The organism is Kribbella sp. CCNWLW201 (assembly GCF_037203805.1).
In the GTDB taxonomy this organism is placed as follows: domain Bacteria; phylum Actinomycetota; class Actinomycetes; order Propionibacteriales; family Kribbellaceae; genus Kribbella.
Genome location: NZ_JBBCBQ010000010.1, coordinates 342,488 through 395,995, shown reverse-complemented (window position 1 = coordinate 395,995; position 53,508 = coordinate 342,488). Strand labels below are relative to the sequence as shown.

The 53,508-nt window shown below is 68.7% G+C and carries 38 protein-coding genes, 1 tRNA gene and 1 other RNA gene (1 of these 40 running past the window's edge); 23 read left to right on the top strand and 17 right to left on the bottom strand.

Annotated elements, in window-relative coordinates; all coding sequences use genetic code 11:
• Positions 1 to 429 precede the first annotated feature (429 nt).
• Complete coding sequence (locus tag V9K99_RS34420) at positions 430 to 1,332, bottom strand: aldo/keto reductase (protein WP_337323628.1); 903 nt, start codon at positions 1,330 to 1,332, stop codon at positions 430 to 432.
• 95 nt (positions 1,333 to 1,427) lie between these two features.
• On the opposite strand from V9K99_RS34420, the gene V9K99_RS34415 reads away from it, so the two are divergent.
• The gene (locus V9K99_RS34415; protein ID WP_337323629.1) at positions 1,428 to 1,925 is read left to right on the top strand and encodes an NUDIX hydrolase; all 498 of its coding nucleotides are present in this window, start codon (positions 1,428 to 1,430) and stop codon (positions 1,923 to 1,925) included.
• 3 nt (positions 1,926 to 1,928) lie between these two features.
• Here the strand turns inward: V9K99_RS34415 and V9K99_RS34410 are convergent, their stop codons facing one another.
• Positions 1,929 to 2,105, bottom strand: a complete 177-nt coding sequence (locus tag V9K99_RS34410) for a hypothetical protein (protein WP_337323970.1) — start codon at positions 2,103 to 2,105, stop codon at positions 1,929 to 1,931.
• An 87-nt stretch (positions 2,106 to 2,192) separates the two neighbouring features.
• Positions 2,193 to 2,939 carry a helical backbone metal receptor gene (locus V9K99_RS34405; RefSeq protein ID WP_337323630.1) on the bottom strand — a complete coding sequence of 249 codons (747 nt, stop codon included), beginning with the start codon at positions 2,937 to 2,939 and terminating at the stop codon, positions 2,193 to 2,195.
• Positions 2,940 to 3,293: 354 nt separating this feature from the next.
• Between V9K99_RS34405 and V9K99_RS34400 the strand changes: the two genes are divergently transcribed.
• Entirely contained in the window at positions 3,294 to 3,842 is a 549-nt protein-coding gene (locus V9K99_RS34400; RefSeq protein ID WP_337323631.1) for a histone H1-like repetitive region-containing protein, read from the top strand.
• 93 nt (positions 3,843 to 3,935) lie between these two features.
• On the opposite strand, the gene V9K99_RS34395 is transcribed toward V9K99_RS34400, so the two are convergent.
• Positions 3,936 to 4,124, bottom strand: a complete 189-nt coding sequence (locus tag V9K99_RS34395) for a hypothetical protein (protein ID WP_337323632.1) — start codon at positions 4,122 to 4,124, stop codon at positions 3,936 to 3,938.
• A 52-nt stretch (positions 4,125 to 4,176) separates the two neighbouring features.
• Between V9K99_RS34395 and map the strand changes: the two genes are divergently transcribed.
• Positions 4,177 to 5,025, top strand: a complete 849-nt coding sequence (map, locus tag V9K99_RS34390; RefSeq protein ID WP_337323633.1) for a type I methionyl aminopeptidase — start codon at positions 4,177 to 4,179, stop codon at positions 5,023 to 5,025.
• 770 nt (positions 5,026 to 5,795) lie between these two features.
• On the opposite strand, the gene V9K99_RS34385 is transcribed toward map, so the two are convergent.
• Together V9K99_RS34385 and V9K99_RS34380 are read right to left on the bottom strand one after the other, a co-directional pair.
• Positions 5,796 to 7,295, bottom strand: a complete 1,500-nt coding sequence (locus V9K99_RS34385) for a S10 family peptidase (protein WP_337323634.1) — start codon at positions 7,293 to 7,295, stop codon at positions 5,796 to 5,798.
• A 78-nt stretch (positions 7,296 to 7,373) separates the two neighbouring features.
• Positions 7,374 to 8,960, bottom strand: a complete 1,587-nt coding sequence (locus tag V9K99_RS34380) for an alkaline phosphatase D family protein (protein WP_337323635.1) — start codon at positions 8,958 to 8,960, stop codon at positions 7,374 to 7,376.
• A 91-nt stretch (positions 8,961 to 9,051) separates the two neighbouring features.
• Here V9K99_RS34380 and V9K99_RS34375 point away from each other — a divergent pair, with 91 nt between their 5' ends.
• The 5 genes from V9K99_RS34375 to V9K99_RS34355 all read left to right on the top strand — a co-directional run bounded on the left by V9K99_RS34375 (position 9,052) and on the right by V9K99_RS34355 (position 12,916).
• On the top strand, positions 9,052 to 9,420 hold the full coding sequence (locus V9K99_RS34375; RefSeq protein ID WP_337323636.1) for a DUF952 domain-containing protein: 369 nt from the start codon (positions 9,052 to 9,054) through the stop codon (positions 9,418 to 9,420).
• An 8-nt stretch (positions 9,421 to 9,428) separates the two neighbouring features.
• Positions 9,429 to 9,829, top strand: an RNA gene (gene rnpB, locus V9K99_RS34370) — RNase P RNA component class A.
• A gap of 252 nt (positions 9,830 to 10,081) precedes the next feature.
• Complete coding sequence (locus V9K99_RS34365) at positions 10,082 to 11,101, top strand: TROVE domain-containing protein (RefSeq protein WP_337323637.1); 1,020 nt, start codon at positions 10,082 to 10,084, stop codon at positions 11,099 to 11,101.
• Positions 11,098 to 11,742, top strand: coding sequence for a hypothetical protein (locus V9K99_RS34360; RefSeq protein WP_337323638.1), 645 nt, complete (start codon positions 11,098 to 11,100; stop codon positions 11,740 to 11,742). The genes V9K99_RS34365 and V9K99_RS34360 overlap by 4 nt, the downstream gene beginning before the upstream one ends.
• 37 nt (positions 11,743 to 11,779) lie before the next feature.
• Positions 11,780 to 12,916: an alpha/beta hydrolase gene (locus V9K99_RS34355; RefSeq protein ID WP_337323639.1), complete on the top strand. Its 1,137-nt coding sequence runs from the start codon at positions 11,780 to 11,782 to the stop codon at positions 12,914 to 12,916.
• On the opposite strand, the gene V9K99_RS34350 is transcribed toward V9K99_RS34355, so the two are convergent.
• Positions 12,913 to 13,398, bottom strand: coding sequence for a GNAT family N-acetyltransferase (locus tag V9K99_RS34350; protein WP_337323640.1), 486 nt, complete (start codon positions 13,396 to 13,398; stop codon positions 12,913 to 12,915). The genes V9K99_RS34355 and V9K99_RS34350 overlap by 4 nt on opposite strands.
• A 52-nt stretch (positions 13,399 to 13,450) precedes the next feature.
• Here V9K99_RS34350 and V9K99_RS34345 point away from each other — a divergent pair, with 52 nt between their 5' ends.
• Positions 13,451 to 14,017, top strand: coding sequence for a TetR/AcrR family transcriptional regulator (locus tag V9K99_RS34345; protein WP_337323641.1), 567 nt, complete (start codon positions 13,451 to 13,453; stop codon positions 14,015 to 14,017).
• On the opposite strand, the gene V9K99_RS34340 is transcribed toward V9K99_RS34345, so the two are convergent.
• From V9K99_RS34340 to V9K99_RS34320, 5 genes are all read right to left on the bottom strand, one after another.
• Positions 14,006 to 15,442: an RNB domain-containing ribonuclease gene (locus V9K99_RS34340; RefSeq protein ID WP_337323642.1), complete on the bottom strand. Its 1,437-nt coding sequence runs from the start codon at positions 15,440 to 15,442 to the stop codon at positions 14,006 to 14,008. The two genes, V9K99_RS34345 and V9K99_RS34340, sit on opposite strands and share 12 nt — an antisense overlap.
• 66 nt (positions 15,443 to 15,508) lie before the next feature.
• Positions 15,509 to 16,630 (bottom strand): bifunctional RNase H/acid phosphatase, encoded by a 1,122-nt coding sequence (locus tag V9K99_RS34335; RefSeq protein WP_337323643.1) that lies wholly within the window; start codon positions 16,628 to 16,630, stop codon positions 15,509 to 15,511.
• The gene (locus tag V9K99_RS34330) at positions 16,627 to 17,331 is read right to left on the bottom strand and encodes a zinc ribbon domain-containing protein (RefSeq protein WP_443137124.1); all 705 of its coding nucleotides are present in this window, start codon (positions 17,329 to 17,331) and stop codon (positions 16,627 to 16,629) included. Before V9K99_RS34330 ends, V9K99_RS34335 begins: the two co-directional genes overlap by 4 nt.
• An 81-nt stretch (positions 17,332 to 17,412) precedes the next feature.
• Complete coding sequence (locus V9K99_RS34325) at positions 17,413 to 18,246, bottom strand: Nif3-like dinuclear metal center hexameric protein (protein WP_337336420.1); 834 nt, start codon at positions 18,244 to 18,246, stop codon at positions 17,413 to 17,415.
• Between the two features lie 230 nt (positions 18,247 to 18,476).
• Positions 18,477 to 20,108: a glycoside hydrolase family 13 protein gene (locus V9K99_RS34320; protein WP_337323646.1), complete on the bottom strand. Its 1,632-nt coding sequence runs from the start codon at positions 20,106 to 20,108 to the stop codon at positions 18,477 to 18,479.
• A 142-nt stretch (positions 20,109 to 20,250) separates the two neighbouring features.
• On the opposite strand from V9K99_RS34320, the gene V9K99_RS34315 reads away from it, so the two are divergent.
• Positions 20,251 to 21,462 (top strand): ROK family protein, encoded by a 1,212-nt coding sequence (locus tag V9K99_RS34315; protein ID WP_337323647.1) that lies wholly within the window; start codon positions 20,251 to 20,253, stop codon positions 21,460 to 21,462.
• Here V9K99_RS34315 and nagZ read toward each other — a convergent pair.
• On the bottom strand, positions 21,443 to 22,933 hold the full coding sequence (gene nagZ / locus V9K99_RS34310; RefSeq protein WP_337323648.1) for a beta-N-acetylhexosaminidase: 1,491 nt from the start codon (positions 22,931 to 22,933) through the stop codon (positions 21,443 to 21,445). The two genes, V9K99_RS34315 and nagZ, sit on opposite strands and share 20 nt — an antisense overlap.
• Before the next feature lie 259 nt (positions 22,934 to 23,192).
• Here nagZ and V9K99_RS34305 point away from each other — a divergent pair, with 259 nt between their 5' ends.
• Genes V9K99_RS34305 through V9K99_RS34295 form a run of 3 tightly spaced genes read left to right on the top strand, consistent with a single transcriptional unit; the run spans position 23,193 to position 29,048 of the window.
• The gene (locus V9K99_RS34305) at positions 23,193 to 27,488 is read left to right on the top strand and encodes an NEW3 domain-containing protein (RefSeq protein ID WP_337323649.1); all 4,296 of its coding nucleotides are present in this window, start codon (positions 23,193 to 23,195) and stop codon (positions 27,486 to 27,488) included.
• A complete protein-coding gene (locus V9K99_RS34300; RefSeq protein WP_337323650.1) occupies positions 27,485 to 28,108 on the top strand; it encodes a DUF7158 domain-containing protein in 624 nt (207 codons plus the stop codon). Before V9K99_RS34305 ends, V9K99_RS34300 begins: the two co-directional genes overlap by 4 nt.
• Positions 28,109 to 28,118: 10 nt before the next feature.
• Positions 28,119 to 29,048, top strand: coding sequence for an ROK family protein (locus V9K99_RS34295; RefSeq protein ID WP_337323651.1), 930 nt, complete (start codon positions 28,119 to 28,121; stop codon positions 29,046 to 29,048).
• A 746-nt stretch (positions 29,049 to 29,794) separates the two neighbouring features.
• On the opposite strand, the gene V9K99_RS34290 is transcribed toward V9K99_RS34295, so the two are convergent.
• On the bottom strand, positions 29,795 to 40,273 hold the full coding sequence (locus V9K99_RS34290; RefSeq protein WP_337323652.1) for a non-ribosomal peptide synthetase/type I polyketide synthase: 10,479 nt from the start codon (positions 40,271 to 40,273) through the stop codon (positions 29,795 to 29,797).
• A 467-nt stretch (positions 40,274 to 40,740) separates the two neighbouring features.
• Here V9K99_RS34290 and V9K99_RS34285 point away from each other — a divergent pair, with 467 nt between their 5' ends.
• The 5 genes from V9K99_RS34285 (at position 40,741) to V9K99_RS42810 (ending at position 46,120) form a co-directional block, all read left to right on the top strand.
• Positions 40,741 to 42,291 carry an ABC transporter substrate-binding protein gene (locus tag V9K99_RS34285; protein ID WP_337323653.1) on the top strand — a complete coding sequence of 517 codons (1,551 nt, stop codon included), beginning with the start codon at positions 40,741 to 40,743 and terminating at the stop codon, positions 42,289 to 42,291.
• Positions 42,288 to 43,226, top strand: coding sequence for an ABC transporter permease (locus V9K99_RS34280; RefSeq protein WP_337323654.1), 939 nt, complete (start codon positions 42,288 to 42,290; stop codon positions 43,224 to 43,226). Before V9K99_RS34285 ends, V9K99_RS34280 begins: the two co-directional genes overlap by 4 nt.
• Positions 43,227 to 43,432: 206 nt before the next feature.
• Positions 43,433 to 44,059, top strand: coding sequence for an ABC transporter permease (locus tag V9K99_RS34275; RefSeq protein WP_337323655.1), 627 nt, complete (start codon positions 43,433 to 43,435; stop codon positions 44,057 to 44,059).
• Positions 44,056 to 45,546: an ABC transporter ATP-binding protein gene (locus V9K99_RS34270; RefSeq protein WP_337323656.1), complete on the top strand. Its 1,491-nt coding sequence runs from the start codon at positions 44,056 to 44,058 to the stop codon at positions 45,544 to 45,546. Before V9K99_RS34275 ends, V9K99_RS34270 begins: the two co-directional genes overlap by 4 nt.
• Before the next feature lie 67 nt (positions 45,547 to 45,613).
• Positions 45,614 to 46,120, top strand: a complete 507-nt coding sequence (locus V9K99_RS42810; RefSeq protein ID WP_443137110.1) for a GNAT family N-acetyltransferase — start codon at positions 45,614 to 45,616, stop codon at positions 46,118 to 46,120.
• On the opposite strand, the gene V9K99_RS34265 is transcribed toward V9K99_RS42810, so the two are convergent.
• The 3 genes from V9K99_RS34265 to V9K99_RS34255 all read right to left on the bottom strand — a co-directional run bounded on the left by V9K99_RS34265 (position 46,080) and on the right by V9K99_RS34255 (position 47,095).
• Positions 46,080 to 46,151 (bottom strand) — tRNA-Val (locus V9K99_RS34265). The two genes, V9K99_RS42810 and V9K99_RS34265, sit on opposite strands and share 41 nt — an antisense overlap.
• Positions 46,152 to 46,173: 22 nt before the next feature.
• A complete protein-coding gene (locus V9K99_RS34260) occupies positions 46,174 to 46,641 on the bottom strand; it encodes a peroxiredoxin (RefSeq protein WP_337323657.1) in 468 nt (155 codons plus the stop codon).
• Between the two features lie 7 nt (positions 46,642 to 46,648).
• Positions 46,649 to 47,095 (bottom strand): DUF3052 domain-containing protein, encoded by a 447-nt coding sequence (locus V9K99_RS34255; protein WP_337323658.1) that lies wholly within the window; start codon positions 47,093 to 47,095, stop codon positions 46,649 to 46,651.
• 297 nt (positions 47,096 to 47,392) lie between these two features.
• Between V9K99_RS34255 and aceE the strand changes: the two genes are divergently transcribed.
• The 5 genes from aceE to V9K99_RS34230 form a co-directional block, all read left to right on the top strand.
• Positions 47,393 to 50,122, top strand: coding sequence for a pyruvate dehydrogenase (acetyl-transferring), homodimeric type (gene aceE, locus V9K99_RS34250; RefSeq protein WP_337323964.1), 2,730 nt, complete (start codon positions 47,393 to 47,395; stop codon positions 50,120 to 50,122).
• A gap of 161 nt (positions 50,123 to 50,283) precedes the next feature.
• The gene (locus V9K99_RS34245; protein ID WP_337323659.1) at positions 50,284 to 50,589 is read left to right on the top strand and encodes a hypothetical protein; all 306 of its coding nucleotides are present in this window, start codon (positions 50,284 to 50,286) and stop codon (positions 50,587 to 50,589) included.
• Complete coding sequence (locus tag V9K99_RS34240) at positions 50,586 to 51,686, top strand: flavin-containing monooxygenase (RefSeq protein WP_337323660.1); 1,101 nt, start codon at positions 50,586 to 50,588, stop codon at positions 51,684 to 51,686. The genes V9K99_RS34245 and V9K99_RS34240 overlap by 4 nt, the downstream gene beginning before the upstream one ends.
• 22 nt (positions 51,687 to 51,708) lie before the next feature.
• Positions 51,709 to 53,346 carry a LuxR C-terminal-related transcriptional regulator gene (locus tag V9K99_RS34235; protein ID WP_337323661.1) on the top strand — a complete coding sequence of 546 codons (1,638 nt, stop codon included), beginning with the start codon at positions 51,709 to 51,711 and terminating at the stop codon, positions 53,344 to 53,346.
• Between the two features lie 73 nt (positions 53,347 to 53,419).
• A protein-coding gene (locus V9K99_RS34230; RefSeq protein WP_337323662.1) for a hypothetical protein crosses the window boundary here: on the top strand, positions 53,420 to 53,508 show its beginning. 436 nt of this gene lie beyond the right edge of the window; only the first 89 of its 525 coding nucleotides appear in the window; the start codon lies at positions 53,420 to 53,422; its stop codon lies off the right edge, out of view.

The following is a 53,508-nucleotide window of genomic DNA, read 5'->3' as shown; positions in this document are numbered from 1 at the left end:
CTGCAATGGACCACACCCCACGGCTTCACCTTCCACGTCACCCCCACCGGCACCCACCGAGTACCGGCACCGGGCAGGCCACCCGACTGTCCGACCTAGCTCAAGCTCTCCGCCACCGGCGCGAGGGAGTGCTGCTCTCATCGGTCGGGACTGTGGTTGCTCGGCGGTGCGGTTCGAGCTCGTCGCGCAATGTGCCTGCCGCGGGGGCCGGGCGGGGTTGCTGGGCTCCGGCTATGGCGCATAACGCTGTGAGGCAGCGGTCGGCGGAAGGGCAGTTGCCTTGCGGAGGGGAGCCGGGTCGTCAATCGCGGGCGACGCAGGAACACGCAGAAGGCGGGCGATCGCCCGCTCGGGAACCCGAGCGGGTGGGAGCGGGCGTGTGGGCGTGACGTAGGAGCGGCTGCGTAGCACGCGTCGGTTGATAGGACGTTAGATCCAGGGTAGGGCTGAGCGTTCGGTCCAGTATTCGTCTGGTTGTTGGGCGAACTCGGTCAGGGGGCCGTCTGGGCGGTGGGCGAGGTTGCTTTCGAGTTGTTCGGTGGTGGTTGCGCCGCTGAGGACGACGTCGGCCCAGGGTTGGGCGGCTGCGGCGCCGATGGCGAGGGCGTCGGGGGTGATGCCGTGTTGACGGGCGAACTCGTTGAACGGGGTCTCGCCGGCCTTTGCGGTCAGTCGGCCGTTGGCGACGGCTTCCTTCACCACGACGAACCAGCCTGCGTCGTGTGCTTCGGCGAGTGCGGCGCCTGCTGAGGGCTCGAGAACGTTCCAGGTCGACTGGACGGCGGTGAACGGTCCGTTCAGTTCCAGTGCCTTGCGCAGGGTCTCAGCCTGGTGTGGTCCGCTTGTCGACAATCCGACGCGCACGCCGTCGGCCGCGAGTTGACCGAGTCGGTCCAGCAGTTTGGCGTCGCCTAGCGCCGGGCTGTCCGACGTGAGGCTGTGGACCAGGTAGAAGTCGGGTGCTCCACCAAGCGCTTGAAGGGTCTCGGGCCACTGCCGTTCGAAGGTCGCGAGCGAGTGGTCCTTCACCTCGTGCGTATCCGCGTCGTGCCGCCAGTCGGCGACGTACGTGTAGCCCCACTTCGAGCCGATGGTGAGCTGGTCGCGTCGCTCGGGTGTCAGCCACTCGCCGAGGAAGACTTCGGCAAGACCGTACGAACGCGCGGCGTCGAAGTAGCGAACACCGGCCTGCCACGCCTGCTCGAGGAGTTGATGTGTGCGCGCTCTCAGGTCCTCGATCGCGCGGCCCGGCGGCAGATCCTCGTCGTGTCCGAGGTTGATGTACCCGGGTCGCCCGAGCGCTGCCAGTCCGAGACCGATGGTTGCCGTCATACTTCGATCGTGCCACCTGATGTGTACGGCAACGAATGTGAGACGCGCCGCACGAGCCGACGCGGGATGCCCTTCCTCGTCTAGCGTTTTGTTGTGTGAGCGATCCTCGTCTGCCACCACCAGGCACCGTCGTCCGGCGTACGACGGCCCGCGTCCTGCCCGTCCGCCCGGACGGTCGGGTGCTGCTGCTGCACGGCTGGGATCCGCTGAAGCCACAGACGCCGTACTGGTTCACCATCGGCGGCGGCGTGGAAGCCGGTGAGACGGTCGCGGAGGCGGCGAGCCGGGAGCTGCGTGAAGAGGTCGGCATCCATCTGCCGATCGACGCACTCGGTACGCCGGTGGCGACGAACACGATCGAGTTCGAGTGGGGCGGGTGCCCGATCATCCAGCACCAGACGTTCTTCGCGGTCGCGGTGGACGGCGTCGACGTCACGTTCGCCAACCAGGAACAACTCGAGCTGGAGACGATCAGCGCCCACGGTTGGTGGTACGGCGACGATCTCGAGGCGACCGGTCAGGCAGCACACGTCACCATCCCCGGACTGCTCCGCCAGGCGGCCGACGCGATCACCTTGCGGCGCGCATCCTGAGCGTCAGCGGCTGCGGGCTTCCTTGAGGATCTTCTTCTTGATCTTCTTGTCCACCTCGTAGTGGATCCGATCGAGCCGCTCCGCGCAGCCGGCATCAGCCAGCCGCTTCAGGACGACCGGGCACTTCTTGCACCTCGGCTTGTCCTTGCAGCACTTCTTCTTCGCGGTCATCGACGGCACGCAGCGAGTGTAGGTGAGGCATACCTAACCGTCTAGCTGACAGCGCAGCCATCGTGGCGCACATCACTGCGCCCGTCCGCTGAGGGCTCAGGTGAGTTGTCTGGTCAGCAGCTCCCGCGCCTCCACCAGCGACGGTCCATACCAAGTCAGATGCCGCCCGGACACGCACTTCGCCGGCCGCGTGAATGCCTCCGGACCGTCCTCGGGTGAAAAGGCATAAGGCTCGTCCGGCAACACCACGATGTCGTACTCCGGCAACGCGTCCGGATCGAACCGTGGATAACGCTCGCCGGAATCCGCGAACACGTTGTCGACGCCGATCCGGGCCAGCAGATCTCCCGCGAACGTGTCGCGTCCCAATGCCATCCATGGTCTACGCCAGATCGGTACGACGGCCCGCCGGCGCTTTCCGTCGTACGACGTACTCCACTCGGCGCGTGCTTGTTCCAGCCACTCCGGAACTGCTCCGGTGATCGCGGACAGCAGCCGGTCGAGTGATTCGAGTGATTCGGCGACTGTGGTCGGCGAGGTGGTCCAGACCGCGATTCCGGCCGCGCGCAACGTCGCGAGATCGACGGCGCGATTCTCTTCGGCGTTCGCGATCACGACGTCCGGTGCGAGTGACTTGATGATGTCGAGATCGGGATTCTTGGTACCGCGAACACGTGTCACGTCGAGGTGTGCGGGATGTGTGCACCAGTCCGTCGCACCGACGATCAAGTGCTCGTGCGTTGCCGCGATCGACTCGGTCAACGACGGCACGATGCTGACCACACGACGCACTGTCGACGGCATCGCGACGACGTCGCCGAGGTCGTCCGTGAGCTCTCTCATCGTGCGTCTCCGAAGCCGTCTGCAACGTGCTCAGCGAGCACTCTCATCATGCTCTTCGACACCTCCCTCACCTCACTTCGCACAGGCCGTTGCCGAGGACAACACTCCCCGAAAGGGCGGTTCGACACGAACTTTGTGCGCGTGTCGCCAAGAAATTATCGGACCCTTCGGGCATCCTCTTAGCGCGACGGAATCCCTTCTGCACAAGGATTTTCGGCATTTGCGCGTCTGCTCGCCGTCAGGACGCCTTAACCTGAAGACGTTTCGGGTGCTTTACGTAGCCACCAAGTGTTGTCATCATCATGACGACGAGGAATCCACCGTGGTTTTCCTCAGCCGCACCAAGGAGGCAGAGTGCCAGCCAAGAAGGCAGCCGCAGGGAAGGCGACAGCCAAAAAGGCTTCTCCCGCCAAGAAGACTGTCGCGAAGAAGGCCAGCGCCGCGAAGACGACGTCCGCGCGCAAGGTCAGCGCAGCTAAGAAGACAGTGACGAAGAAGGTGAGTGCGGCAAAGAAGGCGCCGGCAAAGCGCAGCGCTGCCAAGGCGCCCGCCAAGAAGACCGCAGCCAAGAAGACCACCGCTGCGAAGAAGACCGCCGCCAAGAAGACGACGGCGAAGAAGACGGTCGCGAAGAAGGCCCCGGCCAAGAAGGTCACGGCCAAGAAGACCGTCGCGAAGAAGGCGCCGGCGAAGCGGACCACGGCCAAGAAGACCGTGGCCAAGAAGGCGCCCGCGAAGAAGACGGTCGCGAAGAAGGCGCCCGCCAAGAAGACCGCGGCGAAGAAGGCCCCGGCCAAGAAGACCGCCGCCAAGAAGACGACGGCGAAGCGGACCGCGGCGAAGAAGGCCCCGGCTCGCAAGGCCCCGGCCCGCAAGACCGCGGCCCGGCGGGTCACCCGCTGAACCGGACGTTCGCTCACCGGCGACGTCAGCTGACAAAGACCGAGGGGCACCACCATCAGCGGTGGTGCCCCTCGGTGCATCAGCTGTGACGGACTAGTCGTCGTTCCACTTGGGGTCGTTGTCCCAGGCCTCGTTGCGTTCCTGGACCTTGTCGAGCGCCCGCGCGGCTTCCTCCGGTGAGGAATACGGCCCGAGCCGGTCCGCTGCCTTGTCGCCTTCGTAGGGCTCGACCTTGTGGTGCTTCAGGCAGTAGTACCACTCGTTGCTGTGATCGTCGGCCATGAGAGTGACCACCTCCTGGAGTCTTGGCAAGGCTCTCTAGAATGATCTCACCATGTCGCCTCTCACACCTGGCATCATCTCGCCGCGCCGCGAAGTGCCCACGTCGATCCCCCGCCCCGAATACGTCGGGAAGCCGGGCCCCACGCCGTACGACGGTTCCTACGTCACCTCACCCGAACTGATCGAGAAGATGCGCGTCGCCGGGAAGCTGGCAGCACAGGCGTTGCAGGCGGTCGGTGACGCGGTGAAGCCTGGTGTCACCACCGACGAACTGGACCGGGTCGGCCACGAGTACCTGATCGAGCGCGGTGCGTACCCGTCGACCCTCGGCTACCGCGACTACCCGAAGTCGCTGTGCACGTCGGTCAACGAGGTGATCTGCCATGGCATCCCCGACGACCGTCCGCTCGAGGACGGCGACATCGTCAACGTCGACATCACCGCATTCCTGGACGGTGTGCACGGCGACAACAACGCCACCTTCCTGGTCGGCGACGTGGACGAGGAGATCCGGCTCCTGGTCGAGCGCACCCGCGAGGCGCTGAACCGTGGCATCAAGGCGGTGAAGCCGGGCCGCCGCGTCAGCATCATCGGCCGGGTGATCGAGTCCTACGCCAAGCGGTTCGGGTACGGCGTCGTCCGCGACTTCACCGGGCACGGGATCGCGACGTCGTTCCACTCCGGTCTGATCATCCCGCACTACGACGACGAGCGGTTCGACGACGTGATCGAGACCGGGATGACGTTCACCATCGAGCCGATGCTCACCCTCGGCACCCACGACTACGACCTGTGGGACGACGGCTGGACCGCCACCACCAAGGACAAGTCGATCACCGCCCAGTTCGAGCACACCCTGGTCGTCACCGAAACCGGCGCCGAGATCCTCACCCTCCCGTGAGACTCACGCAGTACAAGCACTACCACCTCCCAGGAGTGCTCACCCTCTGCACCGCCGAGACTTCTACGCCGCCCTCCCCAACCGGCTTCCGCCTCTACCGGTAGGCACGCCCTTTCCCGCACCGCAAGGGTTATGGGTTCTCCCCTCGGATAGGAGCAGAGAACCCACAACTCGAAGGGATATCCGCCTCTTCTGCCGTATGTGTGGGTGGATCGAGCGTGCCCGGGGTGACACGGCACGGTGACCTGAGACAGGAGACGGATGTCAACGGTGACCGGACAGGAAGTAGCAGGTCCCCGCCCATCAGTTCCTGCGCTATCCCCACTGCACCCTCAACGGACCCCTCGATGCCCAGCACCAGTCGCGCGTTCCGGTGCGTGTACCGACGAACGGGTAGTGCACTCCGCTACGACGTACGCGCGGGCACCATCCCCCGCTCAGCTGCACTACCCGGCACCTGACCACTACCCGTCGATCGGTACGCCGCCGCACCTGGGACCACCACGTCACCGGCCACCCCCATTGCCGACTCGCAGCCCCCGGGGACTGGCGTGCGGCGAGCGGAGCCTCATGTCAGGGGGTTGCCCACCGGGGTGGACAGATCACCCACACATCAAGCAGGAGAGCCGGATATCCCACTCGGATGCACGCAGGGTGAGCGGGCGACAGTCAGCCCCGGTTCCAGTGAACCGGCCGGTGGTGGTGGCCTGGAGCGGTCTGGGGGTGATGTTGCTGGCGGCAAGTAGCCCGCTTGAACTCGGCGAGGGTGGTTAGCGGTTCGAGGCTGTGTGGATGAAGGTGGCGAGGTCTTCGGACTGCTGGAGTCGGGACGGTTCGTGGAGGTACATCATGTGGCCGGCCGGGTAGTACTTCGTCTCGATGTTGGCGACGAGCTCGGCGGGGATCTGGAGACGCCCCAAGGTGTGCTCGGTGGCGAAGTACGGCGTTGCACCGTCGTAGTGACCGGAAGCAACGTGCACCTTGAGGTGCGGGTTGACGCGCATCGCGTCGGCGAGTTTGTCGGCGACCGTGATCTGCTGGCCCTCGAATTCCTTGAATGACCAGTTCTTGGCCGCGTCCATGTTGAGGATCTCGTACGGCAGATCGTTCTTGTACTCGAGCTCCACCCGCACGTAGTGGTTCAGCGCCGCGGTGTACGGCCCGATGATCGCGCTGAACGACGGGTCCTTGCCCGGCGTCTCACCCGCATAGTCCGCGTCCCACCCGGTGAAGCGGCCGTCCAGCCGGCCGACCACCTGGCGGCGTGACCGGAGCAGTTCGGCGAAGAATCGCATGTGCTCTATCCGCAGGTTCACCCGGTCGAGATAGTCCTCGGACAGTCCCGTCAAGGACGCCAGCCGGGTGACCACCTCGGCCCGGTAGTCGGCCGGGATCCGGTTGCCCTGGGCAAGCGCATTCGGGTAGCGGCCGGCCGCGAACCGCTCCGCATCCGCGAGCAGGTCCTCGAGCGACCGGTCCGGCACGAGACCGTGATAGTGCGCGATGGCGGCGTACGACGGCAGGAACAGGGTGTACGGCAGATCGTTGCCCGGGGTGAAGTCGAGGGTGCCGAACTCGAGCGCCGCGGAGATCAGCATCACCCCGTTCAGGTACATGCCGTACCGCTCCTGCAGATGCGAGGCCAGTCCGGCGGCGCGCGTCGTACCGTACGACTCGCCGGCCAGGAACTTCGGCGACATCCACCGCCCGTTGCGCGACGTCCACAACCGGATCACCTCGCCGACGGACTCCAGATCCCGGGTGAACCCGTGGTAGTCGCCCGGCTTCTCGCCCTCGACGGCGCGCGAGTACCCGGTCGACACCGGGTCGATGAAGACGATGTCGCTGTGCTGCAGCAGGGACTCGGTGTTGTCCACCAGCCCGTACGGCGGGGGCGCGAGCTGACCGGCGTCACCGGACACGACCCGGCGCGGACCCAGCAGACCGAGGTGCAGCCAGATACTCGACGAGCCCGGGCCACCATTGAACGCGAACGTCACCGGCCGGTCGGCGGCATCGGCGTCGTCCAGCGTGTACGCGGTCAGGAACACCTCCGCCTTCGGCTGGTGCCCGTCGAACTTCCCCTCGGTCAGCACCTCCTGCCGCAGTACGACCCGCCCGGTCGTCGCGGTGTACTTCAGCTTCTTCCGGCCGATCGACAGCACGTGCTGGGTCGACACCAGATCGTCGGTGGGCGTCTTGGCCGCGGCCGGCTTCTGCTCCTCGGCCGCCACCTCGGACGTGGACTCGGTGCTCTCATCCTTCGCCATGTCGAGCACCCTAATCGACGCGCCCAAGACGCTCCTTGGGTACGTCGGTTCGATGACACCTGTACGACGACCGAGCGATCAGAGCTTCACGGCACCGGGGCGGCCATCCTCCACGACGAACGACGCGTAGGTGTATTTCGGGGCGTCCGCGCGGCTGACCGTGGTGACCATCCGCAGGTCGGTGCGGAACTGCTCGCGGTCGATCGTGCAGCGGACGTACCCGCGCCGGTCGCCGTCGAAGAACTTGATGTGCGGGTTGTACTTGATCATCGGCCCGTAGTACGGCCCGTACACCTCGCCGTCGCCGTTGCTGGTCAGCGAGGTGCCGACGAACTCGGTCGCCACCACCGGCGTTCCCTCGCGGTCGAAGTCGGCATGGATGTCGTTCACGAAGGTCGAGTGCCAGTCACCGGTGACCACCACCGGGTTGCGCGTGTTCGCCTCGTTCCAGGCCTGAACCAGTCGTTGCCGCGCAGCCGGGAAGCCGTCCCACGCGTCGTGCCAGAGCAAGTTGCCCTCGGCACCGTCATGGTCGAGCCGGCTCAACATGACGTTGCTGGCCAGCACGTCCCACTGCGCGCGGGACCGCTTCAGCCCGTCGTACAACCATTGCTCCTGGGTCTTGCCGAGCATCGTGATCGCCGGGTCGTAACCACCCTCGCACGCGTCGGCCTCGCCCCACCCGCACGGCGGGACGCTGCGGTACTGCCGGCCGTCGATCACGTCGAACTGCGCGAGATCGCCCCATTGCAGCCGACGGTAGATCCGCGGGCCCGCACCGGCGGGACGCGCGGGCCGGCGTACCGGCTGGTGCTCGTACCACGCCTGGTACGCCGCCGCGCGCAGGACGGAGATGTCGCCCTCATACTGCGACTGGGTGTTGGCGTAGTCGTTCTGGACCTCGTGGTCGTCCCAGGTCACCATCCACGGGAATCGCGCGTGGGCCAACTGGAGATCCGGGTCGCTCTTGTACAGCGCGTACTGCATCCGCCAGCGCTCTACGTCGCGCGGGGCCGACCGCAACACCGCCGGCACCGGCGTCTTCCGGTAACCGCCGGTCGCCGGGATACCGCCCTCGTACACGTAGTCGCCCAGGTGCAGCACCAGGTCGAGGTCCTCGTCAGCGAGGTGCCGCAGGGCCGAGTAGTAGCCACTCGACCACTCCTGGCAGGAGGCGAACGCGAAGTTCACCGAGGCATTCCGGCCGGTGCGGACGGGCGCAGTACGAGTGCGTCCGACAGCGGACACATCAGTGCGGTACTTGAATCGGTAGAACCACTCACGGTCGGGGGCCAGACCTTCGACCTCGACGTGCACGGAATGCGCCAGTTCGGGCAACGCCCAAGTCCTGCCCTGCTGTACTACGCGGCGAAACGACGAGTCGAGCGCGATCTGCCACTCGACCGGCACCTTGCTGTCCGGCATGCCGCCACCGGGAACGAACGGGTCCGGCACCAGGCGGGTCCACAGCACCACGCCGGAGGGCGTCGGGTCACCACTGGCGACGCCGAGCGTGAAGGGGTAGTCGCCACCGGAAGGGCGCGGGGTCGCGTTCGCACGATCGACCGGGAGCTGCGCGAGCGCGGCAAGCCCGGCAACGCCTCCGACGGCACCGAGAAACCGGCGGCGATCAAGGCTGGCGAGTTCTGTGTCGGGCGGAGTCATGCGCGGCAGGCTAGCTGGGCCGGGTGACATCGGGACGACGTGCGAGTGTCGCAACGAAAACTCGCTCCCCTGCCCCCGATAGCCTCAGTGCATGGCGACGATTCTGCACCTCGCGTTTCCGGACCAGTGGGAAGCCGCCAAGGAGGCGGGCAGTTACCGGTGGTCGACGCGGGGCAAGAGCCTCGACGACGGGGCGACGTTCATCCACTGCTCCAGGCCGGAGCAGGTCGGCATGGTGGCGAACTTCGTGTACGACGACGTCGACGAGCCGCTGTGCCTGCTGGTGATCGACACCGAGCGCCTGGTCTCCGCGCTCTGCGACGAGGATCTGGACGCGATCGGCATCAGCTTCCCGCACATCTACGGCCCGCTGAACCTCGACGCGGTGGTCGACGTACGCCCGTACGAGCGGGCTGCCGACGGCCGTTGGCCAGAGGTGACCACCGAGGCCGTATCCTGAAGCTGGAACGGGTCGGTCGGGCGATCGCGTCGTCCACCACCGGTGGGCGCCGAGGAAAGTCCGGACTCCACAGGGCAGCGTGGTGGGTAACACCCACCCGGGGCAACCCGCGGGACAGTGCCACAGAAAGCAGACCGCCAGCGGCTTCGGTGAACCCCGTGGTTCATCGGAGTGCGGGTGAGGGTGAAAGGGTGGTGTAAGAGACCACCAGCTCCGCAGGTGACTGCGGAGGCTCGGTAAACCCCACGTGGAGCAAGGCCAAGAAGGGCGATGGGAAACCATCGTCCGCGCGAGCGTTCGAGGGCTGCCCGCCCGAGCTCGCGGGTAGGCCGCTGGAGGTGCCCGGCAACGGTCACCGTAGATGGATGATCGCCGACTACAGAATCCGGCTTACAGACCGACCCGTTCCGCACTCGTCCACAGCCGTTTGATTCGTTGGCGGCCGCCGACTGTAACGCGTTACAGTCAATGACAAGACAGGCCTGGGTGGGCCGGAGCCAATCGGTTACCACTTCTCATGGGCGGGTCGCGGGTTCGAATCCCGCCGCCGGGCGCAAGCCCGACGTAGCTCAGTTGGCTAGAGCAGCTAACCCCGGTCGGCACAACACGTCCGCCCAGGCCTGTCTTTCGCATGCCCGAGACCCGACAGGAGAGAAAGGAAATGTCCCACGACCCGCTGGCACTGATCAGCACCCGGCAGACGCCCCAGGACGAGCAGGCCGACCCACGGCAGCAGAAGAACCGCGCCGGCGGCTACACCTTCGTCCAGGACGACTTCGCCCGGCTGCACCGGTTCCTGACGCTCGGCACCACCGGAGGCACGTACTACGCCTCCGAGCGCGAGCTGACCCAGGAGAACGCCGGACTGGTCGTGGAACTCGCGACGAAGCGGGCTGCGGAGGTCGTGGCCGCCGTACTGGACATCTCCCTTCGTGGTCGTGCACCGAAGCAGAACCCGGCGCTGTTCGCGCTGGCCGCAGCTGCCAAGCTCGGCGACGACGACGGTCGTCGGGCCGCACTGGCCGCCGTGCCGCTGGTGGCTCGGACCGGGACGCATCTGTTCCTGTTCGCCGGCTACCTGCAGCAGTTCGGTGGCTGGGGCCGGGGTACGCGTCGGGCGATCGGCAACTGGTACGTCGGTCCGGACGTGGATTCCGTCGCCTACCAGCTGCTGAAGTACCGCCAGCGCGACGGCTGGTCGCATGCGGACCTGCTGCGGCTGTCGCACCCGAAGACGACAGAGCCGGTACGACGGGAGCTGTTCGACTGGGTTCACCGTCGCCCGGCCGACCTGTCCGGACTGCCTCTGCTCACCGCGTTCGAGCGGATTCAGGCAGCGACCGACGTGACCGAGGTGGTCGACGTCATCGCGCTCAACCGAGGCCTGTCGTGGGAGATGATCCCGGACCGGTTCCTGAACGAGCCGAAGGTCTGGGACGTCCTGCTCGCGAACGGTCTCCCACAGACCGCGCTCCTCCGGCAGCTCCCCCGCCTCACCCGGCTGGGCCTGCTCGAGCCGCTCGGTTCCTGGGCGCCGATCGTCGCGGACCAGCTGGCAGACGCTGCACGCCTCAAGAAGGCACGGGTGCACCCGGTCAACGTCCTCGTTGCCCAACGCACCTACGCCTCCGGCCGCGGTGCGGACGAGTGGACGCCGCCTTGTGCAGGAGTACGCCGATGATCCGGCGTGACGTTGAGCTCGCGTGGCTGGCCGGGCTGCTCGAAGGCGAGGGCTACTTCGGCATGATCAAGAGCCATGTGGGCGGGAAGGTGTACCGGTACCCCCGCGTCGGTGTGACGATGACCGATCGCGACGTCATCGAACGTGTCGCCGCAATGTTCGGCCAGAAGGTCACCACCGTCAGACCCGGATCTCAATCCAAACTCATCCAGTACCGGTTCACCATGACAGGTGTGCGTGCTGCCCAGCTCATGGTTGACCTGCGACCGATGCTTGGCGCCCGCCGACAGGCCAGGATCGACGAAGTGCTGTCGGAGTACAGCACGGTCGAAGACACCAACGTCCGTCGAACTCGATCGAACCGCAAGGCTGCCTTGCGGCGATACGGCCACGACCAGGCCACCGACCGTCTGATCGCCGACCTGTCGCCCGACACGATCGTGCAGCAAGCACAGGATCACCATCGCGCGCAGGAGGTTTCTGAGTCGACGGGTCGATTCCATCGCGATCAACGCAATCGGCTGGTCAAGCAGTTGCGGGCCGAGGATCCTGAACGGTGGACCTATCCCGCGTTGGCGGCGGCGATCGGCTGCTCTCCGGAGCTGATCGCCGCCATCGTCAAAGGGCGCACCCGCAACTGAGCATGCTCGTGACCGGGGCGAGTGGCAGGCTTGGGGTGTGGCACGCAGAGGGGTACGACGGGTTCGAACGGGGATCGTGATCCTCGTGCTGTTCGTGCTGCTCGCCGGGAGCGGGTACGTCGGCTGGATCGCGGTCCAGCGGTCGGAGCCGGTGGCCTTACCCGACCCGACCGGCAACTATCTGGTCGGCCGGCGGACGTTCGAGTGGACCGATACGGCCCGCCGGGATCCGTACGCCGAGGGGTCGCGAAAGCTGTCGGTGTGGCTCTGGCACCCGGTGGCCAAAGGCACGACCGGTCGCAAAGTGCAGTACGCACCCGGGCTGTGGAACGACCTGCGCCTGAAGGGCCCGGCCTCGGTGTTCCAGGGCCCATTCGATGGGCTGCAGGACCCGGCACTCGACCGGGTCGCCGTCGCACCCGGCCGATTCCCGGTCGTCGTACTGATGCCGGGCCTGGGGCTGTCGGCACCGATGTACGCCAGCCTCGCCGAGGATCTGGCGAGCCACGGCTATCTGGTCGCCGGCGTGACACCGACGTACAGCGCGGACCTCACCGTCCTCGACGGGCAGAAGGTCGAGAGCGTCGAGGCGGCCAAACCCGACGACCTCGAGAAGGAGGGCGATCGCCTCGTCGGCACGTGGGCGGCAGACGCCCGGTTCGCCGGCTCGATGGTGGCCAAGCAACTGCCGAACAGCGTCGAGTCCGGGATCGGTACGTCGTACCTCGGGCACTCGTTCGGTGGTGCGGCAGCGCTCGAGGCGTGCCGCACCGACACCCGGTGCGCGGCGGCGGTCGACCTGGACGGAAGCCCGTACGGCGACGCCGTGACGAAGGGCGTGCAGGCGCCGATCCTCCTGCTCGGCGCCGACGACACCTGCATCACCGGCGTCTGCGGACCAGACGCCCGCGGCGACGAGGACCGCGACCGCACCTTGTCGTTGCTCAAAGCAAGCACTGGTACGTCGTGGTGCGCCACGATCCCGGGGACGCGCCATTACAACTTCACCGACTACGGCGCGTACTACCTGGCTCTGCCACTCCGGAAGCTCCTCCCGCTCGGCAGCGCCGGACCACGCCACGCCCTCCGCGTCCAGAACGGCTACGTCAGCACGTTCCTGTCCCACGCCCTCTACCGCACACCGGCCCCAGGCGCCCCCGCCTGCAGCACTTAGAGGTCGAGCTCGTACGTCTGGCCGACGAGCTCTTGGCCCCAGTCGTCGTGCGGCTCGGAGCCGGTGAGGCGGAAACCGCGGGACAGGTAGATGTGCCGGGCGGCGACCAGCGGATCGTTGGTCCACAGCACCATCCGCTTGTAGCCGGCCGCCCGGGCGAAGGCCAGGCAGGTGTCGACCAGTTCGGCGCCGAGGCCGAGACCGCGCGCCTCCGGAGTCACCAGCAGCAGCCGAAGCTGGGCAGTGGCCTCATCCGGGCCCTGGACGCAGAAGATGCTGCCGGCCCGCGCGCCGTCCACCTCGGCGATCCAGGCGGCCTCGCGCTGGTCGTCGTGGTCGGTCGTGTACGCCGAGACGATCTGGGTGATCAAGGCCTCGTACCGCAGACCCCAGCCGTACTCCGCCGCGTAGATCTCGGCATGCGACTGCACCACCCAGCCGAGGTCGCCCGGCTCCCCCAGTTTCCTGATCACCTTGGTCATCAACCCTACCCAATCCACTGACACGACTGTTTCAGTAAGAGATACTAACCTCGTGCCGACCACGAAGCCAACCCCGTCCGCGCGTGAGCAGGAACTGCTCGAGCGCGCCTACGCGTACTCGCTCACCCACGGACTGGCCGACCTGTCGCTGCGCCCGCTCGCGACCGCGATCGGCTCCAGCCCACGGGTGCTGCTGTTCCTGTTCGGCAGCAAGGACGGCCTGATCCGCGCCCTCCTCGCCCGCGCCCGCGTCGACGAGCTCGAGCTGCTGCGTCGGATCGACGCCCAGTACGACGAACCGCCCGGACTGACCGTGGTCGCCGGGGAGCTGTGGACGTGGCTGGCCGCGCCCGAACGGCGGCCGTTGATGAAGTTCTGGGTCGAGGCGTACGGGCGCTCACTGGTCGCCCCGGACGGCCCGTGGGCGGACTACGGCCGCTCGACCGTGGAGGACTGGCTGGACCTGCTCAAGGCGAGTCAGCCCGATCCCGGCTCCGCCGAGGCGGAGGCACGTCGTACCGCCGTCCTGGCCATGCTCCGCGGCGCCCTGCTCGACCTGCTGGCGACCGGTGATCTGAAGCGCACGACCAAGGCGGTCGAGGACTACCTACGAGACTAGTTCGAAGTTGACCACGCGCTTGGCGATGTCGGCTTCGACGAGTTTGACCCGGACCAGCCGGCCCAGCGGCAGGGGCGTCGTACCGCTGATGCGGCCCTCGATCGCCAACGTGGACAGTACGACGATGCCGCGGGTGTTCTCGCGTTGGTCGACCTCGGTGATGACGCCGTCGAACTCGGACCCGACCTGGTCGGCCACCAGCCCGGCCTCGACCATGCTGACGATCGACCGTTCGTACGCGTGCGCCCGGCGATCCGCGTCGTCCATGATCTTGGGGATCTCGTCCATCGACTGACGAACCCACGCCGGCACCTCGGTGCCCGCCGACAGCGCCACGCAGATCTCCCCGGTCCACCGGTCGACCAGACGCCGCAGTGGAGCGGTCACGTGCGCGTACTCAGCCTTCATCGCCGCATGCGCCGGCTGCTCCGGCACTCCACCCGCGAACGCGCTGTACCCGGCGCCGCGGAACAGCACCGTGCACGCCGCCAGCATCGCCGCATGCGCCGGCACCTTCGGATCCAGCCCATGGATGAAGGCCGCGTACGACGTCCCGTCCGGCCACTCGATCCCGAGCGCCTTGGCGGTGTTGCCCAGCTTGCGCCGTAGATCGTCGTGCGACTCCGGCAGCGTTCGCAGGATGCCGATGCCGCCGTCCATCATCAGTTGCGCGGCGGCCATCCCGGTGAGCAGCGAGATCTGCGCGTTCCAGCCCTCGACCGGGAGCGGTGCGCGGAACTCCAGACCCCAGCCGTGGTTGGAGGTGACGACCTCCTGGTCCGGGATGGGCAGGTTGACGCCGCCGCGGGCGAGCTCGCGTTTCTCCCGGAGCTTGCCGACCTCACGCAGCAGTTGCAGCGACTCCGAGGCGATGCCCGCGTCGAGATCCTGCTGGACGCCGGCGTAGTTGAGCTTGGCGCGCGACTTCACCAGCGCGCGCTCGCAAACCACCTTGGTGCCTTCGCCGACCGCGTCGACCGAGATCGTCCACAGCAGGGCTGGACGGACCTCGTCGGGCAGCAGCGAGGCAGCTCCCTCGGAGAGCTCCGGTGGGTGCAGCGGGGTGCGCTTGTCCGGGGCGTAGAGCGTCTCGCCACGGCGACGAGCCTCGACGTCGATCGGGTCACCGGGCTGGACGAAGGCGGCGACGTCGGCGATCGCGTAGTGCACCGTGTACCCGTCGCCGTTGCGCTCGATGTGCAGCGCCTGGTCCAGGTCCATCGAGTCCGGTGGGTCGATGGTGACGAAGTCGAGGTCGGTCCGATCGAGCTCTGGCAGCCGTGGGTTCTTCGCCGCCTGCAGAGCCGCGGCGACCACTTCGGCCGGGAACTCCGACGGGACGTCCAGCTCCTGCCGGATCGCTTGCAGTGACGCCCGGAAGACTTCCGGTACGTCCTCGGCGAAATGAACCCTCTGCAAAGGCACGTGAGCTCTCCGTCCCGTCAGCGCACGTCGGTGTGCGTGAGGTCAGAGTAACGAAGAAGGAGCAGCTCAGAGCGAGGGCTGGACGTTGAACGATCGCAGTGAGGCCAGGCCGTCGGCGTACCAATGAATCTCGGTGAGTGTTGCCGGGCGCAACTCCATCCGGAACAGCGAAGCCATCGGGGCCTGCAGCACCGACCGGACCATCAGCTTGATCGGCGTGACATGGGTGACCACGACCACGGTCTTGCCCGGATACTTGGCCAGCACCTTGTCCCGCGCGGATCGGGCCCGCCGGGCGCACAGGTCGAAGGATTCACCGCCGGGTGGTGCGACGGCCGTGGACTCCATCCAGGCGTTCAGCGCGTCCGGCCACTTCTGCTGGATCTCGGCGAAGGTGTGCCCGTCCCAGTCACCGAATGCGACCTCGACCCAGCCCTCGTCGACGATCGGCTCGAGCCCGAGCGAAGCCCCGACCACCTCGGCCGTCTGCCGCGTCCGCAGCATCGGCGAGGTCAGGATCGCGTCCACTCCGCCGATCCGGGCCAGGTACTCCGCGGCCGCGTGAGCCTGCGCCCGACCGGTGTCGCTGAGCCCGGGGTTGTCACCACCGGAACCGGAGAACCGCTTCTCTGCCGTGTGCGGGGTCTCGCCGTGCCGCAGGAAGATCAGCTGAGTCGGCGGCCCGGCCTGCGGACCCCACCCCTGCAACGCCTTCTGCAGATCCGACGGCTCCTTGGCCACGGCCGCCGCGGCCCCAGCAACCGGGGGCTTCAGCGGGATCGGTACGCCGTCCAGCGCCATGTTCGCGAGCGCGTCCGCGGCTGCGTTCTGTGCGCGCGGCACCCAGGTCCATTCGGTCCCGAACGGCGCCAGCCCCTGCGCCTTGATCGCGAGCGGCTGCAGATCCGGGTGCTTGATCTTCCACCGGCCGGCCATCTGCTCGATGACCAGCTTGGAGTCCATCCGTACCTCGATCGAAGCGTTCGGCGCGTACTCGGCGGCCAACTCGAGCCCGGCGACCAGACCGGAGTACTCGGCGACGTTGTTGGTCGCGATGCCGAGCGTCTTCCCGCTCTGCGCGATCACCTCGCCGGTCGCCGGGTCGCGAACCAGAGCGCCGTACGCCGCCGGCCCAGGGTTCCCACGCGACCCGCCATCCGCTTCCACGATCACGTGGTTGTAGGTCATACCGCGCTCTCCGACGTCCGCACGAGGATCCGTCCGCACTCTTCACAGCGCAGTACGGCGTCCGGCGCGGAGGCCTTGAATCGAGTGAGATCGGACGGCGCCAGCTCCATCCGGCAACCCATGCAGCGCTTGCCGACCAGCGCCGCGGCACCGATCCCGCCGTTGTGCTCGCGGAGTCGCTGGTACAGCGTGATGAGGGCCTCCGGGAGCTCGGCAGCGATCGTGGACCGCTTGTCGCCGAGTTCCGCGCGCTGCTCGTCGAGCTCCTTGAGCGCGGCGTCGCGGGTGCTCTCCAGCTCGGCCTGCCGGCCGGCGAACGCCTCGGCGCGGGTCCGCAGGTCGGCCTGCACCGCCTCGGCCGCCTCCAGCTTCTCCATCACCTCGAGCTCGGCGTCCTCGAGGTCGGAGATCCGCCGGTCCAGCGAACCGACCTCGTGCTGCAGGTTCTCCAGGTCCTTCGGCGAGGTGACCTGTCCGGAGTCGAGCCGCTGCTGGTTGCGCGCCTTGCGCTGTCGCACCTGCTCGACGTCGCTGTCGGCCTTCTTCTGCTCCCGTTGCAGGTCGCTCACCTCGGTGTCGGCGGTGACGAGCTCGCGGTCGACCACCGACTTCTCCGCGGCCAGCTCGGCCAGCGTCTGGTGCTCGGGCAGCGATTTGCGTTTGTGGGCGACCTGATCCAGCTGCAGGTCGAGATCCTGCAGGTCCAGTAACCGGCGTTGGACAGCGGGCTCGGCGTTCAGAGTCGGCTCCTTTGATTCGTTCAGTTGTCAGCTGCCGCGGACTCAGAGCCGCAGGTTCCACGCGTCCGTACGGAGCGTCGAGATGTGAGTGTCCACGGTACTGCCTTGCTCTGCCAACCCTTCGAGCAGGAGCCGCTCGGCATCCAGCAGCCACGGCCACTCGCTGGCCCAGTGCGCGACGTCGATCAGCGCTGGCCCCTCGTCGTACGCCCGAGCCTCGGTCGCGGGGTGGTGCCGGAGGTCGGCGGTGACGTACGCGTCGACACCCGCTGCGCGGACCCGGTCGAACTCCGAGTCACCCGCTCCCCCGACCACGGCGACAGTCGAGATGGTCCGGTCAGGATCGCCCGACACGCGTACGCCGTGCTCCGTCGGCGGAAGGTTTCCGGCGACCAAACGGCCGAAGTCCGTCAGCGACATCGGTTCCTGGAGTACGCCGACCCGCCCGCCACCACGCGTGTCCATCGGGTCCGACGTCAGCGGCTTGAGCGGACGGGTGTCCTGTACTCCGAGAGTGGCGGCCAGGGCGTCGCTGACACCGGGGTTCGCGTTGTCCGCGTTGGTGTGGCACACGTGCAGAGCCGTGTTGCTCTTGATCAGGTCGTGTACGACGCGGCCCTTGGGCGTCGTCCGCGCGACGCTGTGGACCCCGCGCAGCAGGAGGGGATGGTGGGTGACGAGGAGGTCGAAGTCACCGGAGACGGCTTCGTCCACGACGGACCGCATCGGGTCGACCGCGAACAGAATCCGCCGTACCGGTTGCTCCGGATCCCCGGTGACCAGACCGACCGCGTCCCAGCTCTCCGCCCAGGCTGGGTCGTACAGCCGATCGAGTACCGCAACCACGTCACCAACCGTCGGATTCACAGCCCCCATCCTGCCGCACGGGGTGGCTAGAGGGCGTCTGGGAACTCTGCGCCGTCGCGAGCAGGTGCTCGGCGGAGTGCAGCGCAAGGCGGAGGGCGGGGCTCGGAGTGGGGTTCTCCGTGCCTCGTCCTCCAACGCGGCGATGCGCCCGCCGAGTGCCGCGCAGTAGGCGCAGGGTTCCCAGACGCCCTCTTACTCGGTCCGTGGATCCTGGGTAGGCAGGATCCACGGAGCGAGGATCAGATCAGCCAGGCGGTGGTGTCACCTGGCAGCTTGTCGCCCTCGAGCGGACCGCTGGACAGCACCACGGCGGCCTCGGGGAGCTCGACCGGGGCGGCGCCGAAGTTGGTGATGGACTGCCAGCCGCCGGGCCGGGTGAAGTGCAGGACCAAGTCGCCGCCGTCCACCCAGGTGAGCGAGTTGCCGGTCTGGAGACCCCGGCGGACGGCGAGCGCCCGGCGGTAGAGACTCAGCGTCGACTCCGGGTCGCCGTCCTGCGCCTCGACCGAGTAGCCGCCGAACCACTTCGGCTGGACGAGGTGCGAACCGCCCGTGCCGAAGCCGAACGACAGTCCGTCGACCTTCCACGGGATCGGCACCCGGCAGCCGTCACGGCCCTTCTCCGCGCCCTTCGACCGGAAGTACGCGGGGTCCTGCAGGTTCGCCGCCGGCAGCTCGCCGACCTCCTGCAGCCCCAGCTCCTCACCCTGGTACAGGTACGCCGATCCCGGCAGCGCCAACATCAGCAGCACCGCCGCACGGGCCCGCTGCAGGCCCAGCTCGACGTCGACCGTCGGCTCGGTGCCGTTGCTGAGCAGCCACGCCTTCCCGTCCTGCCAGAGACCGGACGGGTCCTTCGGCAGGCCGTACCGGGTCGCATGCCGGACGACGTCGTGGTTCGAGAACACCCAGGTCGAGGACGACCCGTTCTGCTCGGCCAGCGCGAGGTTGTCCTCGATCACCTGCCGGAACTTCTCGTACTCCCAGTCCGCCTGCAGCAGGTCGAAGTTGAAGGCCTGCCCGAGCCCGTCCGCACTCGCGTACCGGGCCCGCCGGGCGGCCGGCACGAACGCCTCGGCCACCGCCGACCGGGGCGGGTCGTACTCGTTCAGCACCGTCCGCCACTCGCGGTAGATCTCGTGTACGCCGTCCTGATCCCAGAGCGGATGTGCGCCGTTGGACTCGGACTGCCGGGGCAGCGTGGTCTTCGACGGGAACGGCTCGGTCAGGTTCTTCACCAGCGCGTGCGCGACATCCACCCGGAAGCCGTCGACGCCGCGGTCCGACCAGAACCGCAATGTGGTCAGGAAGTCCGCCCGGACCTCCGGGTGCTCCCAGTTCAGGTCCGGCTGCTCGGCCGCGAACATGTGCAGGTACCACTGCCCGTCCTCGACCTGCGCCCAGGCGGAGCCGCCGAAGACCGAGTCCCAGTCCGACGGCGGCTCGTCGCCCTCTCCCTCGCGGAAGATGTACCGGTCCCGGGCGGCTGAGCCCTTCCCGGCGTCCAGCGCCTCGACGAACCACTCGTGCCGGTCGGAGGTGTGGTTCGGGACGATGTCGACGATCAGCTTGATCCCCGCCTCGTGCAGCGCCTCGACGAGTTGGTCGAAGTCGTCGAGGGTGCCGAGCCGGGGGTCCACGTTGCGGTAGTCGTCGACGTCGTACCCACCGTCGGCGAGGGCGGACGGGTAGAACGGGCTGAGCCAGACCGCGTCGATACCTAGGGACGCGAGGTACGGAACGCGGCTGACGATGCCCGGCAGGTCACCGACACCGTCGCCGTTGGAGTCGGCGAAGCTGCGCGGATAGATCTGGTAGACGACGGCCTGACGCCACCAGTCTCGGTCTGTCGTCGGCTGCGTGCTGGTCAAGAAAGCCTCACTTGGGTCGGCAGGCGCGGGGTACAGGATTTCCGGGCGGTTGCGGCGACATTGCCCACTTGTTTATATAGACTCTAAATTTAGACTCCAGAGTATTCTGCGCGTAACTTCGACGACAGGTCAAGGGGCTTTCATGGCGAGACCGGCGGCCACTCCGCCCACGGCGACACCGCCGATGCTGCGCCGCGTCAACGCGGGGAAGTTACTCTCCGTGCTGTCCAAGGCGGGCGTGATGACAGGAACCGGCCTGATCGAGGCGACCGGCCTGACTCGCGCCACCGTGCACGCGGTTTGCAACGACCTGATCTCGATGGGCTGGGTGATCGAGCTCGACCCGGGCCGGGACACGTCGGTGGGCCGGCCGTCGCGGCGGTTCGAGTTCAACAGCCGCGCCGGGTGCGTGCTCGGGATCGACATCGGCGCGGGCAAGACCACGGTGCTGGTCGCCGACCTGCGCGGCGAGACGATCGCCAAGGTGGTGCGCTCGGTGTCCGGCGACAAGACCGCGGCGGAGCGGACCGGGATCGTGCACGAGACAGTCGTCGAGGCCCTCGAGACCGCGCAAGTGTCCGATGCGCAGGTGCTCGCGGCCGGCGCCGGTGTCGCGGCTCCGGTCGACCGGGACGGCAACATCCTGGTCGACGACGAGTTCTGGCGGCGCTTCGACGCCGGCCTGGCCCCGCGACTGACCGAGCTGCACGGCTGGCCGGTGCTGCTCGAGAACGACGCGAACCTGGCCGCCCTCGGCGAGCACTGGCGTGGCGAAGGCCGGAACGTCGGCGACCTCGCCGTACTGCTGGCCAGTGAGCGGTTCGGCTCAGGCCTGATGGACTCCGGCCGACTGCTGCACGGCAGCCGCGGCGGCGCCGGTGAGATGGTCTACCTCAAGCTCGTCGAAGGCGTCGGCGACACCCACGGCATCGCCCGGATCGCCCGCGAGCACGGTGCCGCGGCCGTCGCCGACCCAACTGTGGAGACCGCACTGCGGACGCTGGCCGGCGACCGCCCGGTCACCGCGGAGCTGGTCTTCACCGCCGCTGACGCCGGCGACGACGTTGCCCTAGGCATCCTTCAGTACGTCGCCGGCCGGACCGCCCGGGTGGTGGCGACGCTCAGCATCCTGTTCAACCCCGAGCTGGTCGTGCTGGGCGGTGGGGTGGCCGAGGCCGCCAAGTCGCTGCTGCCGGAGATCGAGGAACAGTTGGCCCGCTTCACGAGTACGCCGCCTCGCGTCGCGGTCTCGTCCCTCGGCGACGCGATCGTGTCCGTCGGTGCCGTCCGGCATGCCCTCAACTACGTCGAGCAGCACGCCCTCGATCTGACCCTCAGCTGCCGGCCCGCGTAAGGGCCCTGGCGACCGCTTCGAGGACGATCAGGTTGCGTCCGGACGTCGTACCGACGGCAACGCCCTCGGGGATGAGCTCACGGTCCTCCGGGATGCCGGTGCACAAGACGACGGTGTCCTCACCGCGGTTCTGCAGCAGGGCGGGCAGCGCTTCGCGCATCCACGGCGTGCGTACGGCGTCCTGGATCGCGACGACCAACGGGCGACCGGCGGCGGCCGCCGCGGCGCGGGCGATGGCTCCGTCGGACTGCGAACCGGCGCCGTCGAGCAGCCGATGCTCGCCGCGGAGGACCACTCCGTCCGATCCGGGGGCGATGCGGCTGAAGATGTCCGGAAGCCCAGTGAAATAAGGGTTCCAGGCCGGGTGCAGGCCCTGGGTCAGATCGACGACGTACGGCGCGCCACTCAGCGCGGGCAGGGTCTGGTTGGCGATCACCCGGGTGGCAACCTCGCGGATCGGGGCGCCGTCGAGGCCGGGCTGCCTGGTCCGGGTCTGCAATGTGGCGGCGAGGGCGCGGACTCGTCCGGCCGCCTCGGCGAGACGCTCGGCAGCGAGAGAGCCGTTGCCAACGGCATCGACCAGGCGGGCGGTGAGGGTCTTCGGGTCCGCGGTACCGATCGCGATCATGGCGAGGTCGGCGCCGGCCCGGATGGAGGCGACGGTGGCGTCCTCGATCGACTGGTTCTTGGTGATCGCCTGCATCTCCAGCGCGTCGGTGGTGATCACTCCTTCGAACCCGAGCTCCTGCCGGAGCAGCCCGGTGAGGATTCGGTGCGAGAGGGTGGCCGGCTGGTCGTCGTACGCGGAGAAGACGATGTGGGCGCTCATGATCACGTCGGCGCCGGCCGCGATCGTCGCCTTGAACGGGGCGAGCTCGACCTCGGTCACCTCGGCGATCGAGCGGTCGACGCGCGGCAGGTCGAGGTGGGAGTCGACGGTGACGTCGCCGTGGCCCGGGAAGTGCTTCGGGCAGGCGGCGATACCGGCCTCGTGGACGCCTTCGACGAATGCGACACCGTGCCTGGCGACCACGTCGGGGGTGGTGCCGAACGAGCGGGTGGAGATGATCGGGTTGGCCGGGTTGCTGTTCACGTCCACCGACGGCGCGAGCATCAGGTCGATGCCGAGACTCGCGAGCGTCGCGGCGGCGTCCCGGGCGGACGCACGCGTCAGGTCCACGTCGTCGAGGTCGCCGAGGATCCGCGGCGAGGCCAGTGGCCAGGGGTTGGCCGGAGCCAGGTGGCTGAACTCGCCACCCTCGTGGTCGATGGCGATCACCAAGTCCGGCCGCTCCGCCCGGAGGCTGGCGGTCAGGGCAGCGACCTGCTCGGCGTCGGCGACGTTGCGGGTGAACAAGATGACCGCGCCGAGCCCGGCCGCGACCGCACGGCGCAGGTCGTCCGAGGCAGTGGTCCCGTCGAAGCCGACGATCAACGCGCCGGCGGCATCACGATCCAGGTGATCACTCATTCGCCCACCCTCTCCCGTGCGGGGTTCCCTCGCCACCTGACCCGGCGCCCGAATGTCGGTGCCGGTGCCGTCACTGACAGCTAATAATTAGCGGCCGCCGACACTCGGAATGCGATCGTTGTCAGCGGTGGTCGAGGCGGATTCTACGCCTGCGGCCTCGGGTAGTAAGCGGATTCCTGCAAATGACCCCTCGCTGTCGGGGCCGACTACGGATAACGTTGTCTCTCGACCTTGACCGCTCTCGACGGAGCCCGACACCGTGACCGTACAGATCACCCATGTCTCCTCGCCCGAGTTGTTCGCCGGCAGCGATGACGATCCCCGCCAGTTGCTGCGGGTGGAACTGACCCGTTCCGCCGGCGACGGCGCGCTGTCCGTGCGAGTCGCCGGCGACGGCGTTTCCGGTACGGCGGACCTCCCGCCGGGCGACGGCCCGATCCGGGTCGAGGTCCCGCTCGAGGTCACCTCATCGTTGCGATCGCAGTACGGCGCGAGTGTCGCGGCGACCGTGACGGTCTCGGCCGAGGGTGCCGAGGTCGCGTCGGACAGCGGCACGGTGGTGATCGCCGAACCGGGCTGGACGATGGTGATGGTGTCGCACTTCCACTACGACCCGGTCTGGTGGAACACACAGGCGGCGTACACGACCAGCTGGGACCTGCAGGGTCCGGACGGCACCACTCGACCGGTGTACACGCACAACGCGTTCAGCCTGGTCGACGCGCATCTCAAGCTCGCTTTGCGCGATCCGGCGTACTGCTTCGTGCTGGCTGAGCTCGACTACCTCAAGCCGTACTTCGACACCTTCCCGGAGAACCGCGCTGTCCTGCGCCGGCTGATCGCGGAGGGCCGGGTCGAGATCATCGGCGGCACCTACAACGAGCCGAACACCAACCTGACCGGTGCGGAGACGACCATCCGTAACATCGTGTACGGCGTCGGGTACCAGCGCGACATCCTTGGCGGCGACCCGCAGAACGCGTGGCAGCTGGACGTGTTCGGCCACGACCCGCAGTTCCCCGGGTACTTGGCCAAGGCAGGGCTGACCGGGTCAGCGTGGGCACGTGGCCCGTTCCACCAGTGGGGACCGCTGCGGCAGGCCTGGGGTGACCCGAAGGCGGGGACTGCGGCTGTCATGCAGTTCCACAGCGAGTTCGAGTGGATCAGCCCAAGTGGGGACGGCGTACTCACTCACTACATGCCAGACCACTATGGCCCGGGCTGGGAGCTGCAGCACGCACCCAGTGTCGAGGCAGCGGGCGACACGGCGTACCAGCTCTTCGCCACCCTGAAGACGGTCGCAGCCACTCGCAACACGCTGCTGCCGGTGGGTGGCGACTACACGCCGCCCAACAACTGGATCACCGCACTGCACCACGACTGGAACGCTCGCTACGCCTGGCCGAAGTTCGTCTGCGGTACGACGAAGCACTTCATGGACCGGGTCCGCGCCGAGCTCGCCGAGACCGGCCGGCGACCGTCGCCACAGTCGCGGGACATGAACCCGATCTACACCGGCAAGGACGTGTCGTACATCGACACCAAGCAGGCCCAGCGTGCGGCCGAGGTGGCCGCGGTCGACGCGGAGAAGCTCGGCACGTACGCCGACCTGCTCGGGCTCGGCCGGTTCGCGGAGGCGTCGCTGGACAAGGTCTGGCGGCAGCTCGCGTACGGCGCCCACCACGACGCGATCACCGGGTCGGAGTCGGACCAGGTGTACATCGACCTCGTCACCGGGTGGCGCGAGGCGCACGACCTGTCGGACGCCGCGCGGACCGCGTCGCTGGAGGCCTTTGCGGCACAGATCGACACGTCAACCGTCGGCGAGCACGCAGTCGTCGTCACCAACACGCTCAGCTTCACCCGCACCGACCTCGTCACCGTCCGCCTCACCGCAACGTCCGAAGAAAGCGAGGCTATAGCCCACACTTCTTCGGACGTAACGGTTCTTGATGCGGATGGGCAGCCGGTGCCTTCGGTGGTCGAGGGTGACAAGCTCACGTTCCTGGCTGCTGAGGTGCCGTCGCTCGGGTGGCGGACGTACGCGCTGACTCATGGAGCTCGTGCTGGTGGTTGGGGGCCGGCCGATGACAGTGAGTCGGTGGAGAACGAGTTCTTCAGTGTGACCGTGGATCCGTCGCGCGGTGGTGGGATCAGTCAGATTGTCGACAAGCGGACCGGTCGACAGGTGCTCAAGGGACTCGGCAACGAGTTGCGGGTCTACGAGGAGTACCCGGACCACCCGCGCTTCGGCGAAGGTCCGTGGCACCTGCTCCCGTCGGGTCCGGTGGTCGGCTCGGGCGAGGCGCCGGCGAAGGTGTTCACGCAGACCGGGCCGCTCGGCAGCCGGATCGTCAGCCGCGGTGAGGTCGACGGGATCTCGTACGAAGCAGTCGTCACGGTGTACGACGGCCTCGACCGGATCGAGTTCACCACCCGGATCCTGGACCACGCCCAGTCGGATCGCCTGGTCCGGGTCAAGTTCCCGGCCGACGTACCCGGCGCCCTGCCGTTGAGCGAGGTCGCCGGCGCCGTAGTCGGCCGAGGGTTCGGCCTGATCGACGTGGACAGCGCCCAGGCCCCGTGGACGCTGGACAACCCTGCCAACACCTGGTTCGGCCTCGGCTCCACTGCCCGCATCGACTTGGTAGATGCTTCCGGCAACCAGGTCGGCACCCGTCCCCTCGCCGTCGCCGAGATCGTCGTACCAGACGACTCCGACCCAGCCGAGGTCCGCGACCTGGTCGTAGCCCTGGCCCGAGTAGGCGTCACCGCCACCACCTCCCTAGCCACCGGCTCCCGCTACGGCTACCTGAAGGTCGACTCAAACCTCCCCGACCTCCGCATCCTCGTCGGCGCCGCTTCGTCCTTGCTGGATGAAGAGGTGCCGAGCGAGGGCGCAGCGTTCGTCCCACCGCGGACGGCACTGGCAGAGGTTTGGCGGCCTAATGCGGATGTGCGGGATGTGCGGGCTATTCCTGCGCTGGTTCTGCCCACGGCGGCTGCGGTTGGGGCGGCTGTGGTCGAGCTGGCCGGGGCGCGGATTACCGCGACCGTTCATGGTGAGGGCGTGATCGAGGAGTTCGAGGATCGGACTGTTGCGCTGCTGACCTACGGACTGCCTGGGTTCGCGGTGGATGCGACTGGTGCGTTGCATGCGTCGTTGATGCGGTCGTGCACCGGCTGGCCGTCGGGGATCTGGATCGATCCGCCGCGGCGGTCGGCGCCGGACGGGTCGGCGTTCCAGTTGCAGCACTGGACCCACGAGTTCCGGTACGCGTTGACCAGCGGCGACGGCGACTGGCGCAAGCAGCAGTTGCCGAGCCGCGGCCAGGAATTCTCCTCACCGTTGCTCGCGGCAACCACCACCGCGCACGACGGCACCCTGCCGGCGACACACTCGCTGCTCCAGGTCAGCCCGGAGCGCGACGTGCTGGTCTCCACGCTGAAGCCGGCCGGCAACCCCATCGCCCGCGGGTCGGGTGTCCCGGCCGACCCGCGGGACGGCGTCACCCTGCGGTTGATCGAGGCAACCGGTCTGGGAGCGACGGCCACCGTCACCTCGGCCCTCCCGATCACCGGCGCCCACCATGCCGACCTGCTGGAGAACCCGGCCGCCCCGATCGAGGTTGCCGACGGCAACTTCACGGTCGAGCTGGCCGGCTCCGCGGTCGACACCTTCGTCCTGACCGTCGACGGTTCGGCCGCCGCGAATCCCGCCGTACTCGGACAACCGGGTGAGCTGGCCCAGCCGTCGTACGCGCGCTACTGGCTGCACAACCGTGGACCCGCGCAGATGGGCTTCCTGCCGATCAGCATGTCGGTCTCCCCCACCGTCGCGCGCACGGCCGGCAAGCCGTTCGAGCTCTCGATGGTGATCGCGAACCAGTACGCCGACACTCCTGCCGAAGGATTGTTGACAATCGGACTCCCGGACGGGTGGACAACTGATCAATCCGATCGTCAACTACGGCTCGAGCCGGGCGGTTACGTCCGCCACCTCGCGAACGTGACACCACCGGAGGACTGCGAGCCCGGGCAGTACTTCGTCGCTGCCCGCGTGCTGACCAAGACCGACCAGCTCGCCGGTGGTGCCGGCGTCACCGCGGTGGAGGACGTCGTCACGGTGTTCGTCGGCGAGAGCCCGGAGCTGACCGCGACCCTCGGCTTCGGGATGCCACCAACCGAGGAACCGGACCACGGCTCGGGCGCGGTCGAGGGCGAGCCGGGACGACCGACCGGTCTGACCGTGACGCCGTCGACGCAGGACCTGCGATTGGCTCCTGGAACGTCGGCGACGCTCGAGCTGGAGTTCGCGAACAACACATCCTCGGAGATCCGCGCTGAGTTGCAGCTGGCGTCGCCGTACGGGACGTGGTCGTGGCTGCCCGAGCCGGTGCGGCTGGTCGTTGTACCCCCGAAGTCGTCGGTGACGGTGCCCGTGCCGGTGCAGGCTCCAGCGGATGCGACGCCGGCGCACGCCTGGGTGCTGCCGAAGGTGATGTGGTTCGGACGAGCGCAGTACGCGCCCACTGTCCGCCTGGAGATCCAGTGACGGCCGCAGTCACCGTGAGCCACGGTCACGGCCATGGCCACAGTCAGGCGCCGGCGGCGCCGCCGGAGGTGATGGCGTACCTCAACGGTGAACCGGTGCCACGCGCGCTGCTGGACGATCGGCTCGCGGTACTGCGGGCCGGCGACGCGGCCTGCGTACTCCCCCGGCCGGACAGCCGCGAGGGCCGCCAACTCACCCGCTGGGTCGCCCAGGTCGTCCTCACCGAGCAACTCTGCCTCGACGAGCTCCACCGCCGCACAGACGCCGTACCCGAGACACCTGCCGAGGCGATTGACGTGTCGACGGCGATCGCGGTTGGGTCGATCACGGCCGCGGCGCTTGCTGGTTCTGAGGCGGTACGACGGGTTGCGGCGTTGGTGACCTCGGATGTGCGGATCCCGGCCGAGCAGTTGGCGTATGCGGCCGACGTACTGGGTGAGGAGCCACCGGCTGATCCCGGCGTACCGGTGGCGGGCTGGCATCGCGAGTTGCTGCAGAGCGCCCGGCTGGAGGCGTTCGCGCGCTGGCTGAACGCGGCCATGCACGAGCGGATCGAGCTGGTCCGCGGGCTCGAGCACCCGGGCGACAGCAACCAACCTGACAACCTGCACCGGCACTGACGGGGGGACGATGAGCGACGATGCAGTGAGTGCACAGGGCACGGTTCTCGGAATCGACATCGGCGGCACGAAGATGGCCGCCGCTCTCGTGTCCGCGGACGGCCGGATCGTCACCGGGGACCGGATCCTCACCCCGCCCGGCGACGCGGACCAGGTGTTCGCCGCGCTGGCCGAGCTGATCGACCGGGTCCGCGGCGACGCCACGCCGCGCGCGGTCGGGATCGGTTCAGCCGGGCCGCTGGACCAGACGCACGGGCTGGTGTCGCCGGTGAACATCGGCGGCTGGCGGAACTTCCCGCTGGTCGACCGGGTCCGCGCGCTGGTCGGCGACGTACCGGTGACGCTCGGGGTGGACGGGCACTGCTTCGCGCTCGGCGAGTTCTGGACCGGGGCCGGGCGGGAGGTCGACACGCTGCTCGGCATCGTGGTGTCGACCGGGGTCGGCGGCGGACTGGTCGTCGAGGGCAAGCCGCTGATCGGTCAGTCAGGGAACGCCGCGCACATCGGTCACGTGGTGGTGGACCTGGACGGCGAGGCATGCGCGTGCGGGTCGTTCGGGTGCGTCGAGGCGTACGCGAGCGGGCCGCGGATGGTTGCCCGGGCCAAACGTCGCGGCTGGCGGGCCGACGAGGCCGTGGATGCCGCCGTACTGGCCGCCGACGCGGCCGCCGGGGACGAGCTCGCGCTGGCGACCTTCGACGACGGCGCCCAGGCGCTCGCCGCGGGCATTGTCGCGACGGCGGTCACCGTCGACCTCACCACGGTCGTCATCGGTGGCGGCGTCTCCAAGGCAGGCCCGATCCTGTTCGACCCGGTCCAGGCCTGGGTCAAGCGCCTCGCCCAGCTCCCCTTCGTCACCGACCTGACGGTCGAACCCGCCCAACTCGACAACGCCGGCCTCCTCGGCGCCGCCCACCAGGCCTGGTCCACCGTCCGCTAGCTGCGCGGTTCGGCCTCGAATGCTTCGTTCGTGACCTCACGCACAGTTGTCTCGTGCGGAAAAGGGTGTCCCGAGCACCTTTGCGCAATTCTTACCCAATTGCCCGGAACCGTGTAACGACCACCCCGTCGTACCCGATGCAACGGATGGATGGGGTGGGGGCACGTCATCCAAGGTCGGTCGAGGGGGGCCTGGACTGACCGACATGGCCGATCGGGGGGCCTGGATCGGCCAGAACGCGAGTGCGGCGGAGAGGCGACTCTCCGCCGCCATCGCGTGGCAGTCCGTCAGTGGCAGTACCGGTGAGGAAGCAACGTCCGCCAGCGTTGTCCGTGGCAACGCTCGACCCCAAGGGATCGGTCCTGATGGACGTCGCGGTACTGCTACTCTTCGCTTCCTTCATCACCGTGACCCTGCCATTGAACGTCGCCGCCTCGTGCGGCGTTGCCGCCCTGCAAGGTCGCCCGCGCGGACGAGCCCTCGCCGGCTCGCGGACCGCCGCGACCACCGCAGGTGCGGCAGGGGTCTGCTCACCGGGATCCCGCTCGGGTTCCGGTGAGCAGACCGACCCCGGTGGGAACGGACGCGGTCCAGGAAGCGTCGGAACCACGGCCGGCGCTCGGGATCTCGGTCCTCAGGAGGGATGAGGATCGACGCGGGTTCTGCACCGCGGACGGTGGGCCAGTGGCTGCGGGAGGGCTGCCACCGACACAACCCTCGTCCCCGGTGCAGAACCGCCGTACCGGCTAGGGCTTGAGCCACTCGGGTTCGGGCAGGCGGGTGCGGTCCAGGCGGCCGTTGTCGTCGAGCGGGAGCTCCTCGATCGGGATCAGGTCGATCGGGACCAGGTAGATCGGCAACTCCTTGCCCAGGTCAAGCATCAGCCGGGCCAGGACGGCGGGATCGCTGTCCTCCAGTACGACGTACCCGAGCAGGCAGGTGTCACCGGCCGGATCCGCGCACGCGACCACCACCGCGTCGACCACACCCGGCTGATCGGCCAGCACGTGCTCGGTCTCGCCCGGCTCGACCCGGTGACCGCGGATCTTCACCTGGTCGTCAGCGCGACCGAGGTACTCGAGGGTCCCGTCCGCCCGCCAGCGACCGAGGTCGCGACTGCGGTAGAGGCGGCCGCCCGGATGACCCGGGTCCGGCACGAACACACGTTCGGTCTCCTCCGGCCGCCCGATGTAGCCCTGGGCAACGGCCGCACCGCCGAGGTGGATCTCCCCGACCGCGCCGATCGGCACCGGCCGGAGCGCCGCGTCCAGCAGCCGTACGACGACGCCCTCGACCGGACGGCCGATCGACGGCCGGTCCTCGGTCGGATCGACCTCGTGGATCGTGGTGACGATCGACGCCTCGGCCGGACCGTACTCGTTGAACAGCCGGCAGTCCGGATGCACCTCGAGGAAGTCGCGCACCTTGTGCGTCAGCACCATCGCCTCGCCGCCGGCCACGATCTCCCGCAGCGCGGGCAGTTCCGGCAGGCGGCGCATGGTCGCGAGCAACGCCGTCAACGGACTGAACGCCATGAAGAGGCGCTCCACAGCGTGGTCGCGGAGTGCGGCGATCACCGCGTCCGGGTCGTACCGGTCGTCCTCGCCGATGAGCACCAGCGGCGCACCCGACGCGAGCGCGGTGAACAGCTCCTGCACGTGGACGTCGAAGCCGAACGACGTCCACTGCAGCGTCCGTAAGGACCGACGGGTCTGCAGGTAGTGCCGGACCAGGTTGACCGGCCCGCGGTGCGGGACCAGCACGCCCTTCGGGTTGCCGGTCGAGCCCGACGTATAGATGCAGTAGGCAACATCATCGGCGGCCGACCGCACCGGTGGCGCCTGCTGCGCCCGCAGATCGCCGTCCCCCGCCGCGACCGGAATCAATCGCAGTCCGAGCCGATCCGCGAGCGCTGCGTCGTCACCGACCAGCGCGACCGCGGACGCGTCCTCGACCATGAACGACCAGCGCGACTCCGGTACGCCGGGATCCAGCGGCAGGTAGGCAGCGCCGGACTTCAGTACGGCGAGCACCGCGACGACGAGTTCGGTGCCTCGGGCAACACGTACGGCGACCAGTTGCCCGGGCTTCACGCCGAAGTCGACGAGTTGCCACGCGACCGCGTTGGACCGGCGGTCGAGTTCGGCGTACGTCAGCTGCCGCTCGCCCTGGATCAGCGCGATCGCGTCGGGCGTCCGGGCGACCTGCTGCTCGAACAGGGTGTGCAGTCCGCTGAGCTCACCGGCCACCACCGCGTTCCGTCGTACCCGGCCGATCAGACCGGCAGGGTCGATGTCACCCTCGAGCTCGCGCAACGTCTCGAGGTCGGACTCGATCGGCAGCATCAGCTCGGGGAGGCGCAGGTGCGGTTGGCTGGTCGCACGACGCAGTACCGCTTCCAGATACCCCAGCAGGCGATCGATGGTGCTCTGCTCGAACAGGCCGGCGCGGTAGTCCGCCGTACACGTGATGCCGGCACCGTGGTGCGTGAGGCGCAGCCGCAGGTCGAGGTGCTCAGCCAGCTCCTCCTCGCCGTCCTCGAACTCCACCAGGACCTGGAACAGCGGGTCCCGCTCCAGTACGGCGAGATCGATGCCGGCGTGGTCGAACGCACCGGTCGTGACGTCGTGGACCCGATGCGCGAGCTCCCCGAGATCGGGCTCGCCGGACAGGTCGATCCGGATCGGCAACGGCCGCAGAGGCGTCGTCGAGGTGTCGCCCTTCGGCCGGATCAGCGTCGTCCCGATGGTCACATCGTCCTGCGCCGCGAACCGCCCGAGCACAGTCCCCACCGCCGCCAGCATCACCATCAGCGGGCCGACCTTGCGCTCCCGGCTGAACACGAACACCGCGTCCCCGAGCTCCGCCGCCAACTCCTGCTTGACCGAGGCAACGCCCTCACCCGCCGGGCGATCCGCCGGCAAGACCAACGGCTCTGCTCCGGCCAACGCCAAATCCCAGTACTCGAAGTCCCGCCGCCGGAGCTCCCGCTCCTCCTCCGACAGGTCCGCCGCAACAACCGGTTCGACCTCAGCATCTGGTACGACGTCCGCGGGCGGCTCTGCCTCTGAGTCGGCGGTGTCTGCGGGGTGCTCGTTGAGGAGGGCGAGCTGTTCGTGCATCAGCTTGGTGACGCCGTCGACCAGTTGGCCTGCTACCCGGAGCTGCTGAGACATGAGAGCAGCCATGCCGGACCCGGGGAGCTCGGCTTCGCTGGTCGCAGCCGCTGCCTCGTCGACCTTCGCAGCCAACTCGGCGAGCCCTGAACCCAACACTGCCAACGCAGTCCGCGGATCGCGTACCTGTTCGGCTTCCTCGACAGACGCTTCCTCTGCAGTGTCCGCAACCTCAACAACAGAAGGCGTTTCAGCTTCCTCGATGCCCTCGGCAACTTCCCCCTCGGGCTCTGCTTCCGCCGGCTCGTCGGGCTTCGGGGTCTGCATGGCGACCGCGGTGGCGAGTTTGTGCGGAGTCGTGTGGCTCGCGAACAGGTCTTCGGGGGTGAGGGTGACCTCGAAGCGGGTGTTGATCTGTTCGATCACCGGGTTCATCGACGCGGGGTTGGCGCCGAGTTCCGCGAAGGTGTGGTCGACGGTGAGGTCGTACGGATCGAGGGCCAATGCCTCGCAGGTCAGATCCAGCACCGCATCCAGCGACTCGCGATACCGCTCAGCCGAGACCCCATCACCCGACCAGGTGCCCGCCTGAGCCAGATAGTCCGCGTCGACCTGATGCGTCTCGGCGGGCAACGCGAACGGCGACCGCTCCCCCGCCTCGGACTCGTCGGACTTCACGACTTCTGCCGGATCCGGCTCCGCCGGCAGGTCCAGCGGAATCTTCTTCACTGCTGGACCAGTACCACTCACAGGCTCGAAGGCCACCGCCTGCGCCCGGGCCGCGCGCTCGAACGCGTTCGGCTGCATGCGGGAATCCGGCCGTTCGGCTCGCCCCACCGTACGACCGTCAGCCGCCTCAACAGTTGCAGAGGGGTCGATCGGGTGGTGCACCCGGCGGAACGGATACGTCGGCAACGGCACGCGACCGCCGTCGGCGTACACCTTCGACCAGGCGATCTCCGTGCCCTGCTCGTACAGCTCAGCCAGGCCGTTCATCGTCGCGAGCACCGGATCCTGTCCGAGTCGCTGCGCCGGAATCCAGGTGCTGTTCGGCGCGATCCGGCGACCGGCCGGACTCAGTACCGCGTCCGGCCCCAGCTCGAGGAAGCGTCGGCAGCCAGCCGCCGTCACCGCCTCGACCGCGTCGCCGAACAGCACGGGCTGCCGCAACTGCCCAACCAGGTAGTCGCTGTCCAGCACGGTCCCCGACTCGAGCAGCTCGCCGGACCAACTCGACACCATCGGCGTCCGCAGCGGCTTCAGCGTGATCTCCCGGACGATCGCCGCGAAGTCCGCGAGAATCGGGTCCACCAGCGAACTGTGGAACGCCCGGTCGACATCCAGCCGCTGCCACGCGACCTCCAACCGGTCCAGCTGCGCGGCCAACTGCCCGACGATCACCTCGGACCCGGTCAGCACGAACGACTGCGGACCGTTGCCCGCGGCAATCTCCACACCCGGCGTCTGCGCCAGCTCACGAACCCGATCGGCATCCGCCCGTACGGCGACCATCGCGCCGGGCACCGTGCCCCGCTGCATCAGCTCGCCGCGCTTGGCCGTCAGCCGGACACCGTCCTGGAGCGACAACGCGCCGGCCACGCACAGAGCGGCGTACTCACCGACACTGTGTCCAACCACCAGGCCGGGCTGCACGCCGAACGACTGCCACAACCGCGCCAACGCAAGCTCAAACGCGAACAGAGCAGGCTGCGCGGTCTCCGTCGGCCAGACACCCTCAGACGAACCAGCAGGAGTCAGCAACAGCTCAAGCAGGCTGCCACCGGTCTCCTCGGCGTACACGCGGTCGCACTCGTCCAGCACCGACCGGAACACCGGGAAACGAGCTGCAAGCCCAGCAGCCATGCCACGACGCGCAGCACCCTGTCCGGTGAACGCATAGCCCAGTGGACCCGGTCCACCGCGTGGCACCTCGGCTGCCTGGGCTGTGCCGAGTGCGTCGACCAGCTCTGCCTCTGACGAGCCGGCGACGGCGATGCGGTGGCGGTACGCCGGTCGCCCGAGTGCCGCCGTACCAGCGAGGTCAATCAGGCGGTGGCCGGTGCCGTGGCCGAGGTCTGTGCGGAACAGCTCGACCAGGTCGGCCAGGGCGTCCAGATCGGGCGCGGACAGCGGCAGAACGACCGGACCGTCGTCGCCACGGCGGATCTGCCGCGGCGCCTCCTCCAGGATCACCTGTGCATTGGTGCCGCCGGCATCGAGTGCGCTGACGCCGGCGCGCAACGTCGTACCAGCCTCCCAGTCGCGGACCTCGGTACCGATCACGAACGGGCTGCCGTCGAGCGCGAGCTGCGGGTTCGGCTTGGTGTAGTTGATCGTCGGCACCAGGGTGCGGTGCTGCAGCATCAGGATGGTCTTGATCAGACCGGCCATGCCCGCGGCGCTGTCGAGGTGGCCGATGTTCGGCTTGACCGAGCCGATCGTGCAGAAACCGACCTTGTCGGTGTGCCGGCGCATCGCGGTCGTCAGCGCCTGCACCTCGGCCGAGTCGGCGGTCGCACTGCCGATCGCGTTCGCCTCGATGTAGCTGAGTGAGTCGGCCGGGAGCCCGGCGCGTTCGAGGGCCCGCTCGATGAGCTCGACCTGGTTGCCCGCGGGCGCGTCCTCGTTGCTGACCGCGGTCCCACGGATGACGGCGTACACCGTGTCACCATCGGCCACCGCCTGATCGAGCCGCTTGAGCAGTACGGCGGCCACACCGTTGCCACCGACCGTGCCGTCGGCCCCGGCATCGAACGCCCGTACCTGACCACTCGGCGACAGGATCGACTCCGGCGCCGGGTGATAACCCGTTGCCTGAGGCACCTGTACGGCGGCCGCACCGGCGAGAGCGAGATCCGCGTCACCGGACCTGAGCGCCTGGCAGGCGAGATGCACGGCGACGAGCGATGACGACCACGCGGACTGCACACCGATCGCCGGACCGGTGAGGCCGAGTCGGTACGCGACCCGGGTGGCGATGGAGTCGCGCGACTGGTTCTGCTGGGTGTAGAGGTTCATGCCGGAGCCGGCGAAGACCCCGACGCGGCTTGCGGTGCCGGCGTACCCGCCGTGCTCGAGTGCCTGGTAGCAGACCTCGAGGAACAACCGCTGCGCCGGATCCATCAACTCGGCCTCACGGTCACTGAGCCCGAAGAACTTGGCGTCGAACGACTCCACATGCTCGAGCGCCCCATTGACCGCGACAAGCCCGTCCTCCGGGTGCCCGCCCGCCTGGCTCACGTCTTCAGGCGAATACCGGCGGATGCTCTCCACCCCACCCACGAGGTTGTCCCAGAACTGCTCCAGCGTCTCCGCCCCCGGGAACCGCCCCGCCAACCCCACCACAGCCACCGGCTCCACAACCGAAGCCTTACTACCCTTCGCCCCCCGAACCGCCTCCCCCTGCGAGGAAGTGGTGGACTCATGCGAGGACGTGGTCTCCGGCGTAGAGACAAGTGCAGGCTCGAGGGCGCCCTCTGCGTCGCCGGCAACCTCAGGCGCAAGAACCAACTCCGGCTCGGCGGCACTCGCGGACTCAGCCGCCTCGGCAAGCTCACCGCCCGGCTCAGCCTCACGCCCGGAAACCAGTTCCTGATCAGAGGCCGACTCCGCCGTCAGTTCGGCGGCCTGTCCACCGGCGGCCCCCGCCTCGGCAGCCTCCTCGAACTCGCCAGCCTGAGCAGCCTCATCCGCCGACTCGGTAGCGGACTCCACCTCAGCCGACGGCTTTAGCTCGTCAGCCCGAGCAGCCTCGTCCCCGGACCCGACACCCGGCTCAGACTCGGACGCGACGGCGACTTCGGACTCGGTCTCGGGTTCGGGCTCCGGCTCGGGAGCCGACTCCGCTTCCGGCTCGGCAGCCTCTTCGCCGGTGGACCCCGCCGCGCCGACCTGCTCAAGCTCGCCGACCCCAGCAACCTCCTCCGCGGACCCGACGCCCGACTCCGACGCCGCGTCGCCAACGGCGGACTCATCCCCCACAGCAACAGATTCGGCCTCGGCGGCGACCTCAGGCTCGTGAGCCAACTCAGTGGTCGATCCTGCCTCGGCGGTCGACTCAACCTCACCGGCCTGACCAACCTCGCCCTCGGACCCGACCCTCGGCCCAGATTCGTCCTCGGCGCGCACGACGCTCGGCTCGGACTGGCCCTCGACGGCAACCTCAGGCTCCGACGCCGACTCCCCGCTCGGCTCGACGACCTGCTCAGTGGCGGACCCCGCCTCGGCGGCCTGCTCGACCTCGGCGACCCCAGAACCGTCCTCCGCGGACTCGGTGCCTGCCTCAGACTCCGCCGAGCGAGTGACGGATTCATCGTGTGCGGCAACTGATTCGGCCTCGACGGCGACCTCAGGCTCGGAGCCCGGCTCCGCAGCCTGTTCGGCGGTCGACCCCACCTCGGCGGCCTGCTCAACCTGGCCGGCATGAGCAGCTTCGTCCGCCGACTCGACGCCCGCTTCGGACTCTACGGCGACCATAGGCTCGGAAGCCGACTCCGCGTCCGGCTCCGCAGCCCTTTCGGCGGTGGACTCGGCCTCGGCGACCTGCTCGGAGTCGGCCCCGCCGGGTACGACGTCCAGCGCTGGCTCCGCCTCGGCAGTGATCTCGGCCTCGGGAGCCGACTTCGCAGCGAGCTCGACGACCTGCTCCGGGCCGTACCCGACTCGGTCGGCTTGAGCAGCCTCGTCCGCGGACTCAGCGCTCGGCCCGTCTTCGGCAGGTACGACGCCCGGCTCCGGCTCGGACCCAGCGGCGGGCTCGGTCTCGGGGCCAGCGGTGATCGCGGCCTCGGGAGTCGACGGTGCGGCCGGCTCGGCGACCAGCTCCGCGCCGGAGCCGACCTCGGTGGTCGACTCGAGCTCGGTGGCCTGAACGACCTCTTCCGCGGACTCGGCGCTCGGCTCAGAGTCTGCCTCGCCAGCGACGGGCTCATCCCCCACGGCACCGGATGCGGCCTCGGCGGCGACCTCGGGCTCGGGAGGCTCGGAAGTCGACTCCGCGTCCGGCTCGGCAGCCCGTTCGACGGTGGACCCCGCCTCGGCGGCCTGCTCAAGGTCGGCGGCCCCGGCAACCTGTTCCGCGGATTCGGCGTGATCGGCGGCCTCGGGGTCAGAGATGAACTCAGGCTCAGGAGTTGGCTCCGCGCCGGCGGCGAGCTCCGGCTCGGCTTCTGCAGCGCGAGCTGAGTCGGCGTCAGCGGCAGCCTCGGAGACCAGCTCCGGCTCAGGAGTGGTGGGTGCGGGCTGGGACGTCGGCTCTGCTTCGGCAGTCGGCTCAGGCTCAGTGGCCTGGGTGGGCTCGTCCACGGGCTGCTCGCCCGATTCGGCATCGGAGTCGGGAGTGACCGACACGGCGTCGATGGTGGCATCAGGCTCGGCGGCCAGACCCGGCTCAGGAGCAGCGGACTCGGGCTCGGCGGCGTGGGCGACCTCGTTCGTCGGCTCGTCGCCCGGTGCTAGGCCGGCCTCAGAGGTTGCGCCGGACTCGGATGTGGAGGGCGCGGCGTCGACTGTGGCCTCGGGGTCGGCCGTGGACGCAGGCTCGGCGGTCGGCTCCGGTTCGGCCGTGGCGGCAGGGTGCGCGGTTGGCTCGAGCTCGGCGGCTCGGGCGACTTCGTGCGTGGGGTCGGCGCTTGGCGCTGGGGCGGGCTCGGAGGTTACGGACTCAGTGTGGACCGTGGCCTCGGGGTCGGGCGTGGACGCATGCTCGTGGGCAGGCTCAGGCGCTCTGTGCTGCGCAGGCGCGGCGGTCGGCTCGGGCGCTGCAGTCGGCTCGGGTGCCGCGCTGGGCTCGGGTGCCGTGGTGGGCTCGGGTGCGTGGGAGTCGGGGGCGGGCTGGTTGGGTTGGGGCGTGCCGGGCTTGGTGGGGGCCGGCTGGGTGGCGTGCGGTATCCGGGGGAGCTCGGTGGTGGCTTCGGGGTCCGAGGGGGCTTCGTGGTTCGCGGGGTGGCGGGAGAAGGCTGTGCTGTTGAAGTACGCGTCGGAGTCGTCGTCCGGCTCGACCTCTGCCTCGACCTCGGGGGCGGGGGCGACTTCGGGCGCCGCTGCCTCGGGGGCGACCTCGGGCGCTGCCGCTGCCTCGGGGGAAACCTCGGGCGCTGCCTCGGGGGCGATCTCGGCCTCGGGGGTGGGGGTTTGGCGGTTGGCGCCGAAGGTGGGGCGTTGGGGTGGGGTGGGGATGGATTGCTGGAGGGTTCGTTGCCAGGCGAGGCGGATGACCGGGAGTTCCGTCGTGCGTTCGCTGGCGTCTTCCTCGACCGTGACGTGGGCGTCGGCGGCGTCGGCGTACGGGCCTTCGCCGGCTGGGCCGGAGTACGAGCTGGCTCCGGCTGGTTCGACGTACGGGCTGGCGGAGGTCTCCAGCGTGCCGTCGATCCAGCGTTGGCGCAGGAGCGGGCGGAGGATCTTGCCGCCTGGGGTGGTCGGGAAGTCGCGCCGCGGTACGCCGACGACCTCCGCCTCGAGGCCGAGTCGGCCGACGATCAGGCTGCGGATCGCCTGGTCCATCCCCGGGATCGATTCGGGTGTCAGCGCGTAGAACACGACCAGCCGGTCGGTACCGGTCTCCGCGTCCGCGACCCCGCAGGCCGCGATCAGTCCGTGTTCGGCGCCGACGACGGACGAGGCAACGGTCTCGATGTCGTGGGCGTAGTACAGCTTCCCGGACATGATGATGCGTTCGCTGTCCCGGCCGGTGATGACCACCTGTCCGCCGGTGATGAAGCCCTGGTCGCCGGTCGCGAGCCACTTGCGGGCTGGCCAGTTGCCGATCGGGAACGCGGCTCGGTCCGCGTCGAGGTTGCCCAGGTACCCAGGCGTCACCCGCGCGGACGCGACCTGCAGCTGCCCGATCCGGCCCTCCGGCAGGACCGCGCCGTTGGGCGCGACGATCCGTACGGTCGTCCCCGGCGCCGGCGCGCCGACCGACACCAGGCTCAGTACGCCGGGCGCCTCGGCCCGCGCCTTGCCCGGTCGCGCGACCGCGACCTTGCCGCTCGAGGGTCGCTGGTCGACCCACTCGATGACTCCGGTCGGTGGGATGCGGACGCGGTGCACGTTCGGTGTCAGCCCGGGGCGGGCGAACGTGATCCCGGTGACGGTCTCGGTCATCCCCCAGGCCGCGACGAAGGTCTCGGGTACGACGCCGAAGCGGTTCGTCAGCCGGAGGAACTCAGTCATCACCGGCACCGTGATCTGCTCACCACCGCTGACCAGGCTGCGCAGCGCGGACAGGTCCCAATGCCGATCCGGCTCACCCGCGATGGCGTGAGTGGCGAGGCGGTAGCCGAAATTCGGCGACCAGGAGTGGTTCACCCGGTGCTGGTCCATCAGGTCCAGCCAGCGCAGCGGGTTGGACAGCACCCAGTTGGTGTTCACGTGGATGTTCGTGCACCCGGTGAACACGGGCAGCAGGTGGTACAGCAGAAACGCGCCACTCTGGTCGAGCGGCAGCCAGTTCAGCGTCGTCTGTCCAGGCCGGACCGGCAGCATGGCCGGCGTACCGGCGGCGAACTCGACCAGCCCGCGATGGGTCAGCTGGACGATCTTCGGCGTACCCGTGCTGGTCCCCGACGACATCATCAGTACGGCGACATCGTCCGCGGCCGGGCGGTGGAACTCCGACGTCGGCTCGTGGCCGGCCAGTGCGTCCGGGTCGAGGACCGGCAGGCCGAGGTCGTTCGGGAGGTCGGACGGGCGGCCGATCAGCACGGTCCAGCCGAGCAGGTCGGTCACCTTGCGGAGCCGCTCGCGGCCCTCCTCGGTCCGGTCGCCGTCGGCGCTCGGCGCCATCAGCAGCGGGCGGATACCGCCCAGCGTGCAGGCCCAGAAGGAGGCGAAGAAGCCGACCGGCTCGGTGCAGTACACGACCGCGGGATCTCCGGCACGTACGCCGTTCGCCCGCAGGCCGGCCAGGATGCGCGCGGCCAGTTCGAGCAGGGTCGGGAAGTCGAGCTTGGTCTCGCGGCCGTCCGGTCCGATCTCGACCACGCCGGCGCCGCCGAAGTCGCGGGCGGCCCGCAGCAACGCACTCGGCAGGTCGCGCGGGTACCCGGCCGGAATCATCAGGGCCGGTCCGGTGCTGATCGCCGGCCGGTCCACACCGCTCCTCACCACGCCGATGCCACCACCAGGGGTACGGCGTCAAGCGGGCGCGCAGGCCGACACACCGGCACCACGGTGGCGCCAGCCAGTTGGCGACCCACGGACACGCGCCTCCCCAACTGGACGGAGCCGGGTTCAGGGCAGACCCGTCTCGCTCTCACCGACAGAAAGCCCCGTTTTCCGCCTGCCGGAACGATGCCGTATCCGGGGGTTCCCGGTGCGTCATCGCGCCGACCGACAGCCGTGAACCCTACCAGCCGCGACCCGCCCTGGAGGAGTCCGATCTCGGCAGCCGACGGTTAAGAATTCGTCCGCCCGCCGCCATCCAGCACAACGAGCGTCACCGCCACCGGGTACGCCGTCGGCCGACACCGTCCGATGACCGGAATCGCACCGGGGTCGAGTTGGCTCCTTGAATTGAAAACCATTATCGTTTTCGATTGTCTGTCATCCGCCCGAGCCAGTGAGGTCCCCGTATGTCCAGTTCATCCTTGAGTCGCCGCGGCTTCCTCGGTCTCGCCTCGGCCGGCGCGGCGGTCGCCGTACTGCCCGGCTGCGCCGGCGGGAGCGGCTCAAGCAGCACCGCGACCGGTGGTGCACCGCGCTCCGGTGGTCAACTGCGCGCCGTGTTCTCCGGCGGCGGCGCTGCCGAGGTGCTCGATCCGCATCAGAGCAACCTGTACGTCGAGATCGCGCGAGCCAAGGCGATGTTCGACAAGTTGGCCGACTACGGCTCCGACATGTCGCCACAGCCTCGGCTCGCGGAGAAGTGGGAGCCCAGCGCGGACCTGCGGACCTGGCGGATCACCCTGCGTCAGGCGACCTTCCACGACGGTCAGCCGGTGCGTCCGGCCGACGTACTGGCGAGCTTCGCGCGGATCGTCGAGCCGGGTTCCACCCGGCGGGCGAAGTCGGCCCTGTCGGTGATCGACCTGGCCAACAGTCGTGCGATCGGCGACCGCATGGTCGAGTTCCGGCTCAAGCGCCCGTACGGCGAATTCCCGAACGCACTGGCGACCCTCGGGACCTACATCGTGCCGGCCGGCAAACCGAACCTGGCCAAGCCGATCGGGTCGGGGCCGTTCAGGTTCCGCTCCTTCGAACCCGGGCGCAGTTTTGTGGCCGAGCGCAACAGTGACTACTGGGACGGAGCGCCGCACCTGGATGAACTGCACCTTGTCATCAGCAACGACGAGGCGGCTCGGGTCAACGCGCTGCTCGGTCAGCAGGTCGAGTACGCGCACGACCTGACGCCGACCAGCGCTCGTACGCACGAGAAGACCGTCCAGATCCACCGGCTGCCGCTGAGCAACTTCCACGGCCTGGCGATGAAGATCGACCGGCCGCCGTTCAACCAGCCGGAACTGCGGCAGGCGCTGTTCCACCTGGTCGATCGGGAGGAACTGATCCGGTCTGTGCTGCACGGGTCGGGTGAACTCGGCAACGATCTCTACGGCAAGAACTACCAGTACTACGCCAGTGGTCTGGCCCAGCGTGGTCGGGACCTGGACCGCGCGAAGTCGCTCCTGAAGCAGGCCGGCGCCGAAGGACTGACGATCGACTTCGACACCTCGGACGCGTCGACCGGACTGAAAGAGGCCGCGCTGGCGATCAGCGACCAGGCGCGCGCAGCCGGGCTGAACCTGAAGGTCAAGGTCGGCAACAAGGACACCTACTGGACCGACATTTCGAAGAACGGCGTACTGGCCAGCTACCGGTCCGGCGCGATGCCGCTCGAGTCGCACATCTCCCAGCGATTGTTGACAACCTCGACGACCAACAACACCCAGTGGAGGCGTCCGGACTTCGACAAGCTGTACTACGACGCCCAGGCGACCAGGGACGAGAAGCAACGCGCCGACCTGTACCTGCGCATGCAGGAGCAACTCTTCAACGAAGGCGGCTTCCTGTGGTGGGGCGTCTCGGACTGGATCGTCGGATCCGCGCCCTCGGTCCGGGGCATCGATGACAAAGCACCGGCGAACACGTTGAACTGGGCCCGCTTCGACAAGGTCTGGCTTGCGTGACCCGGTACGTCGTCCATCGGATGCTGCTCGGTGTTGTGCAGGTCCTGGTGGTGATGGCCGGGATGTTCTTTCTGACCGAGGCGCTGCCGGGCGACGCGGCGGTGACGATCGCCGGGGACAATCCCGATCCGGCGATCATCGCTTCGCTGCGGGAGCGTCTCGGTCTGCACGAGTCCGCGTGGCACCGGCTGGGTGAATGGCTGGTCGCAGCGTTGCACGGTGACTTCGGCCGATCGCTGATCGGCCCGCGTTCGGTGGTGGACATCATCGCGACCGCGGCCGGGCCGACGGTGTTGCTGGCCGGGTTGACCTTGGTTCTGCTCATCCCGTTGTCGGTTGGGCTCGGTGTACTCGCGGCGCATCGCGAAGGCAGCCGGTGGGATCGGGTGATCACGGGCAGCACGCTCGGGCTGTATTCGGCGCCGGAGTTCGCGATGGGGATCCTGGTCGTCACGGTGTTCGCGGTGAAGCTCGGCTGGTTTCCACCGACCGCCGTCGGTACGTCGCTCACCAGCAATCCGGCCGTCCTCGTGCTGCCGGTGTTCGTGCTGTTGCTGCGGCCGATCTGTTCGCTGAGCCGGCTCGTGCGGGCCGGGATGATCGACGCCCAGCGGTCGGAATACGTCCGGCATGTGCAGAGGATCGGATTGTCAACAATCCGCATCCGCCTGATGCACGCATTACCCAACGCACTCGCACCTTCGGTCCAGCAGCTCGCCCGAACAGTCGACTGGCTGGTCGGCGGCGTCATCGTGATCGAGGCGATCTTCGTCGTCCCCGGCCTGGGCACAACCCTGGCCGACGCAGTCGCCGCCCGCGACCTACCGGTCGTCCAGGGCCTAGCCGTCGTACTCGCAACCACGACAGTCCTGGTCAACCTCCTAGCCGACGTGGCCGCCCGCGCCCTCGCCCCTGCCGCAGAGTCCAGTCGATGAACGCATGGCGGGGCTGGGGGCGGCGAGATAGCCGGATGGGGCGTGGGTGGTGGCGGCGTGTTCGGGCGTTTGGGGTGCCGGGAGTGTTGGTGGGGGTGCCGGTTGGGTTGGCGCTTTTCGGGCCGCTGTTCGCGTCGGGTGACACGGCTAAGGGGGTGCCGTTCAGCGTTGGGGGTGGGTTTGGGACGGACTTTGTTGGGCGGTCGGTGTGGAACGAGGTGTTGCTGGGTGGGCGGTCGCTGATCCTGGTGGCAGTTGCGGCGACTGTGTGCACGTATCTGGTCGCCGTACCGCTTGGGCTGATTGCTGGGATGACTCGGAGTCGAGGGCTCGATGAGGTGTTGATGCGGCCGCTCGATCTGTTGCTGGCGGTGCCGTCGATGCTGATGCTGCTGTTGCTCGTGTCGATCGCACCGCAGTCATCGTGGGTGCTGATCGCGGTCGTTGCTCTGATCAACCTTCCGGATGTGGTGCGGATCAGCCGGGCGGCCGCGCTCTCGTTGTCCGCTCGGCCGGCGGTCGAGGCGATGCGGCTGCAGGGCGAGAGCCGGATCCGGATCGGCCTCGGGTACGTCGCCCGTTCGATGCGCCGTACCCTCGCGGCTGACCTCGGTACGCGGTTCACCGGCGCGACCTACCTCGTTGCGTCGGCCAGCTTCCTCGGCGTCGGGATCTCCCCGCAGGCCAGCGACTGGGCCGCCATGGTCGACCGCAATCGCAGCGGTCTGTTCGTGCAGCCGTGGGCGGTCGTCGTACCCGCGCTGCTGATCGTGATGCTCGCGATCGGGGTCAACCTCACCTTCGATCGGCTCCTGCGAACGGAGGCCCGGTGACCGTCGTCGAAATCAACAACCTGATTGTCCGCGTCGCCGATCGTGCGATTGTCGACAATGTCACGTTCACTCTCACCGCGGGCAGCATCACAGCCCTGGTCGGCGCATCCGGGAGCGGCAAGACCACCACGGCCCTCGCGTTGCTCGGTGAGCGGCCGACTGGTGCGACTGTCACCGGAGACGTGCGGGTCGACGGGCCGATCGGCTACATGCCGCAGCAGCCATCGTCCGCGTTGAATCCGGTACGACGGATAGGCGCCGTACTGCGGGAGATCGCCCGACTGCACGTGCCCCGCGACCAAGTCCGGCAGCGGATCCTGGAAGCTCTGCGGCAAGCCCAACTCCCCGATGGCGAACAACTCCTGCGCCGGTATCCACACCAGCTCTCCGGCGGCCAACAGCAACGCGTCGTCCTGGCCCACGAGCTGATCGGCCGCCCCAAGGTCCTGATCGCCGACGAACCCACCACCGGCCAGGACGCGCTGATCCGCGCCGGCCTCATCGACGAACTGCGGTCAGTCGCTCAGCAAGGCATCGCCATCCTCCTGCTCACCCACGACCTCGAACTGGTCCGCCGCCTCGCCGACCACGTCCTGGTTATGGACCACGGCACCATCGTCGACACCGAGCTCCCCACGTCGCCCCCAGGCGCCTCGCCACCTCCCCCACAATCACCGACAGCCCCGTTGCTGGAGGTACGGCGCCTGGTCGCGGGCCACCGCCGGGTCGAAACACTGCATGAGGTCTCGCTGACCGTCGATACAGGTGACACGCTCGCCGTCATCGGGCCGTCAGGCAGCGGCAAGACCACACTGGCCCGCTGCATCGCGGGACTCCACCCACACCGCAAGGGCGAGCTCCTGCTCGACACCAGAACTCGGCCAGCACCCGCTGCTCCCGATCGGCCAGCCGTGATCCGCTTGTCTCCCCTGCTGCGTCGACGCACGAGGGAGCAGCTGGCACGCGTCCAGTACGTCCATCAGGACGCCAGGGCCTCGTTCAACGAGTTCGTCCCAGTAGTCGACCAGGTAGCCCGCACTGCTGAGCGCCTTCGGGGCCATGCGGACTCTCACCAGCGAGCACTCGACGCGTTAGCCCGACTAGGCGTCATTGAAGCTACTGCGAGCCGCCTGCCGGCCTCACTGTCCGGTGGCGAGCTCCAGCGCGCTGCACTCGCCCGTGCCCTCCTCGCCGAGCCGGACCTGCTGATCTGCGACGAGATCACCTCCGGGCTCGACCCGGTCGCGCAGACCGAGCTGATCGCCGTACTGCGGACGCTCCGAGAGACGACCGGCTGCGCCCTCGTCGTCATCACCCACGACTTCACCGTGGTCGCCGACCTCGCCCGCCGCGTCGCGGTGATGGACGCCGGCCGGATCGTCGAACAGGGCGCCACAGCCGACGTCCTTGCCGAACCCGCTCACCCGGTCACTCGCGTGCTGGTGGCCGCCTCGACTCTGGAGGAGTCCCTTGACCCGATCGGCTGAACACAAACTCGGCCCGTACGTCGTCCGGTCCGCCCGGCGCGAGGACATCGACGGGGCGCGATCGGTGATGCTCGACACCTTCTACCACGTGTTCGGGCACGGATACGTCCCTCGCTGGCACGCGGATGTGGTCGATCCAGGCCGGGCGTACTTCGACGATCCGCGGCAGCGGCTGTTCGTCGCCGTACTGGACGACGAGGTGGTCGGAACGGCCGCCGTACGCGCCGACGGCCCCAAGAGCCCCCCGCACGCACCCTGGATCGCGGAACGGTACCCATCCGGCACCACTGCCCAGATCTTCCGCGTCTACGTCCGCCCCGAGCACCGCCGCCGCGGCCTCGCCCGGGCCCTCGTCGACGTGGCCTGCCAGTTCGTCGCCGACACCCCCGGCTACACCACGATCTACCTACACACCAACGCGGCCGTGGAGGGCGCCGAACCGTTCTGGCGCACCATCGCCAAAGAAGTCCACGACGGCCGTACAGACCACCGCTACAGCCCCGCCGTCCACTTCGAGATCCCGATCCACTGGGTGGGCGAAGAGGGGATCGAACCCCCGACATCTTCCTTGTAAGGGAAGCGCTCTACCGCTGAGCTATTCGCCCTGATCAAAACGACCGGCGCAGTCTACCCGAGATCGTGGCCCAGACTCGCCAAGGCCCTGGCGTAGTCGTCTGGGTTGCGGGCCTCTGGGATGGGGTTGACCACGGACCAGCGGATGGTGCCGGACTGGTCTACTACGAAGGTGCCGCGGAGGGGGCAGCCGCGGTCGGGGTCGAAGACCCCGTAGGAGCTCGCGATCGCGCCGTGGGGCCAGAAGTCGGTGAGCAGGTTGAAGTCGAGCTTCTGGGCGTCCGCGTACGCCCGCAGCGTGAACATCGGGTCGCACGAGATCGCCAGGAACTCGGCCGCCGCGAGCAGGTCGGGGCGGTCCCGCAGCGTGGTCAGCTCACTCGTGCACACCCCGCTGAAGGCGTACGGGTAGAACACCAGTACGACGTCCCGGCGGCCGCGGAAATCGGCCAGCCGGACGTGTTCGCCGTACTGGTTCCGGGCGGTGAAGTCCGGTGCCCGGCTGCCGACGGCAGGGGTCACCGGACGGTCAGCCCCGGCCCCGGGCCGACTTGGGTACCACCAACTTGGTGGCCGACCAGTCGTCGGTCACGGTCAGGCTGCTGGTCGTCGCGAGTCCGGCCGTCGGCGCGGCCTCGGCGATGTCGCTGGCGTCGACGTATCCGTCGCGGCCGACCTTCGGGGTCAGCAGCCACACCACACCGCCGGCCTTCAGGTCGGTCAGGATGTCGAAGAAGGCGTCGACCAGGTCGCCGTCGTCCTCCCGGAACCAGAGCAGGACGACGTCCACGACCTCGTCGGTGTCCTCGTCGACGAACTCCTCTCCGGTGATCTGCCGGATCGCGTCGCGGAACTCGTCGTCACAGTCGTCGTCGTAGCCGATCTCCTGCACGATCCAGCCGGTCTCCAGGCCGAGCCGGGAAGCCATGTTCGGCCCCCCGCTCTTGCCGTCCGCGTGGTCCGCGGTCGCGCTCACGTGTCCTCCTCCGTGGTCCCCGCTTGCCCGGGGGTAGGTTTCAGTAGCGATAGTCCATCGTGGCCTACCGCGTCGCGCAAGTATGCACGAGGGTTCCGTGACGTGTCCGGTATCCGCCTGCCGGGTACTGTCCGTGTCCGCTCACATCACGCTCGGGCGACCGGAATCGGGCGCCTGTGGAAGGCGAAGTAGAACGCATTCCGAACAGGTGACAGGATTGCGGGGAAGAGCAACCAGAGAGAACGGCAGGACACCGTGGCTTCCGGACACGAACCACCAGCCATCATCACCGAGGGGATGCCCACCCAGCTCCCCGACATCGACCCCGACGAGACACGGGAGTGGGTCGAATCGCTCGACGCGGTCCTGGACGAACGGGGCAAGGCGCGAGCGCGCTACCTGATGCTCAAACTGATCGAGCGAGCCCGGGAGCGACAGGTCGGGGTGCCCGCGCTGCGGAGCACCGACTACATCAACTCGATCCCGCCCGAGCGCGAGCCGTGGTTCCCCGGCGACGAGCACATCGAGCGGCGGATCCGCGCCTTCATCCGGTGGAACGCCGCCGTGATGGTGAGCAAGGCCAACCGCAAGGGCCTGGAGGTCGGCGGCCACATCGCCACCTACCAGTCCGCGGCCAGCCTGTACGAGGTGGGCTTCAACCACTTCTTCCGCGGCAAGGACCACCCCGGCGGCGGCGACCAGGTCTTCATCCAGGGTCACGCCTCCCCCGGGATGTACGCCCGCGCCTTCCTCGAGGGCCGGCTGTCCACGGACCAGCTGGACGGCTTCCGGCAGGAGGTCTCCCGCGGTCCGCACAACGGACTGTCGTCGTACCCGCACCCTCGGTTGATGCCGGACTTCTGGGAGTTCCCGACCGTCTCGATGGGACTGGCCGCGCTGAACTCGATCTACCAGGCCCGGTTCAACCGGTACCTGCACCACCGCGGCATCAAGGACACCAGCCAGCAGCACGTCTGGGCGTTCCTGGGCGACGGTGAGATGGGTGAGCCGGAGTCGCTCGGCGCGATCGGCCTGGCCGCCCGCGAGGAGCTGGACAACCTCACCTTCGTGATCAACTGCAACCTGCAGCAGCTGGACGGCCCGGTCCGTGGCAACGGCAAGGTGATCCAGGAGCTGGAGGCGTTCTTCCGCGGCGCCGGCTGGAACGTGGTCAAGGTGATCTGGGGCCGGGAGTGGGACAACCTGCTGGCGCAGGACCACGACGGCGCGCTGGTGCACAAGATGAACACCACCCCCGACGGCCAGTTCCAGACCTACTCCGTCGAGTCCGGCGAGTACATCCGGAACAACTTCTTCGGCGGTGACCAGCGGCTGCAGGCGATGGTCCGCAACCTGTCCGACGAGGACCTGCGCAGGCTGCCGCGCGGCGGTCACGACTACCGCAAGGTGTACGCCGCGTTCAAGAGCGCGACCGAGCACGTCGGCCAGCCGACGGTGATCCTGGCCCAGACGATCAAGGGCTGGACGATCGAGGCGCTGGAGGGCCGCAACGCGACCCACCAGATGAAGAAGCTGACCTCGGACGACCTGAAGGCCTTCCGCGACCGGCTCTACCTGCCGATCGAGGACAAGGACCTCGAGGACGCGTACAACCCGCCGTACTTCCACCCCGGCACCGACTCGCCGGAGTACCAGTACATGATGGAGCGGCGCAAGCAGCTCGGCGGTTCGCTGCCGGAGCGCCGGGTCGCGCCGAAGACCACGCTGAAGCTGCCCGGCGACGACGTCTACAAGCCGCTGAGCAAGGGCAACAACTCGCCGGTGGCGACCACGATGGCGCTGGTCCGGCTGTTCCGGGACCTGATGAAGGACCCGGAGATCGGTCACCGGATCGTCCCGATCGCCCCGGACGAGTACCGCACCTTCGGGATGGACTCGATGTTCCCGACGGCGAAGATCTACTCGCCGCACGGGCAGCAGTACGAGGCGGTCGACCGCAACCTGCTGCTGTCGTACAAGGAGTCCGAGCAGGGTCAGCTGCTGCACGAGGGCATCAGCGAGGCCGGTGCGATGGGCTCGATGATCGCGGCCGGTACGGCGTACGCCACTCACGGCGAGCCGATGATCCCGTTCTACATCTTCTACTCGATGTTCGGGTTCCAGCGGACCGGTGACTCGCTCTGGGCGTTCGGCGACCAGCTCGGCCGGGGCTTCCTGGTCGGTGCGACGGCCGGCCGGACCACGCTGACCGGTGAGGGCCTGCAGCACGCCGACGGCCACTCGCCGCTGCTCGCCTCGAGCAACCCGGCCGCGGTGCACTACGACCCGGGCTTCGCCTACGAGGTCGCGTACATCGTGAAGGACGGCCTGCGCCGGATGTACGGGTACGGCCTGGACCAGGACAAGCCGTACGGCGAGGACGTCTTCTACTACCTCACCGTGTACAACGAGCCCGTTCCGCAGCCGGCCGAGCCGGAGAACCTCGATGTCGCGGGGCTGCTGAAGGGCATGTACCGCTTCAACGAGTACGAGACGGCCGAGGGCGACGACGTACCGCGGGTGCAGCTGCTCGCGTCCGGTGTCGCGCTGCCGTGGGTCCGCAAGGCCCAGCAGATCCTCGCCGAGGAGTACTCGGTGGCCGCCGACATCTGGTCGGTGACCTCGTGGAACGAGCTGCGCCGGGACGCGATCGCGGCCGAGGAGCACAACCTGCTGCACCCGGAGGAGCCGGAGCAGGTGCCGTTCGTGACCGAGCAACTGAAGGACACCAAGGGCCCGGTCGTCGCGGTCAGCGACTTCATGCGGTCGGTGCAGGACCAGATCTCCCGCTGGGTGCCGAACGACTACACCTCGCTCGGAACCGACGGCTGGGGCCTGGCCGACACCCGGGCCGCGGCCCGGCGCCACTTCCACGTGGACGCCGAGTCGGTCGTCGTCGCCACGCTGGAGATCCTGGCCAAGCGCGGTGACGTCAAGCCGGAGGTCGCCGCCGAGGCAGCCCGCAAGTACCGCATCGACGACCCGACCGCGGTCGCCGGTGTCAAGCAAGAGGGCGCCGGCGCCTGACGCCCCGGAAAGCCGCTCACCTCCAGAGGTGGGCGGCTTTCCTGTTTCCGGACCCATCCGCCGGCATACCGGCCTACGACAAACGTCGTAGGGAGCGGCGCGGACAGGTTGCGCAATCCGTCCGACGCGCCGGGCGGCCCCTGGTCCCTACCGTCGGTGACATGACTGGCGCAAGCGTTGCTCTTCTCGCGGGGACGGTGTCCACCATCCTCTTCGCGTCGAGCGCGCTGCCGATGGTGCTCAAGGCGATCCGGACCCGCGACCTGAAGTCGTACAGCCCGGCGAACCTGGTGCTCGCGAACGTCGGCAACGCCGTCCACTGCATCTACGTGGTGCACCTGCCGCCGGGACCGATCTGGGCCCTGCACGGCTTCTACGTCGTGACGTCCGCGCTGATGCTGCTCTGGTGGTTGAAGTACCACTTCGGCCTGCGCGCCGTCCCCCGTGACGAGCGGAGGCTCGCATGAACACCGAAAGTATCGAGACCGTCATCATCGGTGCCGGACAGGCCGGGTTGTCCACCGGCTACCACCTGCGCAAGCGCGGCCGGCCGTTCCTGATCCTGGACGGCAACGCCCGGATCGGCGACCAGTGGCGGGCGCAGTGGGACACGCTGCGGCTCTACACGCCGACGAGGTACAACGGCCTGCCCGGACTGCCGTTCCCCGGTGAGCGCTGGGGCTACCCGACGAAGGACGAGGTCGCGGACTACCTGACGTCGTACGCGGACCGCTTCGACCTTCCGGTCCGCGGCAGCACCCGGGTCCAGAAGCTGGAGTCGTACGACGGCCGGTACGTCGTCACCACGAGCACCGGAACCATCCACGCCGACAACGTGGTGGTTGCCACCGGCACCTTCGGCAAGACGCCGTACCTGCCGGACTTCGCGGTCGATCTCGACCCGGGGATCCGGCAACTGCACTCGAGCGAGTACCGCCGTCCGGAGCAACTCAAGGACGGGCCGGTGCTGGTCGTCGGCGGTTCGCACTCGGGGACGGACATCGCGTACGAGCTCGCCACCAGCCACCCGACCATCCTGTGCGGACGGGACCCCGGCCAGATCCCGGTCCGCTTGGGCACCCCGGCGGCACGTGTCTTCTTCCCGGTCTTCCTGTTCCTCGGCAAGCACCTGGTCACCCGGCGGACCCCGATCGGGCGGAAGGCGATGGAGGAGATCCGGTTCCACGGCGGACCGATGCTCCGGGTCAAGCGAGAGGACCTGCTCGCGCGAGGGGTCGAGCGGGTCCTCGACCGGGTCACCGGTGTCCGTGACGGGCTGCCGGTACTCGGCGACGACCGGGTGGCGGACGTGGCGAACGTGGTGTGGGCGACCGGGTTCCAGCAGGTCTTCGACTGGATCCGGCTGCCGGTGTTCGGCACGGACGGCTGGCCGACGGAGATGCGTGGGGTGGTCACCGACACGCCCGGGCTGTTCTTCTGCGGCCTGTCCTTCCAGTACGCCTTCAGTTCGATGGTGCTGCCAGGTGTCAGCCGGGATGCCGCGTACGTCGCCAAACACATCGCGGCCCGATCCGCTGCCGACCGGACCCTTGCCGCCGCCTGACGGAACGCGCATTCTCGCGAGTATGGGCATCGTCGACGACTTGGAGCGGGCGCGTCAGGCGTTCGAGCGGCGTGACTGGGCGGTCGCCTACGACCGCCTGTCCGCCGCCGAGGCGGAGCCTGGCGCGGCCGCCCTCGGCGCGGACGAACTGCAGACGCTTGCCACCGCCGCCTACCTGGTCGGTGACAACGACGCCTGTATCCGCGCGCTGCAGCGCGGTTACCGGCTGCAGGTCGACGGCGGCAACATCCTGGGCGCCGTTCGATTCGCCTTCTGGCTCGCCCTGGTGCTCAACGTCCGGGGCGAGGTGGCCGTCGGCAGCGGCTGGGCCGCCCGCGCCGAGCGGCTGCTCGCGGATCAGCCCGAGGACGTGGTGGAGCGCGGCTACCTCAGCATCCACGAGTTCTTCCGGTGCCTGAACGCCGGCGACTTCGCCGGCGCGTCCCGGGTGGCCGACGCGATGACCGAGACGGCCCGCCGGTTCGGTGATCCGGACCTGCTCGCGCAGAGTCTGGTGTCCAAAGGGCGCCTGCTGATCTACTCCGGCCGGGTGCCGGAAGGACTCGCCCTGCTGGACGAGGCGATGGTCGGGGTCGCGGCCGGCGAACTGTCGCCGATCTTCGCCGGCAACGTGTACTGCGCGATGATCGAGGGCTGCCAGGAGGTGATGGACTACGCCCGCGCGTCCGCGTGGACCACGGCACTGACCCGCTGGTGCGACACTCAGCCCGACCTGGTGCCGTACACCGGCCAATGCGCCGTACACCGGGGTCAGATCCTTCGGCTGCACAGTGCGTTCGGTGAGGCCTTGGAGGAGTTCAACCTCGCGTGCCGGCGGTATGCGTCCGCAGGTTCGCAGGCTGCCGCCGGACTCGCGTTGAGTGAGTGCGGCGACGTACTGCGGATTCGTGGCGACTACCTGGCGGCCGAGGCGGCGTACGACGAGGCAGCGGGATTCGGTTACGAGCCTCAGCCGGGTCGCGCGTTGCTGCTGCTTGCCCGCGGTCGCACGCCGGCAGCGGTTGCGGCGGTACGACGATTGCTCGCGGAGATCGGGGACGCGGTGCACCGCTCGCGGCAATTGCCCGCGGCCGTCGAGATCCTGGTCGCCGGTGAACACGTCGATGACGCAACGACGATCGCTGAGGAGCTGAACGGCATCGCCGAGAGCTTCGGATGTGCGGGGCTGCGCGCGACAGCGGCGTACTGCCTGGCCTTGGTGGCGTTGGCGAGCAATGACCCTGATCGCGCGCTGCCGCAGGCAAGGACCGCGATGCAGCTGTGGGGTGGGCTCCAGTCGCCGTACGAGGTGGCGCGGGCGAAAGTGCTGGTCGGACGTGCGTTCCGGCTGCTCGGTGACGAGGATTCGGCGTCGTCCGAGCTGACGTCGGCGGCCCGGACCTTCACGGATGTCGGCGCGGCGCCGGCCCGGCAGGAGGTCGAGAAGCTGCTGCACCGCGACATCGCCGGCGGGCTCACCGGGCGCGAGCTCGAGGTTCTGCGCTTGGTTGCTTCGGGCAACAGCAACACCGAGATCGCGCACCGGCTGGTGCTCAGCGACAAGACGGTGGCGCGGCACCTCACGAACATCTTCACCAAGCTCGAGGTCCCGTCCCGCACCGCGGCGGCGGCGTACGCCCGCGACCACGATCTGCTCTGAAAGGCTCTTGGGAGGGAGTTGCTTCACTCCCGAGAGTGAGGTGCGGTGAGGTCCCGCATCGGATGCTCGAGGCATGACTGAGCGACCCGTTCCCCGATGGGCTTATCTGCTGGCGCATGCGATCCCGTTGATGACGTTGCCATCCGGCCTGTGGCGGTTGGG

Excerpts from the sequence above, each read along its gene's own strand:
- nagZ (WP_337323648.1), bottom strand. The coding sequence starts at position 22,933 with ATGAGTGATCACCTGGATCGTGATGCCGCCGGCGCGTTGATCGTCGGC.
- V9K99_RS34350 (WP_337323640.1), bottom strand. The coding sequence starts at position 13,398 with ATGACCAAGGTGATCAGGAAACTGGGGGAGCCGGGCGACCTCGGCTGG.
- V9K99_RS34380 (WP_337323635.1), bottom strand. The coding sequence starts at position 8,960 with ATGACTCCGCCCGACACAGAACTCGCCAGCCTTGATCGCCGCCGGTTT.
- V9K99_RS42810 (WP_443137110.1), top strand. The coding sequence starts at position 45,614 with ATGCTCGACACCTTCTACCACGTGTTCGGGCACGGATACGTCCCTCGC.
- V9K99_RS34235 (WP_337323661.1), top strand. The coding sequence starts at position 51,709 with ATGGGCATCGTCGACGACTTGGAGCGGGCGCGTCAGGCGTTCGAGCGG.
- aceE (WP_337323964.1), top strand. The coding sequence starts at position 47,393 with ATGCCCACCCAGCTCCCCGACATCGACCCCGACGAGACACGGGAGTGG.
- V9K99_RS34240 (WP_337323660.1), top strand. The coding sequence starts at position 50,586 with ATGAACACCGAAAGTATCGAGACCGTCATCATCGGTGCCGGACAGGCC.
- map (WP_337323633.1), top strand. The coding sequence starts at position 4,177 with ATGTCGCCTCTCACACCTGGCATCATCTCGCCGCGCCGCGAAGTGCCC.
- V9K99_RS34325 (WP_337336420.1), bottom strand. The coding sequence starts at position 18,246 with ATGGGGGCTGTGAATCCGACGGTTGGTGACGTGGTTGCGGTACTCGAT.
- V9K99_RS34315 (WP_337323647.1), top strand. The coding sequence starts at position 20,251 with ATGGCGAGACCGGCGGCCACTCCGCCCACGGCGACACCGCCGATGCTG.
- V9K99_RS34420 (WP_337323628.1), bottom strand. The coding sequence starts at position 1,332 with ATGACGGCAACCATCGGTCTCGGACTGGCAGCGCTCGGGCGACCCGGG.
- V9K99_RS34360 (WP_337323638.1), top strand. The coding sequence starts at position 11,098 with ATGATCCGGCGTGACGTTGAGCTCGCGTGGCTGGCCGGGCTGCTCGAA.
- V9K99_RS34365 (WP_337323637.1), top strand. The coding sequence starts at position 10,082 with ATGTCCCACGACCCGCTGGCACTGATCAGCACCCGGCAGACGCCCCAG.
- V9K99_RS34335 (WP_337323643.1), bottom strand. The coding sequence starts at position 16,630 with ATGACCTACAACCACGTGATCGTGGAAGCGGATGGCGGGTCGCGTGGG.
- V9K99_RS34285 (WP_337323653.1), top strand. The coding sequence starts at position 40,741 with ATGTCCAGTTCATCCTTGAGTCGCCGCGGCTTCCTCGGTCTCGCCTCG.
- V9K99_RS34295 (WP_337323651.1), top strand. The coding sequence starts at position 28,119 with ATGAGCGACGATGCAGTGAGTGCACAGGGCACGGTTCTCGGAATCGAC.
- V9K99_RS34375 (WP_337323636.1), top strand. The coding sequence starts at position 9,052 with ATGGCGACGATTCTGCACCTCGCGTTTCCGGACCAGTGGGAAGCCGCC.
- V9K99_RS34405 (WP_337323630.1), bottom strand. The coding sequence starts at position 2,939 with ATGAGAGAGCTCACGGACGACCTCGGCGACGTCGTCGCGATGCCGTCG.
- V9K99_RS34245 (WP_337323659.1), top strand. The coding sequence starts at position 50,284 with ATGACTGGCGCAAGCGTTGCTCTTCTCGCGGGGACGGTGTCCACCATC.
- V9K99_RS34395 (WP_337323632.1), bottom strand. The coding sequence starts at position 4,124 with ATGGCCGACGATCACAGCAACGAGTGGTACTACTGCCTGAAGCACCAC.
- V9K99_RS34385 (WP_337323634.1), bottom strand. The coding sequence starts at position 7,295 with ATGGCGAAGGATGAGAGCACCGAGTCCACGTCCGAGGTGGCGGCCGAG.